Source organism: Stenotrophomonas sp. YJH_SMC_53, assembly GCF_059369995.1.
Map to the genome: position 1 here is coordinate 170322 of NZ_JCAFTF010000005.1, position 57058 is coordinate 227379.

General features: G+C 67.7%; 48 protein-coding genes, 1 other RNA gene, 2 pseudogenes and 1 riboswitch (2 of these 52 only partly in view). Of the genes and pseudogenes, 38 read left to right on the forward strand and 13 right to left on the reverse strand.

Annotation, left to right across the window (positions count from 1 at the left end; translation table 11 throughout):
- The 8 genes from AC5P7X_RS09890 to AC5P7X_RS09925 all read left to right on the forward strand — a co-directional run.
- Positions 1-224, forward strand: the 3' end of a protein-coding gene (locus tag AC5P7X_RS09890; protein ID WP_005415238.1) for a fimbrial protein. It extends 316 nt beyond the left edge of the window; the window shows 224 of its 540 coding nt (coding positions 317-540); the start codon falls outside the window, past its left edge; the stop codon is at positions 222-224.
- An 85-nt stretch (positions 225-309) separates the two neighbouring features.
- On the forward strand, positions 310-1038 hold the full coding sequence (locus tag AC5P7X_RS09895; protein ID WP_005415239.1) for a fimbrial biogenesis chaperone: 729 nt from the start codon (positions 310-312) through the stop codon (positions 1036-1038).
- Between the two features lie 92 nt (positions 1039-1130).
- Entirely contained in the window at positions 1131-3695 is a 2565-nt protein-coding gene (locus tag AC5P7X_RS09900; protein WP_005415240.1) for a fimbria/pilus outer membrane usher protein, read from the forward strand.
- On the forward strand, positions 3686-4720 hold the full coding sequence (locus AC5P7X_RS09905; protein WP_053498090.1) for a fimbrial protein: 1035 nt from the start codon (positions 3686-3688) through the stop codon (positions 4718-4720). Before AC5P7X_RS09900 ends, AC5P7X_RS09905 begins: the two co-directional genes overlap by 10 nt.
- Before the next feature lie 266 nt (positions 4721-4986).
- Complete coding sequence (wecB, locus tag AC5P7X_RS09910; protein ID WP_053498091.1) at positions 4987-6171, forward strand: non-hydrolyzing UDP-N-acetylglucosamine 2-epimerase; 1185 nt, start codon at positions 4987-4989, stop codon at positions 6169-6171.
- Positions 6168-8369, forward strand: coding sequence for a hypothetical protein (locus AC5P7X_RS09915; protein WP_053498093.1), 2202 nt, complete (start codon positions 6168-6170; stop codon positions 8367-8369). The genes wecB and AC5P7X_RS09915 overlap by 4 nt, the downstream gene beginning before the upstream one ends.
- A 7-nt stretch (positions 8370-8376) precedes the next feature.
- A complete protein-coding gene (locus AC5P7X_RS09920; protein ID WP_053498095.1) occupies positions 8377-10524 on the forward strand; it encodes a glycosyl transferase family protein in 2148 nt (715 codons plus the stop codon).
- Positions 10521-13355: an NfrA family protein gene (locus AC5P7X_RS09925; RefSeq protein ID WP_053498096.1), complete on the forward strand. Its 2835-nt coding sequence runs from the start codon at positions 10521-10523 to the stop codon at positions 13353-13355. Before AC5P7X_RS09920 ends, AC5P7X_RS09925 begins: the two co-directional genes overlap by 4 nt.
- Here the strand turns inward: AC5P7X_RS09925 and AC5P7X_RS09930 are convergent.
- From AC5P7X_RS09930 to ettA, 3 genes are all read right to left on the reverse strand, one after another.
- Entirely contained in the window at positions 13349-14353 is a 1005-nt protein-coding gene (locus AC5P7X_RS09930) for a DUF4434 domain-containing protein (RefSeq protein ID WP_053498098.1), read from the reverse strand. The two genes, AC5P7X_RS09925 and AC5P7X_RS09930, sit on opposite strands and share 7 nt — an antisense overlap.
- An 83-nt stretch (positions 14354-14436) precedes the next feature.
- Entirely contained in the window at positions 14437-15753 is a 1317-nt protein-coding gene (locus tag AC5P7X_RS09935; RefSeq protein ID WP_070488733.1) for an NCS2 family permease, read from the reverse strand.
- Between the two features lie 183 nt (positions 15754-15936).
- The gene (gene ettA / locus AC5P7X_RS09940; RefSeq protein ID WP_005415249.1) at positions 15937-17601 is read right to left on the reverse strand and encodes an energy-dependent translational throttle protein EttA; all 1665 of its coding nucleotides are present in this window, start codon (positions 17599-17601) and stop codon (positions 15937-15939) included.
- A gap of 252 nt (positions 17602-17853) precedes the next feature.
- Here ettA and AC5P7X_RS09945 point away from each other — a divergent pair, with 252 nt between their 5' ends.
- From AC5P7X_RS09945 to ribD, 6 genes are all read left to right on the forward strand, one after another.
- Positions 17854-18333: an RcnB family protein gene (locus tag AC5P7X_RS09945; RefSeq protein ID WP_053498100.1), complete on the forward strand. Its 480-nt coding sequence runs from the start codon at positions 17854-17856 to the stop codon at positions 18331-18333.
- A 186-nt stretch (positions 18334-18519) separates the two neighbouring features.
- On the forward strand, positions 18520-19773 hold the full coding sequence (gene glyA, locus AC5P7X_RS09950) for a serine hydroxymethyltransferase (protein WP_005415251.1): 1254 nt from the start codon (positions 18520-18522) through the stop codon (positions 19771-19773).
- Positions 19774-19839: 66 nt separating this feature from the next.
- Positions 19840-20259 (forward strand): hypothetical protein, encoded by a 420-nt coding sequence (locus AC5P7X_RS09955; RefSeq protein WP_053498101.1) that lies wholly within the window; start codon positions 19840-19842, stop codon positions 20257-20259.
- A 27-nt stretch (positions 20260-20286) separates the two neighbouring features.
- A complete protein-coding gene (locus AC5P7X_RS09960) occupies positions 20287-20736 on the forward strand; it encodes a hypothetical protein (RefSeq protein WP_053498103.1) in 450 nt (149 codons plus the stop codon).
- A 145-nt stretch (positions 20737-20881) separates the two neighbouring features.
- Positions 20882-21403, forward strand: coding sequence for a transcriptional regulator NrdR (nrdR, locus tag AC5P7X_RS09965; RefSeq protein ID WP_005415256.1), 522 nt, complete (start codon positions 20882-20884; stop codon positions 21401-21403).
- Between the two features lie 78 nt (positions 21404-21481).
- Positions 21482-22567, forward strand: a complete 1086-nt coding sequence (gene ribD / locus AC5P7X_RS09970; protein ID WP_206620191.1) for a bifunctional diaminohydroxyphosphoribosylaminopyrimidine deaminase/5-amino-6-(5-phosphoribosylamino)uracil reductase RibD — start codon at positions 21482-21484, stop codon at positions 22565-22567.
- Between the two features lie 35 nt (positions 22568-22602).
- Here ribD and AC5P7X_RS09975 read toward each other — a convergent pair whose 3' ends face one another.
- The 3 genes from AC5P7X_RS09975 to AC5P7X_RS09985 all read right to left on the reverse strand — a co-directional run bounded on the left by AC5P7X_RS09975 (position 22603) and on the right by AC5P7X_RS09985 (position 24747).
- Positions 22603-22977, reverse strand: a complete 375-nt coding sequence (locus AC5P7X_RS09975) for a hypothetical protein (RefSeq protein WP_188218661.1) — start codon at positions 22975-22977, stop codon at positions 22603-22605.
- Positions 22978-23091: 114 nt separating this feature from the next.
- Positions 23092-23976: a hypothetical protein gene (locus tag AC5P7X_RS09980; protein ID WP_495214771.1), complete on the reverse strand. Its 885-nt coding sequence runs from the start codon at positions 23974-23976 to the stop codon at positions 23092-23094.
- Between the two features lie 150 nt (positions 23977-24126).
- Positions 24127-24747 (reverse strand): hypothetical protein, encoded by a 621-nt coding sequence (locus AC5P7X_RS09985; protein ID WP_005415264.1) that lies wholly within the window; start codon positions 24745-24747, stop codon positions 24127-24129.
- A gap of 301 nt (positions 24748-25048) precedes the next feature.
- A riboswitch (FMN riboswitch) is annotated at positions 25049-25194 on the forward strand.
- Positions 25195-25268: 74 nt separating this feature from the next.
- Between AC5P7X_RS09985 and AC5P7X_RS09990 the strand changes: the two genes are divergently transcribed.
- The 5 genes from AC5P7X_RS09990 (at position 25269) to thiL (ending at position 29179) form a co-directional block, all read left to right on the forward strand.
- Positions 25269-25895 carry a riboflavin synthase gene (locus AC5P7X_RS09990; protein WP_005415265.1) on the forward strand — a complete coding sequence of 209 codons (627 nt, stop codon included), beginning with the start codon at positions 25269-25271 and terminating at the stop codon, positions 25893-25895.
- A complete protein-coding gene (gene ribB / locus AC5P7X_RS09995; protein ID WP_495214772.1) occupies positions 25892-26992 on the forward strand; it encodes a 3,4-dihydroxy-2-butanone-4-phosphate synthase in 1101 nt (366 codons plus the stop codon). Before AC5P7X_RS09990 ends, ribB begins: the two co-directional genes overlap by 4 nt.
- Before the next feature lie 160 nt (positions 26993-27152).
- Complete coding sequence (gene ribH / locus AC5P7X_RS10000) at positions 27153-27620, forward strand: 6,7-dimethyl-8-ribityllumazine synthase (protein ID WP_005415267.1); 468 nt, start codon at positions 27153-27155, stop codon at positions 27618-27620.
- On the forward strand, positions 27617-28096 hold the full coding sequence (nusB, locus tag AC5P7X_RS10005) for a transcription antitermination factor NusB (protein WP_005415268.1): 480 nt from the start codon (positions 27617-27619) through the stop codon (positions 28094-28096). Before ribH ends, nusB begins: the two co-directional genes overlap by 4 nt.
- A gap of 120 nt (positions 28097-28216) precedes the next feature.
- Entirely contained in the window at positions 28217-29179 is a 963-nt protein-coding gene (gene thiL / locus AC5P7X_RS10010) for a thiamine-phosphate kinase (protein ID WP_495214773.1), read from the forward strand.
- A gap of 187 nt (positions 29180-29366) precedes the next feature.
- On the opposite strand, the gene AC5P7X_RS10015 is transcribed toward thiL, so the two are convergent.
- Positions 29367-29777, reverse strand: a complete 411-nt coding sequence (locus AC5P7X_RS10015; protein WP_053498111.1) for a hypothetical protein — start codon at positions 29775-29777, stop codon at positions 29367-29369.
- Between the two features lie 423 nt (positions 29778-30200).
- Between AC5P7X_RS10015 and AC5P7X_RS10020 the strand changes: the two genes are divergently transcribed.
- On the forward strand, positions 30201-32222 hold the full coding sequence (locus AC5P7X_RS10020; RefSeq protein ID WP_329843148.1) for an acyltransferase family protein: 2022 nt from the start codon (positions 30201-30203) through the stop codon (positions 32220-32222).
- A 230-nt stretch (positions 32223-32452) separates the two neighbouring features.
- Here the strand turns inward: AC5P7X_RS10020 and AC5P7X_RS10025 are convergent, their stop codons facing one another.
- From AC5P7X_RS10025 to AC5P7X_RS10040, 4 genes are all read right to left on the reverse strand, one after another.
- Complete coding sequence (locus AC5P7X_RS10025) at positions 32453-33838, reverse strand: FAD-binding oxidoreductase (RefSeq protein WP_346607339.1); 1386 nt, start codon at positions 33836-33838, stop codon at positions 32453-32455.
- Entirely contained in the window at positions 33835-34416 is a 582-nt protein-coding gene (locus tag AC5P7X_RS10030; RefSeq protein WP_495214774.1) for a metal-dependent hydrolase, read from the reverse strand. The genes AC5P7X_RS10025 and AC5P7X_RS10030 overlap by 4 nt, the downstream gene beginning before the upstream one ends.
- 100 nt (positions 34417-34516) lie before the next feature.
- Positions 34517-34885 (reverse strand): YraN family protein, encoded by a 369-nt coding sequence (locus tag AC5P7X_RS10035; protein ID WP_171958409.1) that lies wholly within the window; start codon positions 34883-34885, stop codon positions 34517-34519.
- Complete coding sequence (locus AC5P7X_RS10040) at positions 34875-36596, reverse strand: penicillin-binding protein activator (protein WP_053498120.1); 1722 nt, start codon at positions 36594-36596, stop codon at positions 34875-34877. Before AC5P7X_RS10040 ends, AC5P7X_RS10035 begins: the two co-directional genes overlap by 11 nt.
- 81 nt (positions 36597-36677) lie before the next feature.
- On the opposite strand from AC5P7X_RS10040, the gene rsmI reads away from it, so the two are divergent.
- The 4 genes from rsmI to rnpB all read left to right on the forward strand — a co-directional run bounded on the left by rsmI (position 36678) and on the right by rnpB (position 39509).
- Entirely contained in the window at positions 36678-37496 is an 819-nt protein-coding gene (rsmI, locus tag AC5P7X_RS10045; RefSeq protein WP_065178763.1) for a 16S rRNA (cytidine(1402)-2'-O)-methyltransferase, read from the forward strand.
- A 334-nt stretch (positions 37497-37830) separates the two neighbouring features.
- On the forward strand, positions 37831-38148 hold the full coding sequence (locus AC5P7X_RS10050; protein ID WP_070489890.1) for a hypothetical protein: 318 nt from the start codon (positions 37831-37833) through the stop codon (positions 38146-38148).
- Between the two features lie 119 nt (positions 38149-38267).
- Complete coding sequence (locus AC5P7X_RS10055) at positions 38268-39077, forward strand: PDZ domain-containing protein (RefSeq protein ID WP_005415282.1); 810 nt, start codon at positions 38268-38270, stop codon at positions 39075-39077.
- Positions 39078-39157: 80 nt separating this feature from the next.
- Positions 39158-39509, forward strand: an RNA gene (gene rnpB, locus AC5P7X_RS10060) — RNase P RNA component class A.
- Between the two features lie 88 nt (positions 39510-39597).
- Here rnpB and AC5P7X_RS10065 read toward each other — a convergent pair.
- Positions 39598-40077: a DM13 domain-containing protein gene (locus AC5P7X_RS10065; protein ID WP_005415283.1), complete on the reverse strand. Its 480-nt coding sequence runs from the start codon at positions 40075-40077 to the stop codon at positions 39598-39600.
- A gap of 354 nt (positions 40078-40431) precedes the next feature.
- Positions 40432-41219 (reverse strand): annotated as a pseudogene (locus AC5P7X_RS10070) (NRDE family protein).
- Between the two features lie 324 nt (positions 41220-41543).
- Between AC5P7X_RS10070 and mraZ the strand changes: the two are divergent.
- The 14 genes and pseudogenes from mraZ to ftsZ form a co-directional block, all read left to right on the forward strand.
- Entirely contained in the window at positions 41544-41990 is a 447-nt protein-coding gene (gene mraZ, locus AC5P7X_RS10075; protein ID WP_004143635.1) for a division/cell wall cluster transcriptional repressor MraZ, read from the forward strand.
- A gap of 14 nt (positions 41991-42004) precedes the next feature.
- The gene (rsmH, locus tag AC5P7X_RS10080) at positions 42005-42973 is read left to right on the forward strand and encodes a 16S rRNA (cytosine(1402)-N(4))-methyltransferase RsmH (RefSeq protein WP_012479154.1); all 969 of its coding nucleotides are present in this window, start codon (positions 42005-42007) and stop codon (positions 42971-42973) included.
- Positions 42970-43233, forward strand: coding sequence for a cell division protein FtsL (ftsL, locus tag AC5P7X_RS10085; protein ID WP_005415286.1), 264 nt, complete (start codon positions 42970-42972; stop codon positions 43231-43233). Before rsmH ends, ftsL begins: the two co-directional genes overlap by 4 nt.
- A complete protein-coding gene (locus tag AC5P7X_RS10090; RefSeq protein ID WP_005415287.1) occupies positions 43230-45074 on the forward strand; it encodes a peptidoglycan D,D-transpeptidase FtsI family protein in 1845 nt (614 codons plus the stop codon). The genes ftsL and AC5P7X_RS10090 overlap by 4 nt, the downstream gene beginning before the upstream one ends.
- Positions 45071-46579, forward strand: a complete 1509-nt coding sequence (locus AC5P7X_RS10095) for a UDP-N-acetylmuramoyl-L-alanyl-D-glutamate--2,6-diaminopimelate ligase (protein ID WP_065178759.1) — start codon at positions 45071-45073, stop codon at positions 46577-46579. The genes AC5P7X_RS10090 and AC5P7X_RS10095 overlap by 4 nt, the downstream gene beginning before the upstream one ends.
- Positions 46576-47970, forward strand: coding sequence for a UDP-N-acetylmuramoyl-tripeptide--D-alanyl-D-alanine ligase (locus tag AC5P7X_RS10100; protein WP_005415290.1), 1395 nt, complete (start codon positions 46576-46578; stop codon positions 47968-47970). The genes AC5P7X_RS10095 and AC5P7X_RS10100 overlap by 4 nt, the downstream gene beginning before the upstream one ends.
- Positions 47960-49045, forward strand: coding sequence for a phospho-N-acetylmuramoyl-pentapeptide-transferase (mraY, locus tag AC5P7X_RS10105; RefSeq protein WP_005415291.1), 1086 nt, complete (start codon positions 47960-47962; stop codon positions 49043-49045). The genes AC5P7X_RS10100 and mraY overlap by 11 nt, the downstream gene beginning before the upstream one ends.
- 1 nt (position 49046) lies before the next feature.
- Entirely contained in the window at positions 49047-50366 is a 1320-nt protein-coding gene (gene ftsW, locus AC5P7X_RS10110; protein WP_005415292.1) for a putative lipid II flippase FtsW, read from the forward strand.
- Entirely contained in the window at positions 50363-51451 is a 1089-nt protein-coding gene (gene murG / locus AC5P7X_RS10115) for an undecaprenyldiphospho-muramoylpentapeptide beta-N-acetylglucosaminyltransferase (protein ID WP_329843132.1), read from the forward strand. Before ftsW ends, murG begins: the two co-directional genes overlap by 4 nt.
- Before the next feature lie 40 nt (positions 51452-51491).
- A complete protein-coding gene (gene murC, locus AC5P7X_RS10120) occupies positions 51492-52928 on the forward strand; it encodes a UDP-N-acetylmuramate--L-alanine ligase (protein ID WP_329843130.1) in 1437 nt (478 codons plus the stop codon).
- Positions 52925-53887: a D-alanine--D-alanine ligase gene (locus AC5P7X_RS10125; protein ID WP_005415295.1), complete on the forward strand. Its 963-nt coding sequence runs from the start codon at positions 52925-52927 to the stop codon at positions 53885-53887. The genes murC and AC5P7X_RS10125 overlap by 4 nt, the downstream gene beginning before the upstream one ends.
- Positions 53884-54561, forward strand: a pseudogene (locus AC5P7X_RS10130) (cell division protein FtsQ/DivIB); the annotation flags it as partial. The gene AC5P7X_RS10125 and the pseudogene AC5P7X_RS10130, both read left to right, overlap by 4 nt.
- A 68-nt stretch (positions 54562-54629) precedes the next feature.
- The gene (ftsA, locus tag AC5P7X_RS10135) at positions 54630-55865 is read left to right on the forward strand and encodes a cell division protein FtsA (RefSeq protein ID WP_005408083.1); all 1236 of its coding nucleotides are present in this window, start codon (positions 54630-54632) and stop codon (positions 55863-55865) included.
- Positions 55866-56034: 169 nt separating this feature from the next.
- Positions 56035-57058, forward strand: the 5' portion of a protein-coding gene (gene ftsZ, locus AC5P7X_RS10140; protein ID WP_005415297.1) for a cell division protein FtsZ. The gene runs 212 nt beyond the window's last position; the window shows 1024 of its 1236 coding nt (coding positions 1-1024); it begins with the start codon at positions 56035-56037; its stop codon lies beyond the right edge, outside the window.

The following is a 57058-nucleotide window of genomic DNA, read 5'->3' on the forward strand; positions in this document are numbered from 1 at the left end:
CCAACGCTGCCACCAACGTGCAGCTGCAGCTGCTGGGCTCGAACAACCAGTTCCTGCCGATCAAGGCGGCTGGCGCTGGCCTGGCCCAGACCAACTCGCAGTGGGTCACCGTCGGCACCGACGGCTCGGCCGACCTGAACTACTACGCTGAGTACTACGCCACTGCCGCCGCCACCCCGGGCGACGTCACCAGCAGCGTCAAGTACACGATCATCTACAACTGATCGTAGCCGTACCCGCATTGGCCGGCGTACGCGCCGGCCAGTGCTCCGCGGCCCTTGGCCACACCCCTCGAGCGTAGTACTTCCGATGAAAGCACTCTTTCCCCGGGCGCTGCTGCTGGCAGCGTTCACGCTGCCCCTCTGCCAGAACGCACTGGCCGGCGTGGTGGTCAATGGCACGCGGGTGATCTACCCGGCACAGGCACGCGAAGTCACCGTGCAGGTCGACAACGTGGGCGACTCGCCCGCACTGGTCCAGGCCTGGATCGACAGTGGCGACGCCAACCAGACCGCCGATACCAGCGATGCTCCGTTCGTGCTGACGCCGCCGATCGCGCGCGTCGAGCCGGGCCGCAGCCAGGCGCTGCGCCTGATCTTCTCCGGCGCGCAGCTGCCGACCGATCGCGAGACGGTGTTCTGGCTCAATGTGCTGGACGTACCGCCGTCGCCGGACAACGCCGACAGTGGTGACCAGAATTACCTGCAGGTTGCGTTCCGTTCGCGCCTGAAGCTTTTCTACCGGCCGCAGGGCCTGAAGGGCGTCGCCAACGACGCACCGGCAGCGCTGCGCTGGACCCGCAATGGCGACCGCCTGCGGGTGGAAAACCCGAGCCCCTTCCACGTCACTCTGGCCGAAGTGCATGCCGTGACCGGCAGCAGCGAGAAGGCCGTCGAGGACAAGGGCGCGATGGTCGCGCCGAAGCAGAGCCTGGAGTTCGCCGCGCCGGCGGGCACCAACCAGGTGCGCTTCATCACCATCAACGATTACGGCGGCCGGGTCGAGCACACCGTCCGCCTCGACAGCACCGGGAGCTGAACGCGCCGCGCCGGCCAAGGGCCTGCGCATCCCGCCACCGCCGCCGTGCGGCGAATTGAAGGAATGTCAGTGTGATCGGAAACAGATTGACATTGTCGATCCATCAGGCGCTTTGCCTGCTGGTTGTTGGCGCGGCCTGCCCAGGATGGGCGCTGGCTGCACCGGCCAATCTCGGCGAACAGGCGCTGATGGCGCAGAGTGGTGCGGCCAACGCGCGTGCACCGGAATCGGCCCAGTTCAACTCCAGCTTCCTGTCCGGCCAGGCCAAGCAGGTCGACCTGGCTGCCTTCAGCAACGGCAACCCGATGGTGGCCGGCAGTTACCGTGTCGATGTCTACGTCAACGGTGCCTGGCAGGGCCGTCGTGACCTGCAGTTCAAGGCCGATGCACAGGGCCGTGTTGACGCCTGCCTGCCGCTGCCGATGCTGGAAGAAATGGGCGTGGACAGCGAGGCCGTGCTGCTGCAGCAGGACCCGACGCTGCCGACCGACACGACCAGCTGCGTGCCGGTGCAGCAGCGCATGGCCAACGCCTATGGTGTCTACGACAGCGGCAACCTGCGCTACGACCTCAGCATCCCGCAGGTGTTCCTGCGCCGTGAGGCACGCGGCTACGTCAACCCGGCGCTGTGGGACCGCGGCATCAATGCCGGTTTCGTCGGCTACAGCTTCAATGCCATCGACAGCAACAGCCGTGTCGAAGGTGGCCAGCGCAACCGCAGTGCCTATCTCGGCCTCAATGCCGGCCTGAACCTGGGTGGCTGGCAGTTCCGCCACGACTCCAACCTGACCTGGTCCGAGGGTGACGGCCGCCATTGGCAGAGCATCGCCACCTACGCACAGCGCGGCATCCCGCAGGTGCGCGGCATGCTCACCATCGGTGAGGCCTACACCACCGGCGAGCTGTTCGACTCGATCGGCTACCGCGGTGCCAGCCTGGCCAGCGACGATCGCATGCTGCCCGATTCGCTGCGCGGTTACGCGCCGGTGGTGCGCGGCATCGCCGAGACCAACGCACGCATCGAAGTGCGCCAGAACCAGCAGCTGATCTACTCCTCCACCGTTTCGCCGGGCAACTTCGTCATCGATGACCTGTACCCGACCGGCTACGGCGGCGACCTGGAAGTGAGCGTGATCGAGGCCGATGGCCGCCGCCGCGAATTCAAGGTGCCGTTCGGCTCGGTGCCGCAGATGCTGCGCGAAGGCGTGTCGCGTTACTCGCTGACCGCCGGCCAGGTGCGCAACAAGCTGCTGGCCGACGAACCCTGGCTGGTGCAGGGCACCTACCAGCGCGGCATCGGCAACCAGCTGACCCTGTACGGCGGCAGCGCGCTGAGCGATGGCTACCTGTCGCTGCTGTACGGTGTCGGCCTGTCCACGCGGGTCGGTGCCTTCGCGGCAGACGTCACCCATGCACGCACCTCGTTCGACCACTACGGCAGCCACACCGGCGCCAGCGTGCGCTTGAGCTACAGCAACATGATCGGCGAGACCGGCACCAACCTGACCCTGGCCGCCTACCGTTACTCGACCGAAGGTTTCTACAGCCTGCAGGACGCGCTGTATGGCCGTGACTCGGACAAGCGCGGCATCGATCCGACCACCCGTGGTCGCCAGCGCAGCCAGTTCCAGGTGACCTTGAACCAGCCGCTGGGCCGTCGTGGCGGTGCGCTGTACGTGACCGGTTCGGTGCGTGACTTCTATGACCGCTCCGGCACCTCCAAGCAGTACCAGGTGGGCTACAACAACGCCTGGCGTTCGGTGAACTACGGCTTCTCGGCGCTGCGCACCGAAGAAGGCGTGCTCGGCCGTTCCGACACCCAGTACCTGCTGTCGATGAGCGTGCCGCTGGGCCGTGGTACCCACCCGGTGTCGTTCAGTGCCGATCTGGGCGTGCGCGACCGCGGTGGCTACGACAACAGCCGCGTCGGCATCACCGGTTCGGCCGGCGTCGACAACAACTTCAGCTACGGCGTGGCCCTGTCCGATTCCCGCGAGGGTGGCACCACGGCGGTCGGCAATGCCGAATACCGCAGCCGCTACTCCGCGTTGAATGCCACCTACAGCCACTCGCGTGATTTCCGCCAGGCCTCCGTCGGTGCCAACGGCAGCGTGGTGGTGCATCCGGGCGGCTTCACGTTCACCCCGCAGCGTGGCGACACCATGGTGCTGGTCGAGGCACCGGGCGCGCGCGATGCGATCGTCAGCAACGCCCCGGGCCTGCGCGTCGATGGCCGCGGCTACGCCGTGGTGCCGTACGTGTCGCCGTACCGCCTCAACACCGTCACCCTCGATCCGCAGGGCATGGCCCACGACGTCGAGCTGGAAAGCACCAGCCAGTCGATCGCACCGTTCGCCGGTGCCATCAGCTACCTGCGCTTCGATACCCGCAAGGGCAACGCGTTGCTGATCCAGGTACGCAACCCGGATGGCCGCAGCATGCCGTTCGGTGCACAGGTCAAGGATGAGCAGGGCCAGCCGGTCGGCATGGTCAGCCAGGGCGGCCGCCTGTACGTGCGCAGTGAAAAGAACCAGGGCCGCCTGCTGGTGGAGTGGGGCGCCGGTGCCGACCAGCGCTGCACCATCGATTACCAGGTTCCGGCGGGCGCCGATGCGTCCAAGACCGGCTTCATCCCGCTGGAGGCAGCATGCCGATGATTTCTTCCCGTGGCCGCAAGGCGCTGACGGCCCTTGTACTGCTGGGTGGCGCACTGCTGGCACAGCAGGCCAGCGCGTCGTGCCGCATCCAGTCCAGCTGGTTCACCGCGCAGGACGTGACCATGGACATGGGCCAGATCGTGATCCTGCCCAGCACGCCGGTCGGTGGCGTGATCAAGGAGATCAGCGAACCGATCAACCAGCAGAACAGCGTGGCACGCTGCGACTGGTCCGGTGGCCGTTCCATCGGCGAGTACGTCAACGCCGCGCAGAAGCGTCCGGTAGCCGGCTTCTCGAACGTCTATGAAACCGATGTGGCGGGCGTGGGCATCCGCCTGTACCGCGACTCCGGCGCGATCCAGACCTACTATCCGCACACCATCAACTTCGCCAGCAACAGCACCATCTCGCTGGTCGGAGGCACGTTCCGCATCCAGCTGATCAAGACTGCGGCACAGACAGGCTCGGGCGTGATCGCACCGAATGGTCGCTTCACCACGTATTACTTCGACGGTGATGGCGCCGGCCGACCGGTGCTGACCTCCACCTTCAAGGGCTCGGGCACCACCGTGGTCAGCCCGACCTGCGAAGTGCAGGCCGGCAGCCGCAACATCGCCGTCGACTTCGGCAGCGTGCCCAACACCACCTTCACCGGTGTCGGTTCGCGCGCGGTCGATCGTGATTTCGAGATCCGCCTGAACTGCCAGGGCAGCAATGTTGCCGCCTACCAGAGCAAGATCGGCATCCGCCTCGATGCCGACCAGGACAGCTCGAACATGCCGGGTGTGCTGAAGCTCAGCGCAGCCAGCAACAGCGCCACCCGCATCGGCATCCAGATGGTCCAGCGCGTTGGCACCACCGAGCGCGAAGTGCGCTTCGGCCAGACCATCAACGTCGGCACCACCGCGCCGGGGACCAGCGTCATGGCGCTGCCGCTGCGCGCGCGCTATGTGCAGACCCAGGCCGGTACGGTGGGTGCGGGTGTCGCGAACGGCCAGGCCACCTTCACCATCCAGTACGAGTAGGGCCGCCCGGGCGCCTGTCCCTGCTGCGTTCCGCCGCAACGTCGCCCGTTCCACGGGCGGCGTTGACTGCGTCTTGATCTTCCAACGATGAAGATCAGTGCCACGACGCACGTACCATCAATCTAATGTGATGGACGTCGCGAATTTGGAGTTTCCTCATGAGGTGACCGTCTCCTGCCTGCGGGCATTGGGCGGGAACGCCGAAAGGATCCAGACGTGGCTACAGCTACTGGCATTCTCCAGCACGGTCCTTCCGGAGCACCCCGGTGAAGGTCCTGTCGGTGTTCGGCACCCGACCGGAAGCGATCAAGATGGGGCCGCTGGTGCGCGCCCTGGCCGAGGCTGCGGACATCGAATCGGTGGTCTGCATCACCGGCCAGCACCGGGCGATGCTCGACCAGGTGATGTCGCTGTTCGAGATCACCGCCGACCATGACCTGGATGTCATGGTGCCCAACCAGACCCTCAATGGCCTGTGTTCCAGGCTGTTCGAGCGGCTTGACGCACTCTACACGCAGGTCCGCCCGGATCGCGTGCTGGTGCACGGCGATACCACCACGGCGATGACCGCCGCCCTGGCCGCGTTCCACCACCGCATTCCGATCGGCCATGTCGAGGCCGGCCTGCGCACCGGCGACATCAACCGGCCATGGCCGGAGGAGATGAACCGGCGGGTGATCGACGTGGTCGGTCATCAGCTGTATGCACCCACTCCCGGCTCGCGCGCCAACCTGGCCCGTGAGCATCTGGGCGGTCAGATCCTGGTCACCGGCAACACCGTCATCGATGCCCTGCAGCAGACCGTGCAGCGCCTGGATGCCGATCCGGCACTGCGTGCCCAGGCTGACGAACCCTTCCACATGCTCGACCCCGGGCGCCGCCTGCTGCTGGTCACCGGCCATCGCCGCGAGAGCTTCGGCCAGGGCTTCGAGGACATCTGCCGTGCGCTGGCCGAACTGGCCCAGCGGCCGGACCTGCAGGTGCTGTACCCGGTGCACCTCAATCCGAACGTGCAGGCACCGGTCAACGCACACCTGGGCAACCTCGACAACGTGCACCTGGTGCCGCCGCAGGACTACCTGCGCTTCGTGCGCCTGATGCAGCGCGCCGACGTCATCCTCACTGACTCCGGTGGCGTGCAGGAAGAAGCGCCGGCCTTGGCCAAGCCGGTGCTGGTGATGCGCGACGTCACCGAGCGCCCGGAGGCGGTCGAGGCCGGTGTGGTGACGCTGGTCGGGACCACGCCCTCGCGCATCGTCGAGGGGGTCAATGCGGCCCTGGCACAGCCACCGCAGCCGACCCGTTTCGACCCCGATGGCAGTCCCTATGGCGACGGCCGCGCCAGCGCCCGCATCGTCGCCGCCCTGCGTGGCGCCCCGCTTCCCGAATTCTCGCCCGGTCTCCGCAGCGGCGGTGCCGCCCACCACCCTCTCCATGAAGTGACGCCATGAGCCAGACCGGCCGCTGTCCCCTGTTTGTTTCCGCCGCCGCGTTCGTCCTGTCGTGCGCGGTTGGCAGTGCCCACGCCGCCGACAGCGTCGCCGGCCAGTTCGCAGAATGGAGCGGCGACAGCACGGTGAGCCGGCAGATGACCCTGCGCGAACTCGGCTTCCGCCAACCGCTGGTACTCAGTGGGCAGGAGAGCCAGCGCGAGGTCTACCTGCCGGTGCCGGCCGGTGTTGCCACCCGCGATGCGCAGCTGCAGCTCGATGGGCGCTATGTGCGTGGCCACGCTGGGCGCACTTCAGGCCTGTGGTCGGTGGATGGCGATCCGGTCGCCGCGCGTTCGATCACCGATGCCCAGGGCGATGCCAGCCAGCTGCTGGCCATCGATGGCGAACCCCGCCAGAACGGCTTCGTGCGGGTCGGTGTCGGCTGGTGGTCGATCGTGTCCGACTATCAATGTGCCGACCAGAGCGCGCCGGCCAATGTGCTGCGGTTGTCGCCGGATTCGCGCTTCAGCTACCGCTTCGATGGGCGTGCCGTGGATACCGTCGCCAAGGCCTGGGGCGCGCTGCCACCGCGGGTGCGCCTGCTGGTGGAGGGCAAGGCGCTGCAGGCGCCAACCTATGATGCCGCCTGGCGCATTGGTACCGCGTTGCAGGCCGGCGGCAAGCAGGTGCAGGTGGTGGCGCTGCCCAAGGTCGGCGACAGCGTCGACCTGGCCGGCATCAGCGTCCCGGCCAGCCTGCAGGGCGTGCCGGCCTATGCAGCGCTGGCTACGGGCGAACGCGTGCACGCGATCAAGGATCTGGCCGAAGTGGGGGCGCTGCTGTCGTTGCGTGACAGCGGGCCGCTTGCCGCCGATGTGATGATCGGCAGCGAGGCATTGCGCGCCGGCGTACGCGCAGCGCTGGACGCGCTGGCCGCACAGGTCGGCGCGGCGGGCACCGATGCGGGCGCAGCGTTTGCTGCGTGGCGCGGTACTGACATGAGCGGCCTGGAGAAGCCCGCCGCCAACGCTTCGGTCAGCGTGGTGGCCGTTGCGGGCCGTCCGACGCTGGTGGTCGACCCGGCGGCAGCGGGCAAGGTGGCCGGACTGTTCGCCGAACAGTGGCGCAGCTATGCGCTGGGCCGCAGCCTGCAGGTCAGCGCAGCAGGAACGCCCAGACTGGACGGTGACCAGGTACTGCTGAGCCGGCTCGGAAACATCGCCGGAACCATGGATGTGGTGACCCGCGCCGACCGCAGCGCCAGCTTCGATCTGGGCACGCTGTCGGCCGATGGCCGCCTGCCCGAGCAAGTGGTGATCGATGTCTCGGCGGCCCCCAATGCGGCGGGTCAGGGCGCGGTGGCCACGATCTACCTCAACGACTACCTGCTGGGCGGCAAGGTGCTGTCGGCCAACGGCCAACCGCAACGGCTGGTGGCCAAGGTACCGGCCTACGCGCTGTCGGCGCGCAACGAGATCCGTGTCAGCTTCCTGCGCCAACCGGCACGCCCCTACTGCCACGATCCGGCGACCGGCTATCCAGTCTCGATCCTGCCCAGCAGCCACCTGACCCTGGCCAAGCGCTCGCTGGGCAGTGATTTCGTCGGTGCCAGCAGCCAGCTGTCACGCGGCAACCAGGTGTTCGTGCCCGGCGCCTGGCTGCAGGATGCAGCGGCCTCGCTGGGCAAGGTCATCGCGGTGGCCAGTGCAGTGGGCGCCTCGCCGGAGGCGTCGGAACTGAAGGTGGTCGATGCCGGTGCCGCGGTCAGCCCGGGCGCGCCATGGCTGGCCTTCGGCGTTGCACCGGCCGGTGTCGATGTGGCCGGCCAGAAGGACGGCCACCTGCGGGTCGGTGGCACGTCGCAACCGCTGCTGGATGTCAGCGGCCTGGATCACGCCGCGGTGGTGCAGGTGGGATCGTCCGGCGGCCAGTTGGGCGTTCTCTACAGCGACCTCGGTGCACAGGCACCGTCGTTCAGCGCACCGTTCCGGTTGCTGCGCGGCGATCTTGCCGTGCTTGACGGCACTGATGTCGTGCGCGAATTCGACCGCCAGGATCCCTATGGCACGCGCCTCGCGCACGATGGCAATCCGCAATCGAAGTGGGAACGGCACATGGTCTGGTTGCTGCTGCTGGTCGGCGTGATCGTATTCGCGCTGCTGGCCGCCCGCGTCACCCAGGTGCGCCGCCGCAAGTCCGCCAACGCAGGACATTGATCCCACCGTGGACGGTCTGTTCTGGAACATCCAGCTGGCCAACTACTACGCCGCCCTCGAAACCACGGCGGCGGCGGTGGCCGTGCTGATCCTGATCTCCAGCCTCGATGATCTGTTCATCGATGTCTGGTACTGGGTGCGCGAGAGCTGGCGCGCGCTGACTGTCAAGCGCCGCGACGCGTACCGGCCGCTGACCCAGGAAGACCTGCTGCAGCGGCCGGAACAGCCGCTGGCGATCATGGTGCCGGCGTGGATGGAGTACGACGTCATCGCGCAGATGGTCGAGAACATGATCAACGTGCTCGACTACCGCGAGTACGTCGTGTTCGTCGGCACCTATCCCAACGATCAGCAGACCATCGACGAAGTCGAGCGCATGCGCCGTCGCTACAAGCGCCTGCGCCGCGTGGAGGTGCCGCATGACGGACCGACCAGCAAGGCCGACTGCCTGAACTGGCTGATCCTGGCGATCTTCGACTACGAGAAGCGCCACGACATCGAGTTCGCCGGGGTGATCCTGCACGACAGCGAAGACGTGCTGCACCCGATGGAACTGCGCTTCTACAACTACCTGCTGCCGCGCAAGGACATGATCCAGCTGCCGGTCACCTCGCTGGACCGCGAATGGTACGAACTGGTGGCCGGTGTCTACATGGACGAGTTCGCCGAATGGCACGCCAAGGACCTGGTGGTGCGCGAGAGCGTGTCCGGCATGGTGCCGTCGGCCGGCGTCGGCACCTGCTTTTCGCGGCGTGCGCTGCTGGCGTTGAGCGCGCAGACCGACAACCAGCCTTTCAACACCGACAGCCTCACCGAAGATTACGACGTCGGTGCGCGGCTGGCAGCCATGGGCATGCAGTCGATCTTCGCCCGCTTCCCGGTGCAGTTCCGCGTGCGCCGGCCGTCTTGGTTCGGCTGGGGGCCGGTGCGCGAGCGCACCCAGCAGATGGCACTGTGCGTGCGTGAGTACTTCCCCGACAACTTCCGCGCCTCGTACCGGCAGAAGGCGCGCTGGGTGCTGGGCATCGGCCTGCAGAGCTGGGAGTCGCTGGGCTGGCGCGGTTCGCTGGCTACGAAGTACCTGTTGGCGCGCGATCGCAAGGGCATCATCACCTCGTTCGTCAGCATCATCGCCTACCTCATCTTCCTGCAGTTGCTGTTGTTCTGGCTGTTGAAGGCGACCGGGGTGTGGACGATGCAGTTCCCCAGCGTGTTCCAGGCCGGTACCTGGCAGATGAATGTCGCGCTGCTGACCACGGCGGCGCTGGCGACCCGCGTCGTGCAGCGCTTCTACTTCGTCAACCGCTTGTACGGCTGGGAGCATGCGCTGATGTCGATCCCGCGCATGGTGGTCGGCAACATGATCAACTTCATGGCCACCGCCCGCGCATGGAAGGTGTTCCTGGCCTACCTGCTGTTCGGCAAGCGCATGGTCTGGGACAAGACCATGCACGACTTCCCCGATGCGGCACAGCTGGTGCAGACCCGCAAGCAGCTCGGTGAGCTGTTGACCACCTGGCAGGCGGTGGAACCGGAGCGGCTGCAGCAGGCGCTGGCGCAGCAGCATGCCGGCCGGCGGCAGCCGTTGGGCCGCATCCTGCTAACCCAGGGCTGGCTGGATGATGAAACCCTGGCCGAAGCCATCGCCTTCCAGGGCGACCTGCCGCGTGCGGTCATCGACGTCGACTACCTGCGCGCGGGCTCATTCCCGGTCAGCGCCGATGCCTGCGTGCAGTGGCGCATGCTGCCGCTACCGCCGCGGCAGCAGCAGACACTGCGGCTGGCCGTGGCCAGCCCATTGCCCGAAGACGCGCTGGCGTTGCTGAAGCAGGAAACCCGCAGCGCACACATCGAACAGAGCATCGCCCGCGAAAGCGAAATCAACGCAGGCCTGCGCCTGATCGGCGGCGACCAGCACTGGCAGCTGGACAACGTACCCTTGCTGGGCGACCTGCTGGTGGAGATGCGCCTGATCGACCACGCGCGCTTCGAGATCGCACTGGATGCGTACAAGCCGCAGCGCGATGGCCGCATTGGCGATTACCTGGTCAAGCAGGGCATCACTACCGAAGAGGCCGTGGCCCAGGCCATGCAGGAGCAGCGCCGGCGTGCGGCCGCGCTGCAGTCGCCGCCTCCCGGAGCCTTGCCCGCATGAAGACCACGCTGCTGTCCACCGTCATTGCCGTGGCACTGGCCACGGCCGCCGCGCCGGTGCTGGCGCAGGCCGATGCGCCGCTGCCGTTGTCCGGTGCTGCATACCGCGTCGCCGAGCAGGCCTTCGCCGCTTACGAGCGCGGCGACTATCAAGCGGCTTACCAGCAGTCCAGCGAAGCTGTCCGGTTGCGCCCGGACGTGGTGCGGCTGCGCCTGCTGCAGATCTATGCGTTGCAGAAACTGGGCCGGTCGGCGGAGGCGCAGCAGCAGGCGCGCCGTGCACTGGATGCCGGGTTGAAGGATCCGGCCTTGCCGGCACTGGCCGCTGCCACCGCTGCGCGCAGCACGCCCCCGGATGCCAGGGGCGGGCGCGCCCCCTCCCCACCGCGCGCGGCCGGCAGCGGCGCAGACCGTGCCAGGCAGCAGGCCTACACGCTGGCCACCGAGGCCTATGCTGCCTATGACGCCGGGCGCATGCGGGAAGCAGCCAGCAAGGCCGAGCAGGCCTTCCGCCAGCAGCCGAAGCAGGGCGCCTGGGCGATGCTGTGGGTGGCGGCGCTGGAGGCACAGCAACAGGCCGAACTGGCCGACGCGGCCATCGGCACGGCGCTGCAGCTGGGCGCACCGAACGTCGAGGAACTGCACGCGCGACGCGTGGCGCTGGCCCGCCAGCGCGCGCTGCTGCAGGCCCAGCAGGCCTACCAGTCGCTGTCCACGCAGAACGATGCGGCGGCCGTCGCGCAGGCGCGGGCCGCCGTCGAGCTTGCGCCGGATGTTGCTTCGTACCGGTTGCTGTTGATCACCGCGCAGCTGCAGCAGGGGCAGCTGGCCGACGCCGAGCGCAGCGCCGACCAGGCACTGCAGGCCGACGGCGGCGATCTCAATGCCCGGGTGATGCGCGGTTATCTGCGCCAGCGCCAGGGCAAGACCGTGCTTGCCAATGAGGACTTCGACACCGCGCTTGCCATGCCGGGGTCCACAACGCAACAGCGCAACGTGCGCCTGCTGGCCGTGGATGCGGCCTTGGCCGCTGGGGACCGCATACGTGCGGCTGCACTGCTGGCGACGCTGCAGGCGGCGTTGCCCACGGATGTGGGCGATGCTCGCGCGCAGCAGTTGCTGCAGCAGGGCATCGATCAGCGCGTCAGGGCGACCGGATCCAGTCGCGAGCGTCCGCGCATGAGTGCGCAGGCCTATCCGGCGCCGTTCCAGCATTGCCAGTCGGATGGCACCGGCAATGTCTGCGAGCTGATGCCGGCTGACCTGCAGGGAGACGGTGGTGCCGCACAGCGCGCATATGCAGCCTACGCGCGGCAGGACTTTGCCGAGGCCATCGGTGAGGCAAGGCAGGCCGTGCAACTCGCACCGGACGATGCAGACCTGCAAGGCCTGCTGACCACCACGCTGGCGGCAGGCAACCGCAGCCAGCAGGACGAAGCGCGGCTGCGCCTGGATTCGACGCTGGCACAACACCCTGATGACGCGGTGGCGCTGATGCAACGCGGCTACCTCAACCAGAAGGCCCGTGAACCGGCGCGCGCACTGGCCGACTTCCGTGCCGCCGAGGCCACCGGCAAGGCACCCAAGAGCGTGGTGATCGACCAGGCGTACGCGAGTGCGGCCAACGGCGATCATCCGCAGGCGGTGTCGCTGCTGCGCAGTGCCATTGATCGCGCCGACGCCGGTGAGCTGCCTCTGGATGCGCATCAGCGCTACAACGTGCGCAATGCCATCGCCAACTATTCGCGCGAGTGGGGCGTGATCGCCTCGGCCGGCTTCCGCGGCGCGCGCCAGGCCGCGACCAATGTCGGCGGCGCGGCGATCAGTACGCCGGGCGATTCGGTGTTCAGCACGCTGGAAGCGTTCTGGCGGCCCCCGGCGTTCAATGACCAGCATGGCACGCTGGAGCTCTACACCCGGCTGCTCAACACGCTGTACGACGAGGGCGGCACCTACGAATCGATTCGCGCCGTGGACCCGTGCACCGGCGAATCGACACCCGACGCACGTGCTCGCGCCGACCGTCTCAGCCGCTCGCGTTCCACCACCGGCTGGCCGTCCACCATCGCCTCGTTCGGCATGCGCTACGCCTTCGGCCAGACCGGCCTGAGCGCCGGCATCGAGCGCCGCCAGTTTCTCGGTAGCGCCACCCGCACGGGCGATGTCTATCCCGCGTCCGCGGCCGTGCAGTGCAGCCTGCAGCTGGCCCTGAACCCGCCACTGGAAGCCAGCACGCTGGCCCGCTACCGCCTGGCCAGCGGTTCCGGTGGCTGGATGTCCTACCTGACCTACGGCTATTACCACGGTACCGACCTGCGCACCGACGTGAACCAGTGGTGGATGGTCAGCGGCTACGCGCAGGGCGGTTACACATGGGATGACAACAGCGCGCATTTCACGCTGGATGCACTCGATGCCAACGGCATACCGGTGCGGCGGATCGGCGATGCCAGCGGGCGCCTGCATCGCGAGCAGTGGTTCGCGGCCGGTGAACTGCGCGCCGGACGCAGCTTCCGCTTTGGCGCCGGGCAGACCCACTGGGTGGTCACGCCGTATCTGGTGGTGGGGGCGGACTGGCTGGACCAGCGCTCGCGCGTGCGCGACATCCGTTACCCGCTGTTCCCGTCGCAGTCGTTCGCGCTCAACGATACGCAGCGCAGCTGGTCACTTGGCGCGGGGCCGGGCCTGGGCGTGCGCTACTGGTTCCGCGAGGACCGCTACAACACGCCGCGTTCCTACCTCGACCTGACCGTGCAATACCGCTTTGCGATCGGTGGCGGTGATACGCAGCGCGCCAAGGGCCTGTTCGCCACCGCCATCCTCTATTACTGAGGCAACCCCCACCGCCGCCGCAGCGCCGCCGCCTGCGGCGTGTCCTGGGTCAGCCACGGCTCCAGCGCATAGACCAGCACGTGCTGTGCGCCGCTGTCGCGTGCCCACGCCAGCTGCCGTTGGATCCGCGCGGCATCGGCAGTCTCGCCCTTGAACCCGCTGCCATCAGCGGCGCTGCCGGGCAGTTGGCGGAACAGCTCGACGATCGCATCGAAGCCGATGTCGTGCGCGTGGAAGTGATCGAGCAACGGCTGAAGCTGCTGCACGTTGCCGGCGCCGGCAACGCCCACGCCGTCCTGCACCATCGGCCGCAGCGTGGCCTGTGCCAGCACCGCCTGCCACAGCGTGACCAGGTTGCCGTCGGTCTGCAGGCGGCTGAAGTAGCAGGAGATCGCGCAGTCACCGCCGCGCGCGCGGGCGGCGTCTGCCAGCCCGTGCAGCCATTGCGCCAGCCACTGCTGGCGGGCTGGATCGGCCCAGTGGTACTGCTCCAGCTCGTAGGGCAGGTACCAGCCCTCGAAGGCGGGTACCTGCGCCCAGGGCGCCTGTGCCAACCAGCGGCGTGCATGCGCCAGGCTGTCGGCGAGGAACGCCTGCAGCGTGGCATCGTCGGCCCCGATCGCCTGCCACCAGCGTTGCTGGAAGGGCAGTCCGACGCGGATGCGGATGTCGTTCTCGCTGGCGGCGGTGAACAGCTGCTGCAGGCTGCCGTCGGGCAGTGACCAGTCGCCGTCACTGCCGCCGACGATGCCGGTCCATTGCAGCACCAGCTGACGGCAGCCCAGCGTATGTGCAAGCTTCAACGAGCGCTGCCAGTCGGCCAGTCCCCACTGCAGGTGGCTGCGCCAGGGCTGCAGGAAGGTGCCGTCGACCTGCACCGGCAGCGAGCAGCCGGGCAGGGTGGCGAGCGTACCGGCCAACGGCGCCAGCACGGCCGCGCGCAGCAGGCGGCGGCGCAACGGCGAAGACGGATCTGCGGGAAGGACGGGCGCAACCATGCCCGCATCATCCCAGAGCACCGTGCGCAGCAGGTGAACCCAGCGACCGGTGGTGCTGGCCGCTGGCCGGCACCACCGTGTGCTTACTCCAACGCGTAGCGCAGGGTGAACAGCACCGCCACCAGCCATACCGCCGGATGCACTTCGCGCCAGCGGCCGGTGCCGGCCTTCAGTGCCGCATACGCGATGAAGCCAAACGCCAGGCCATTCGCGATGGAGTAGGTGAACGGCATCGCCAGCGCGCACAGTGCGGCCGGCACCGATTCGGTCAGGTCGCTCCAGTCCACTTCCACCAGTTCGCGCAGCATCAGGCCGGCCACGAACAGCAGCGCCGGTGCGGTGGCATAGCTGGGCACCATCGCCGCCAGCGGCGAGAACAGCAGCGCGGCCAGGAACAGCGCCGATACAACCAGCGCAGTCAGGCCGGTACGCCCACCAACCTGCACGCCCGAGGCGCTTTCAGCGAAAGCGGTGGTGCTGCTGGTGCCGAGCACCGAACCGGCCACGATGGCGGTGCTGTCGGCCAGCAACGCGCGGCCGAAGCGCTTCTGCGCGCCCGGCAGCTTCAGCAGTCCGGCGCGACCGACCACGCCATACAGGGTGCCGGTGGCATCGAACACTTCCACCAGCACGAACACCAGCACTACCTGCAGCAACACCGCGATCGGCGCACCGCCGTCATGGTGCAGCAGGCCCGGCAGGTCCAGCTGCAGGAAAGTGGGGGCCAGGCTCGGCGGCAGCGAAACCAGGCCCTGGTACTGCACGTCGCCCAATGCCCAGCCCGCACCGGTCACCGCCAGGATGCCGATCAGGATCGCGCCGCGGATCCGGCGTGCTTCCAGCACTGCGATCAACAGGAAACCGGCCAGCGCCAGCAGTGGCGGCGCCGTGTTCAACGGGCCCAGCGCCACCAGCGTGTCTTCGTTGCCGACGATCACGCCGGATTTCTGCAGCGCGATGATCGCCAGGAACAGGCCGATGCCGGCCACGATCGCCGAGCGCAGCGACGAAGGAATGCCCGACACCAGCCATGCCCGCACACCGGTCAGCGACAGCACCAGGAACACCAGGCCGGAGATGAACACCGCCCCCAGCGCCTGCTGCCACGGCAGGCCGGCAGCGCCGACCACGGTGAACGCGAAGAACGCGTTCAGGCCCATCCCCGGTGCCATGCCGACCGGGAAGTTGGCCGCCAGCGCCATTACCGCCGAACCCAGCGCGGCGGCCAGGCAGGTGGCCACGAACACCGCACCCGCATCCATGCCGGTGGTGCCGAGGATCTCCGGGTTGACGAAGACGATGTAGGACATCGTCAGGAAGGTGGTGATGCCGGCCAGCAGCTCGGTACGCACGGTGGTGCCGTGCTGCTGCAGCTGGAACATGCGCTCGAACAGGGACATGGAGATTCTCGCGACGATAAGGTGTCACGACCAACGGTCGTGACCTACCCGAATGCAGAACGTGGGTACCGACCGTTGGTGGTGGGTACCGACCGTTGGTCGGTACGCTTCAAAGCGTCACCACCAACGGTGGCGACCTACCGAAAGGAGAAAGGCCGCGCGAGCGCGGCCTTTCCGGTTGCCTTACTTCAGCGCCTTGAAGCGCAGGCGCTTCGGCGCAGCGTCATCGCCCATCCGGCGCTTCTTGTCTTCCTCGTACTCGCGGTAGTTGCCCTGGAAGAACTCCACGTGCGAGTCGCCTTCGAAAGCGATGATGTGCGTGGCGATGCGGTCCAGGAACCAGCGGTCGTGCGAGATCACAAAGGTGTTGCCCGGGAACTCCAGCAGCGCGTCTTCCAGTGCACGCAGGGTTTCGATGTCCAGGTCGTTGGACGGCTCGTCGAGCAGCAGCACGTTGCCACCCTGCAGCAGGGTCTTGGCCATGTGCAGGCGGCCACGCTCACCACCGGACAGCGAACCGACCATCTTCTGCTGGTCCTGGCCCTTGAAGTTGAAGCGGCCGATGTAGGCGCGCGACTGGATCTCGATGCCGTTGATGTTGAGGATGTCCAGGCCGCCGGCGATTTCCTGGAAGACGTTGTGGTTGCCTTCCAGCTTGTCGCGGCTCTGGTCCACGTAGGACAGCTGCACGGTCGGGCCGATCACGATCTCGCCCGAATCCGGCTTTTCCTGGCCGGTGATCATCTTGAACAGGGTCGACTTGCCGGCGCCGTTCGGGCCGATGATGCCGACGATCGCGCCCGGCGGAATCAGCATCGACAGGTTGTCGATCAGCAGGCGGTCGCCGAACTTCTTGGAGACGTTCTTGAACTCCATCACCATGTTGCCCAGGCGCTCGCCCGGCGGGATGAAGATCTCGTTGGTCTCGTTGCGCTTCTGGTAGTCCTGCGACTGCAGCTCTTCCAGGCGGGCCAGACGGGCCTTGCCCTTGGAACGGCCGCCCTTGGCGTTCTGGCGCGACCACTCCAGTTCCTTCTGGATCGCCTTCTGGCGGGCCTTTTCCTGGTTTTCTTCCTGCTTCAGGCGTTCATCCTTCTGCACCAGCCATTCGGTGTAGTTGCCCTTCCACGGAATGCCGCGGCCGCGGTCCAGTTCCAGGATCCACTCGGCGGCGTTGTCCAGGAAGTAGCGATCATGGGTGACCGCCACCACGGTGCCGGTGTAGCGCGCCAGGAACTGTTCCAGCCATTCCACCGACTCGGCGTCGAGGTGGTTGGTCGGTTCGTCCAGCAGCAGCATGTCCGGCTTCTGCAGCAGCAGGCGGCACAGTGCCACGCGGCGCTTTTCACCGCCGGACAGGTTGGCGATCTTGGCATCCCACGGCGGCAGGCGCAGCGCATCGGCAGCCACGTCCAGCTGGTTTTCCAGGGTGTGCGCATCACCGGCGGCCAGGATCGCCTCCAGGCGCTCCTGCTCCTTGGCCAATGCGTCGAAGTCGGCACCTTCTTCGGCGTAGGCGGCGTACACCGCCTCCAGCGCGGCCTGGGCCTGCAGCACTTCGCCCACGCCTTCCTCGACCGACTCGCGCACGGTCTTGTTCGGGTCCAGTTCCGGTTCCTGGGCCAGGTAGCCGACCTTGATGCCCGGCTGCGGGCGGGCTTCACCCTCGAAATCGGTGTCCACGCCGGCCATGATCTTCAGCACGGTGGACTTGCCGGCGCCGTTCAGGCCCAGCAGGCCGATCTTGGCGCCCGGGAAGAAGGACAGCGAGATGTCCTTGATGATCTGCCGCTTGGGCGGGACCACCTTGGACACGCGGTTCATGGTGTAGATGTATTGCGAGGACATGAGGTCTCCGTAGGCGCGGCCCTGCGCCCGGCCCATCACGGGAACATCCCGTTGTGGCAGCGGGCACAGACTGGAAAGGAATACCGCCAATTATAGCCGGAACGGGTTCCGGCCCGCGCCGGGCAGGCGCGGTCTGGCTGGCCGTGGGCTGAATACTGCGTCACAGTCCTGCAGCGGGAAGCGTTTCCAGCCGGAAACGGTTCAGATCGGTTGCGCAATATGGCCTCACCACCACCCAAGCAGAGGTCTGACATGCGCATCAATCGAGTAATGGCCGGCGCCGTGGCCTCTGTGCTGGCGTTCGGCGCGGTGGCCCCGGCCTTTGCCGACAACGACCACCGTCGCGGCCATGACCGCCGCGAGTGGCGCGAGGACCGCCGCGAATGGCGACAGGACCGCCGTGACTGGGAACGCGACCGCCGCGAGGCACGCCGCGACTGGGAGCGCGACCGCCGCGACTGGCACCGCGACCACGACCGCTACTATCGCCCGGCCCCGCCGCCGCCACGCGTGGTCTACCGCCCGGCCTACGGCCCCGGCTACGGCTGGAAGGTCGGTCACCGCTACCGCGATTACTACCGCGGCCCGATCTATGTGGTGAACGACTACCCGCGCTACCACTTGCGCCGCCCGCCGTATGGGCACCACTGGATCCGCGACGACCGCGGCAACATGCTGCTGGTGGCGGTGGCGACCGGCATCATCGCCGACTACATCATCAACGGTCGCTGAGGATCGCGGCCGGGGTCGGATCCCTTTCCAACGGAAAGGGCCCTGATCCCACAACATCCCTCGAAACCATACGGGGCCGGATTCCTTCGGGAGTGCCGGCCCCGGCCTTTTCGGCCCCGGCAGGCCGGTGCGGGGCTACAATCAGGGGCTGAGCCGTACCCCTTTCCCTGCCTGCTGGAGTACCCGATGTTCCCGCGTGACGTCCGCATCGAAACCTACGATCCCGAACTGGCCAAGGCCATCGCCGCTGAGACCCAGCGCCAGGAAGACCACGTCGAGCTGATCGCCAGCGAGAACTACACCAGCCCGGCGGTGATGGAAGCCCAGGGCAGCCAGCTGACCAACAAGTACGCCGAAGGCTACCCGGGCAAGCGCTACTACGGTGGCTGCGAATACGTGGACATCGCCGAGCAGCTGGCGATCGACCGCCTCAAGCAGCTGTTTGGCGCGGACTACGCCAACGTGCAGCCGCACAGCGGCTCGCAGGCCAACCAGGCCGTGTACTTCGCCCTGCTGCAGCCGGGTGACACCATCCTCGGCATGAGCCTGGCCCACGGCGGCCACCTCACCCACGGTGCCAAGGTCAATGCCTCGGGCAAGCTGTTCAACGCCGTGCAGTACGGCGTCAACGACCAGGGCCTGATCGATTACGACGAAGTCGAGCGCCTGGCCCTGGAGCACAAGCCGAAGATGGTCGTCGCCGGCTTCTCGGCGTACTCGCAGGTGATCGACTGGGCGCGCTTCCGCGCCATCGCCGACAAGGTCGGTGCCTACCTGTTCGTGGACATGGCCCACGTGGCCGGCCTGGTCGCCGCTGGCGTCTACCCGAGCCCGCTCGAGCACGCCCACGTGGTCACCTCCACCACCCACAAGACCCTGCGCGGCCCGCGTGGCGGCATCATCATCGCCAAGGGCGCCGACGAAGACCTGGTCAAGAAGCTGCAGTCGATCGTGTTCCCGGGCATCCAGGGCGGTCCGCTGATGCACGTCATCGCCGGCAAGGCCGTGGCCTTCAAGGAAGCGCTGGAACCGGGCTTCAAGGCCTACCAGCAGCAGGTGGTGAAGAACGCCCAGGCGATGGCCAACACGCTGATCTCGCGCGGCTACAAGATCGTTTCCGGTGGCACCCAGAACCACCTTATGCTGGTCGACATGATCGGCAAGGACGTGTCCGGCAAGGATGCGGAAGCTGCGCTGGGCAAGGCTCACATCACCGTCAACAAGAACTCGGTGCCGAACGATCCGCGTTCTCCGTTCGTGACCTCGGGCCTGCGCCTGGGCACCCCGGCCGTGACCACCCGTGGCTACGTCGAGCAGGACTGCGTGGACCTGGCCAACTGGATCGCCGACGTGCTGGATGCGCCGAACGATGATGCCGTCATCGCCCGCGTGCGTGATGCCGTCAGCGCGCAGTGCCGCAAGTACCCGGTCTACGGCTGATCGCCGCCGGGGTCGGATCCCTTCCCGCAGGGAAGGGCCCTGACCCCGTCACCAGGAATCCCGCGCATGGATGAGCGCCGCCTCAAGTACCTGTACGCCGTCCTGGCGGTGGCATTTGGCCTGCCCAGCCTGGCAGTGGGCGGTGTCGCGGCGACGATGCTGCTGCTGACGGGCCTGGGCCAGTTCGGCCATGGCACGCTGGCCGCGGTGACTGTGATGCCGCTGTGGGGCCTGGCCGGCATTGCCGGCTGCCTGGCTTGGTTGTGGCTCAGCGCCGGGTATCTGCTGCAGGGGCGTGCCGGGCTGCAGGTGCATCGCCTCTGGTGGTGGATGCTGCTGGCCGGCGGTCTTGCCGCTGTGCCCCCGCTGGGGCTGGCGCTGTGGTGGAGCATCACGGTCCACGCCGAAGGCATCGCCCTGTTGCTGTTGGGCCCATCGATGCTGGTGCCGGCGGCGATGCTGGTGTGGATCAAGCGCCGCGCATGACGTGGCCCATGGAAGGACATCGAACGCATGGATGAGCGCCTGCACAAACGCGGGATGGCCATTGCCGGCCTGCTGGTGGGCCTGCCCACCGTGGCAGCAGGCGGTACGGGTGCCGTGCTGGGGCTGATGGTCGTATGGGACGGCAAGTACCTGACGGGCGACGAGCACACGCTGTTGCTGCTGTGGTCGTCGGCGGGAATCATCGGCCTGCTGTCGTGGTTGTGGCTGAGCGGGCTGTTCCTGTGGCGCGGTGTTGCCGGCCTGCGCCAATCACCGGTTGCCGCCTGGGCCGGCCTGGCGCTGGGTGTGCTGGCCGCGTTGGCCGTGGTTGCCGCCACGCTGTACTTCACCTTCAAGCACGGGGAGATCTCGACATTGGGCTTCCTCGGCTTTGGCCCACCGCTGTTGGTGATGGCCGGGCACCTGGCGTGGCTGCGCTGGTCACGCGTGGCATCGCCGCTGCCCGCACCGGGTTGAGCCGGACATCACGAACTCGCCGGACACCTTGGGTGGCCAGAATGCAGGCGCTTCCGCGCAGGCAGCATTTGCTGCGGCGCCTTTTCTCAGGTACCTTTGCGACGCTGCCATGATCGTGGCAATTGCTCCCTGAGCCAGGCGTTTCATGCATTGCCCCTTCTGCCAACATGCCGATACCCGGGTCATCGACTCGCGCGTCTCTGAAGACGGCGCGACGATTCGCCGTCGGCGGGAATGCGAAGCCTGCGGCGAGCGCTTCAGCACCCTGGAAACGGTCGAGCTGAAGCTGCCGGCCATCGTCAAGAGCGATGGCACCCGCGAAGCGTTCGACCAGCGCAAGGTCCGCGCGGGGTTCGACCGCGCGCTGCAGAAGCGCGCGGTGCCCGAAGACAAGATCGAGGCGGCGGTACGCGCGGTGGTGCACCAGCTGCGCATCAGCGGCGAGCGCGAAGTGCCCTCGATCAAGGTTGGCGAGTTCGTCATGAACGAACTGCGCAAGCTCGACCACGTGGGCTATGTGCGCTTCGCTTCGGTCTACCGCAGCTTCGAGGACGTGGCCGATTTCCGCGAGGAGATCGAGAAGCTCGAACGCGACCTGCCGTCCAGCACCGAACAGCTGCAGCTGCTGGGCGATGTGATCGCCCTGACCAAGAAGAAGAAGGGCTGACCGCCTCTGCCTGGGTGGGTGCCAACCTGGATTGGCACCGATGGCATGGATCAACACCGGCAGCGTTACCATGGTCGCATGACACCCTCGTTCTCCGTCCTCGACCACCTGCACATGGCCAACGCGCTGCGCCTGGCCGAGCGCGCTGCCTATACCACCCGGCCCAACCCCATGGTCGGCTGCGTGATCGCCCACGGCGAACGCGTGGTCGGGCAGGGCTGGCACCAGCGCGCAGGGGGGCCGCACGCTGAAGTATTCGCACTGCGCGAAGCCGGCAGCGAGGCCCGCGGTGCCACCGCTTATGTCACCCTGGAGCCCTGCGCCCACTACGGGCGCACGCCGCCGTGCGCACTGGCACTGATCGAAGCAGGCGTGTCGCGCGTGGTGGCGGCGATGCGCGATCCGTTCCCGAAGGTTGATGGCGGTGGCTTCGATCTGCTGCGCAATGCAGGTATCGAGGTTGCCGAAGGACTGATGGCGGCGCAGGCACGCGAGCTCAACAAGGGCTTCCTGTCACGCGTGGAGCGCAACCGCCCGTGGCTGCGGGTGAAGCTGGCCGCCAGCCTCGATGGCCGTACCGCGATGGCCGACGGCAGCTCCAAGTGGATCACCGGGCCGGCTGCGCGCGAGGACGTGCAGCACTGGCGCGCTCGCGCCGGTGCGATCCTGACTGGCGCCGATACCGTGCTGGCCGACGACCCGATGTTGACCGTGCGCCTGGCCGGTGCCGAAGTGATGCCGCCACTGCGCGTGGTGCTCGATTCGCGCCTGCGTTCGCTCGAATGCAGCCGTGTGCGCGAGGGCGGTGCGCCGACGCTGTACCTGCACGATGCGGCGGTGAGCGCACCGGATGCGGCCGACGCCGAATTTGCCAGCGTGCCCAGCGCAGAGGGGCGGTTGGATCTGGGTGCGGTGCTGGCGCTGCTGGCCGAGCGTGGCATCAACGAGGTGCATACCGAAGCCGGCGCGACACTGGCCGGTGCGCTGCTGCGCGCTGGCTGGGTCGACGAACTGCTGCTGTACCAGGCGCCCACGCTGCTGGGCGACAACGGTCGTCCGTTGCTGGCGGGCCTGGGCATCGAGGCAATGGGCCAGCAGCGCCGCCTGCGCGTGGTTGACCAGCGCCAGGTCGGCGAGGACATCCGGCTGCTGTTGCGCCCGTGAGGCAGTGGCGGGGCACTGGCCCCGTTCCGGCGCTGTCAGGTGCCCTCGTCCTCGTGGGCGGGGCACTGCTCTTTCCATTGCTGCTTCCACAGCAGATGCAGGTCACGGCAGTAGGCACCGAGTGCTTCTCCCGTCAGTTGCGTTGACTTCCACCGCAGCCTGCGCCGGCTGATGCCCTGGTCGTACTCGTCCGGCAGCACCGACGGTGCGCACTGATCGTGGTACTGCAGGAACGCCCGGCAATCGTCGTTCTCGCTCAGTTGCGCGTCGATGTCGCGGTCGCGCAGCTGGGTCGACTCGAACGCAACCGAAGGTTGCACGAAGAAGGTCCTGGGTCTGGACGCTTCGGCCTGCCAGCACGCCATCAGCGCGACAAGCAGGGCCGTGGTCGAGGTTATGCGGTGCTTCATGCTGTTGCCCTCGTGGAAGAGGGCAACAGCATTGATCACGCAGTGTGCGCAAGACCATGCAACGGTTCTGAAAGTGCCATTGATGCTGCTGCAGGCAAGGGCGCTACATCGTGCTTATGTGCACTCGTCGGTCCACATCATCTCGGCGATCGGGCGCAGCGCCTTGCACTCCTGCGTCATCTCATCGGCCGACTTCACCTGTGCCTTGGCCTTCAGTTCCTCGGCCATCGCATCCACGCCGCTGATCTGGTCGGGTGCGATCTTCGCCACGCAGCTGCGGTGCTGCTGCAGCAGCAGGTCGCAGCCGGGTACGCCGGTCACCTTCGGTGCGCTGGCCGCCTGCACGTCCTGCATCCATTCCTCGAACGGTGCCAGCGCCCCGGTCACGGTGCCCACCAGATCATCGAAGTTGCCGCTGTACCAGTAGCCGTTGTCCTTGGCCGGGTACAGGGTGAAGGTGCCGCTGACCGGCACGCGCGCACCGCTCTGCAGCGCCTGGGTGTAGGCGTCGGTGAACTGCTTGCGCGAGGCCGGGCTGGCGTCGGCGGCAAGGCTGGCGGCGAACAGCGGACGTACCTTGCCCAGGTCGGGCACCTGGCAGCTGAAGGTGATGCGCGCCAGCTTCTGGTCGTCCACGTATTCGTTGTCTTCAATCACGCTCTTGCTGGCGCGGCACTTCGAATCACGCAGGGCCTTGGCATACAGCGCTTCGCTGGTGGCCGCGTCGGCCTTGGCGCCGGTGCTGGCAAGCACGACCTGCCACGGTTCGGCCAGCGCCTTGGCCAATGCGCCCGGGTTCGGGGTTACCGCGTCCTGGCCGTCGAAGGCGGGCTTCAGCGCATCGTTGAGGGTGCGGGTCGCGGTGGCGTCGTCTTCCAGCAGGACGCGGGCATACAGATCGAAGGCCTGTTCGGGCGTCAGCGTGGCCGGGGCGGCGCTGGCCAGCAGCGGGGCAGCCAGCAGGGCGCTGGCCAGCAGGGTACGCAAGGGGGTCTTCATGACGGTGTTTCCTGTTCCAGAGGCGCGCAAGCCTAGCGCATCTTTGCGCAGGCCCGACGGCGCCCTGTGATCACGTGCCGACGCGCGGGGCAAAAAAAACGGGCCCCTTGCGGGGCCCGTTCGATCGCACGACGAGGAGCGACCGTTGGATCAGAAGCTGGCGCGGACGCCGGCCGAGTACTGGGTGACGTCGCGGTAGCCGGAGATCTCGCCCACCAGACCCCAGGTCTTGGTGAAGTTGATCTGGCCGCCAACAGTGCCGACCCAGGTGCCCTTGTAGTTGTTGCCGCCATCCATGTAGCCGGCCTTGGCCCAGGCTTCGGTCATGCGCGACGGCTTGCCGCGGATGCCCATGGTGACGCGGCCCAGGTTGGTGTGGTCCTTGCCGTGGTAACGCACACCGTCATAACGCAGGGTCGATTCGGCGTTCTGGCGCACCCAGGCGGCATCGGCGGTGAAGTCCAGGCGGTCGGTCCACGGCATGTGGTAGCCGATACCCAGCTCCGGCTGGTTCAGTTCCAGCTTCAGCGAATCTTCGCCGTAGTGGCGGGTCTTGCTGGTGCGCGACCAGCCACCGAACACGTAGACCTGCTCGGCCAGCGCGACCGAACCGCGCAGGTAGCCACCGTCGACCTTCGGGTCGTCCAGCAGGTTGTCGTCAACCTGGACCTGGGTCCAGCCGCCTTCAACGTAGGTGTAGCTCAGGGCCTCGGCCGAAGCCGAGAACGGGGCGGCGGCCAGCAGGGCGGCCACGATCAGGATCTTGCGCATGGGAATTCCTGTGAGTTTCAGTCCATTGGCGGGCCTGCCCTCGCGGCTGCCCGTGGCGACCTCATGTCGTCCGCTGCGGATTTTAATGAAAGTTTTACAAAATGCGAGAGACGGCCGTCACAGGCTGGGGCGGACCGGGGTTGGGGGTCGGATCCGTTTCCCATCGGGAAACGGCCCTGACCCCTGTGCTGCTGCGGTCCATGGGGTCAGAGCCCTTTCCTGCGGAAAGGGACCCGACCTTGAGCATCCCACCCCGTTCAGGCCGGGCTGGTACACTGACGAGGCCGGTTCGCCGGTACACAAACGTCTTCAGGGCGGGGTGCAATTCCCCACCGGCGGTAGGTGCGCAAGCACGAGCCCGCGAGCGCCCCGGCCCACGGCCGGGGGTCAGCAGATCCGGTCCAATGCCGGAGCCGACGGTCATAGTCCGGATGAAAGAAGACGGTGCCACAGGGCTCTTGCCCTGCGTGCACCTGTTTGCCTTGCGGCGTTTTTCGCTCACTTTTCGCGGAGAACGTTACTTGTTTACTGGAATCATCGAAGGCGTCGGCCGTCTGGCCGCACGCGAATCCATCGGCGGCGATGTCCGCTTCACCTTCAATGTCGGGAATCTGCCGTTCGACAACGTGCAGATGGGCGAGAGCATTGCCATCAACGGCGTCTGCCTCACCGTCATCGCGTTCGACGCCCGCAGCTTCCAGGCCGATGCCTCCACCGAGACTCTGGGCCTGACCACGCTGGGCCAGCTGGGCGAGGGTGCGGTCATCAACCTGGAACGGGCCATGCGCCCGACCGACCGCCTCGGCGGCCATCTGGTCAGCGGCCACGTCGACGGCCTCGGCCAGGTGCTGTCCATCCATGAAGATGCACGTGCCCAGCGCTGGCGCTTCGCCGCGCCGGCCTCGCTGCGCCGCTACATTGCCAAGAAGGGTTCGATCTGCGTGGACGGCGTCAGCCTCACCGTCAACGAAGTGGACGATGAAGGCTTTGAAGTCGCCCTCATTCCGCACACCGTGGCCAACACCGCCTTCTCCGCCACCGGCGTGGGCAGTGCGGTCAATCTGGAAATCGATCTGGTCGCCCGTTATGTGGAGCGGTTGATCAGTGTGCCGACCAACGGTCAGCACCCACACGGAGATGCCGCATGAATTTCGCCCCGATTCCGGAAATCCTGGAAGACATCCGCCTGGGCCGCATGGTGGTCATCGTCGATGACGAAGACCGAGAGAACGAAGGCGACCTGATCATGGCCGCCGAGCTGGTCAAGCCGTCGGACATCAACTTCATGGTCACCCATGGCCGCGGCCTGGTATGCCTGCCGCTGACCCGCACCCGCGCCGCCGACCTCGGCCTGGCGCCGATGGTGCAGGCCAATACCGCGCAGTTCCAGACCAACTTCACGGTCAGCATCGAGGCCGCCGAGGGCGTTACCACCGGCATCTCGGCCCACGACCGCGCCCACACCATCCGCACCGCGGTCAAGCCCAACGCCAAACCGTCGGACCTGCACCAGCCGGGCCACATCTTCCCGCTGATCGCCCAGCCGGGCGGCGTGCTGACCCGCGCCGGCCATACCGAAGCCGGCGTCGACCTGGCCATGCTGGCCGGGCTGGAACCGGCCGGCGTGCTGGTGGAGATCCTGAACCCGGATGGCAGCATGGCGCGCCGCCCGGAGCTGGAAGTGTTCGCCCGCGAGCACGGCCTGAAGATGGGCTCCATCGCCGACCTGATCGCCTACCGCCTGGCCACCGAAAAGACTGTTGAACGTGTGGACGAGCGCGACATCGACACCGAATTCGGCCCGTTCAAGCTGGTGACCTACCGCGACCGCATCGCCCACGACCTGCATTTCGCCCTGGCGCGCGGCACGCCGGATGCGGAAACACCGACCCTGGTGCGCGTGCAGGTGGAAAACCCGCTGGCCGACCTGCTGCACTGGCGCCGTGACGACTTCGGCGTGGCCGCCACCGACGCACTGCGGGCGATCGATGCCGAGGGCAGCGGCGTGATGGTGGTGCTGTCGGCCCCGCGCGATGGCGAAGCCCTGCTGGCCCGCCTGCGCCAGCAGCCGGCGCCGGTGGTGCCGGGCAAGGACAAGGACGTGGGCCAGTGGCGCCGCAACGGTGCCGGCGCACAGATCCTGTCCGACCTGGGCCTGGGCAAGCTGCGGGTGCTCGGCACCCCGCGCCGTCAGATCGGCCTGGCCGGGTACGGCCTGGAAGTGGTGGAGACGGTCACCCTGTAATGGGTAGAGCCGGCCAGCGGCCGGCACTACCGGTGGGTGCCGACCCCATGCCACCGGTGGGTGCCGACCGTTGGTCGGCACACCCTGCAGGCCCCCGCCAGCCACGGCCGGGGCCCATCCACGCTAGAATTACCCCCTTATCGAGTCCCCCAAGCCGCATATGAGCCACTACGAAGGCGATCTTCGCACTCCCGAGTCGGCGCGCTTCGCCATCCTGGCCAGCCGCTGGAACGCCCGCATCACCGACGCGCTGGTCGCAGGCGCGCGCCTGAGCCTGGCCGGCAACGGCATCACCGAAGCCAACATCGACGTGATCCGCGTGCCGGGTGCCTGGGAACTGCCGCTGGTGGCTGCACGCCTGGCCGCCGCCCATGAACACGCCGCCATCCTCACCCTGGGCTGCGTCATCCGTGGCGACACCCGCCACTACGAACACGTGGCCGACCGCTGTGCCGAAGGCCTGATGCGCGTGCAGCTGGATTTCGGCGTGCCGGTGCTGAACGGCGTGCTGGCGGTGGAACGCGTTGAAGACGCCGAGGCCCGCGCAGGCGGCAGCCACGGCAACAAGGGCGAGGAAGTCGCACTCGCCGCACTGGAAATGGTCAATCTGCTGGAGCAACTGCCATGAACAAGAACACCCAGGGCAAGCCCTCCGGTAAACCCGTCCGCCGCGATGGCGTCGACCCGGTGCTGCGCTCGCGCGCCCGCCGTCGTGCCGTGCAGGCCATCTACGCCTGGCAGATCTCCGGCGGCAACGCGCAGTCGCTGATCGCCCAGTTCGCCCACGAGCAGGCCCGCGAAATCGCCGACCTGGCGTACTTCGAGGCGCTGGTGCACGGCGTGCTCGACAACCGTCGCGACATCGACGAAGCGCTCGGCCCGTACCTGGACCGTGGCATCGAGGAAGTGGATGCGATCGAACGCGCGGTGCTGCGCCTGGCCGCCTACGAGCTTCGCTACCGCCTGGACGTGCCGTACCGCGTGGTGATCAACGAGGCCATCGAATCGGCCAAGCGCTTCGGTTCCGAACATGGCCATACCTACGTCAACGGCGTGCTGGATCGTGCCGCCGTGGAATGGCGCAAGGTCGAATCGGGTCATTGACCCGCCTGTGGTAGTGCCGGCCGCTGGCCGGCAGCTGCAGGGATCCTGAGGTTGCCGGCCAGCGGCCGGCACTACCGCCCACCGCGCGATGCGCGGCACGAACAACAGCGGGAACGCCCCATGTCCCTGGCCGAATTCGCCCTCATCGACCGCATCCGCGCCCGCACCCTCGAGCGCGACGACATCCTGCTTGGCATCGGTGACGACGCCGCGCTGCTGCAGCCGCGCGCCAACGAACAACTGGTGGTCACCGCCGACACGCTCAACAGCGGCGTGCACTTCCCGGTGGAAACCCCGGCCTTCGACATCGGCTGGAAGACCCTGGCGGTCAACCTGTCGGACCTGGCCGCGATGGGCGCGCGCCCGGCGTGGTGCACGCTGGCGTTGTCGCTGCCGGAAGCGTCTGAAGACTGGATCGAGGCCTTCGCCGATGGCTTCTTTGCCCTGGCCGACCAGCACGACATCGCGCTGATCGGTGGTGACACCACGCGCGGCCCGCTGTCGCTGTCGGTGACCGCGATGGGCCAGGTCGGGCGTGGCCAGGCGCTGCGCCGCGACCGCGCGCAGGTGGGTGATGACATCTGGGTGAGCGGCCCGCTGGGCGATGCCGCCGGCGCGCTGCGCCTGTGGCAGCAGGGTGCACTGAGCATCGCCACCGCCACGCTGCTGGCCGACTACGAAAGCCTGCGCCTGCGCCTGCTGCGGCCAACGCCACGCGTGACGCTTGGCCTGCGCCTGCGGGCCTTCGCGCACGCGGCGGTGGACGTGTCCGACGGCCTGCTGGCCGACCTCGGTCATATCACCACGCGCAGCAACGTGGCCGCACATGTCGATGCCGATTCGCTGCCGATCTCGCACGCGCTGCGTGAGCTGCTCGGTCGTGAGGCCGCACGCGACTGCGCACTGCGCGGTGGCGACGATTACGAGCTGTGCTTCACTGCCGCCGCCGACCAGCGCGACGCGCTGCACTACCTGGCCGAATCGCTGGACGTGCCGCTCACCCGCATCGGCCGAATTGCCGAAGGGCAGGGCGTACACGTGGACGGCGAAGCCGCCGGCGGCGGTTACCAGCACTTCGCGTAGCAGCAGCGGTACTGCCCTGCTGGGTCAACCTTCGGGGTGGGGTCAGATCCCTTTGCGCCGCAAAGGGATCTGACCCCAGGTGCGCACTGTTTGGGTTGACGTGGCATTTGTAGAGCCGAGCCCACGCTCGGCTGCAATCCGATTGGAGCGTGATGAGCCGAGCATGGGCTCGGCTCTACAGATGCCATTACACCGCCCGCAACTGCACATCCACATACTCGGCCAGCCCACGGCAGGCCAGCAGCAGCCCTTCGCGCGCGCCATCGCCCATCTGCTGGTCAATATCCCCATCCACGCGTACGCGTTCGGTGGCGTGCAGCAGTTCCAGCAGGAAACTCAGCCCCGCATTGGCGCGGTCGATACGCGCCATGGCAAGGCGCTGCCCGGCTGTGCGGTTGGTGCCGGGCCATGGTTGACCATCGGCGGCATCGCCTTGGCGGATGTGCTGCAGGCAGGCCTGCAGGGTAATGGCCCCGGCACTGTTGCCGGTCTGCAGCGCAACGAAGGTATCTTCCAGCGTGCGGGCCAGGTCATCGGGCAGGCGCGTGGCGGCCTCGCCCAGGGTGGCGGAAAGGTGCGGGTAGGGGGAAGCGGTCATGGCGGCGTCCTTGTGCAAGCGGCAAGGGGCCACCCTGCTTAACAGCGAGGGTGGCGGACGGTGCGTGGTTGCAATACCGGTGGTTAATGTCGTCAAACGCCGGCGGGCACGAGGCCCCCACGCACCGCCCGCCATAGGTGCGCGGACAGAATGCCTGCCGACGCCACCCAACAAGGAAAGGGCGACGCCGGCAGGCAAGCGTAAACGACATTCACCAAACGGGATTGCAAGCCCGTGCCACCCGTTGTTGGTGGCGCTAGATGATCTGCATGCAGTGCCACGTATGCCAATGAGAAAGATTTGAAAATTCGAAAACGTTGCAGACGTGCGGCGCGACGTCAGTGTGGTGATTACGACATTCCCACAGGGGCGAACTGGGACCGGAGCTGAACCATGTCCCGGCCTGTCGCGATCATCCATTGAATGACTGCGGCAGCGGTCGTGATGCTGTCGGATCGTTTTCCACCCGATGCCTGCATGTCCCCTCCCGAACGTTCCCGCAACGCTGCCATTGACGGCCTGCGTGCATTGGCGGTGCTGGCCGTCATCCTGTTTCACGCCAACGCAGCCTGGTTACCGGGTGGCTTCACCGGTGTGGATCTGTTCTTCGTGGTGTCCGGCTTCGTGATCAGCCAGTCGTTGGCTTCGCGCGCCCATGCGTCGCTGGGCGCGATGCTGCTCGATTTCTACCGGCGCCGCGTGCTGCGCCTGTTGCCGGCGTTGCTGGTGATGCTGGTGACCACTTTCATACTGTCTGCGCTGTTCATTCCCCGCGCGTGGCGCAATGAGCAGTTCGACCAGACCGGCTGGGCCGCGCTGGTCGGCTTCAGCAACATCGTGCTGGCTGGTCAGCAGGACGACTACTTCTCACCCGGCGCGGAACTGAACCCTTTCCTGCACACGTGGACGCTGGGCGTGGAGGAACAGTTCTACCTGGTCTTCCCGCTGCTGTTCTTCGTGTGGCTGCGCGGGCGTGAGCGCTGGCCGTGGTTGCGCTGGTTGTTGCCGGTGCTCACCCTGCTGTCGCTGGCGTGGGCAGGCTGGCAGGCGCAGACGGCACCGGCGGCAGCGTTCTACCTGCTGCCGGCGCGATTCTGGGAGTTGGCTGCGGGCGCGCTGCTGTACCAGTGGATGCGCACGCGCACGCCGGGCCAGAACGGTGATGCGGTTGCAGTGGTCGGTCTGGCACTGCTGGGTGCAGGCGTGGTGATCGCACCGCAGCTGGCGATGCCGGTTCCCGGCGTGCTGGCCACCGTGGCCGGTACCCTGCTGCTGTTGGCAAGCGTGTCGATGCCGGGGACATCACGCCTCGCCCGCGTGCTGGGCTGCGCACCGCTCGCCTACCTGGGGCGCCTGTCCTATTCGCTGTACCTGTGGCATTGGCCGCTGCTGGTGCTGCTGCGCTGGACCTACGGCCTGCACGGCGCCGCGCTGTGGCTGTATCCGGTACTGCTGCTGGCGCTATCGGCTGTGTCGTATCACTTCATCGAGCGTCCGCTGCGCAGTGCGTTGCCGCTGCTGCGCCTGGCACCGGCCAAGGTGCTGGCGATGGCGGTACCGCTGGTGGCGCTGTGTGGCGCGGGTGCCTGGGCCACGGTGGAGTACCATGAGCAGGTCTCGCTGAGCGTGACCCGCGACGGCTATGCATGGCAGGCGCGTCGCTACCCCGCGTGGCGCCCACTGGAGCCGCTGAGTGCGCCGGCGCTTGAAGGGCGGCGCCTGTTCGTGGCCGGCGATTCGCACGCGGCGGCGTATCGCACCATGACCAGCATGGTCGTGCGCCAGACCGGCATGGAGCTGCGCCAGCAGGATCGCGGCGGCTGCAGCTTCGTCAATCTGCTGCGGGCCAGTCCAGCCGATTGCCAGGACTTCATTGAGCACACGCTGTCGACCATCGAGCGCGATGCACGCCCCGGTGACATCGTGCTGCTGGCGGCCTTGCGCATGCCGGAGCTGCGTGGATTCGACTGGCGGCGACAGGATGCGCAGGAAATCTATCGTCAACTGCTCGCCGAGCGCACCCCGACCGATGCGCAGGCCGCGCGTGATGAGGCTGATCATGTTCTTGGACGTCTGCAGAAGCTGGGCGTGCAAGTGGTTTTGGATGCACCGCTGCCGTTGTTCAAGGCCGGTGCGTACCGCTGTTCCGACTGGTTCAACCGCCGCAACCCGGCGTGTGCCGGTGGCCTGAGCATGCCGCGCGATGATCTGGAGAGGCTGCGTGCGCCGCAGATGGCGTTGCTGGCCGAGCTGGCAGCGCGCTATCCATCGCTCACGGTGTGGGATCCGCTGCCGCTGCTGTGCGGGCCAACGACCTGTTCGGCGGTGGAAGACGGGGAACCGCTGTTCTTCGACAACGACCACCTGAGCGGGCATGGCAACCGCGTGCTGTTGCCCAGTTTCCGGCAGACCCTGATCGATATTGCAGGCGACACGCCGGTGTAGAGCCGAGCCCACGCTCGGCTTGCGCGCGCAGCGCGGGCTTGATCGCGATCTGGTCGAAGCGCAGCCGAGCATGGGCTCGGCTCTACAGAAGTGCGAAGGGGAACGTCACATGGTTGTAGAGCCGAGCCCACGCTCGGCTTGCGCGCGCAGCGCGGGCTTCATCGCGATCTGGTCGAAGAGCAGCCGAGCATGGGCTCGGCTCTACAGGAGTGCGAAGGAGTGTGCGCGGTCTATGCCGGCGGCAGTACCTTGCCCGGGTTGAGGATACCGTCCGGGTCAAGCGCGGCTTTGATCGCGCGCATCGTCGCCAGCGTAGCCGGTGTGAACGCCTGCGCCATGAAATCGCGCTTGGCCAGGCCGATGCCGTGTTCGCCCGACAACGTGCCACCCAGTGCCAGCGTCAGCTCGAAGATCTTCGGCAGCGCGGCATGCGCGCGCATGTTTTCATCTGCATCCTCCGGGTGATAGAGGATGTTGACGTGCAGGTTGCCGTTGCCGGCGTGGCCGAAGGTGACGATGGTGAGCGCGTAGTCCCGTGCCAGGGCCTGCACGCCGGCCACCAGTTCCGGAATGCGCGACACCGGAACCACCACGTCTTCATTGATCTTGCCCGGCGCGACGCTGCGCAGCGCAGGCGACAGCGCCTTGCGCGCCGCCCACAGCTGGTCGCGCGCGCGGCCTTCCATCGCCACGTCCAGCTCGATCATGCCGTCGCCTTCGGCGGCGCTGGCCAATGCCTGCAACAGATAGGGCAGGGTGTCGTGGTCACCATCGGCCTCGACCAGCAGCATCGCACCGGCCTCCGGCACGTCAGCACCATTGAGCCGCAGCAGCTCCAGGCTGCGCGCGTCCATGAATTCCAGGCGGGTGGGTACCACCGGCTGCGACATCAACCGCGATACGGCGGCCGCAGCAGCATCGGCATCGCGGTACAGCACGCGCAGACCGGCCTGGCTGACCGGCAGCGGGGTCAGTTTCAGCGTGGCTTCCACGATCAGTGCCAGCGTGCCTTCGCTGCCCACCAGCAGGTGGGTGAGGTCGTAGCCGGTGGCATCCTTGGTGTAGGCACCACCGCAGCGGATCAACTCGCCGGTGCCGGTGACGGCCACCAGGCCCAGCACGTTGTCGCGGCTGGTGCCGTACTTCACCGCGCGCGGGCCGCCCGCATTGCAGGCCAGGTTGCCACCGACGCTGCAGATCTCCGCACTGGACGGGTCCGGTGCCCAGAACAGGCCGTGCGGGGCCAGTGCTTGCTGCAGGGCGCCATTGAGCACGCCCGGTTGCACCACCGCGCAGCGATCGCCGGCGCGGATCTCGACGATGCGGTCCATGCGGGTGAACGACAGCACGATGCTGCCGGGCAGCGGCACGGCCGCGCCGGTGGTGCCAGTGCCGGCGCCACGTGCGACCAGAACCACGCCATGCGCGCGGCATGCACGCACCAGCGCCTGCACCTGCTCGATGTCCGCCGGAAACGCCACTGCAGCCGGGCGCTGATGGCGCCATGAGTTGTCCTGTGCGTTGGCCTCCAGCGCGCCGTCATCCATGCGCCAGCCCTCCGCGCCCAGCAGGGTGGAAAGTTCAGTAACCAATGCGGTGGGCAGGGCAGGACTCATGACGGATCTCGTGGGGCAGCAGGAGCGGGTTGGATCAGTTTCCAGGCGACAACGGCGCCGGCCAGTGGCAGCCACACCCAGCGCAGTTCGGAGAGCAGGGTAGCCACGCCGCGTGCGCTGAAGAACTGTGGCGCGAACGGTGACACGCGGATGGGGCGCCACGGCGCGAAGAAGCGCTGTTCGCTCCACGGCCAGGCCAGCGCAACGCCCAGGCCACCGGAGGTCATCGCATCCAGCAGCGGATGGCTGGCGGCGCAGACGAAGACGAATACCGCCGCTTGCACGGTAGATGCCAACCTTGGTTGGCACACACCCGCCGACCAAGGTCGGCGACTACCAAAGAACGCCAACACCGCAGCCAATGCGGCCAGCACGCCGGCAAACAGCAGTGAATGACTGGCGCCACGATGGCCGAACGCATCGGCGTAGGGAATATGCAGCGCAAAGGCCAGTACATCGGCATCGGGCAGCATGGCGGCGATCACGCCGGCGGCCAGCAGGCGCGGCGGGATGCGGCCACGATCCGCGGCGCACCACAGCGCCAGCGGCACAGCGGCATGGGTGATGATCGAAGGCATCAGTCACGCACCGTGGTCGTGCCGGCTCTGGCAGCTGCCAACCCTGGTTGGCACACAAGCGCCGACCAAGGTCGGCCTCTACCAGAGCGGACGGTACCCATCAGCAATCATCCAGCCGGAATGCATCACGCAGCCAGTGCAGCTGCGGCGGTTCGCCACTGGCTTCCACCACATCGAAGCGGCAGGGTGCATTGGCCAGCACCGGGTTGTCCTGCAGGTACAGTTGCGCGGCATGGGCCAGGCGCCGGCACTTGCGCGCATCCACTGACGCGGCGCCGCCACCGAAATCGGATCGCGCGCGGTAGCGCACTTCCACGAACACCACGGTGCCGGCATCGTCCATCACCAGGTCCAGTTCACCGCCGCGATAGCGCACATTGCGCGCACGCGGCTGCAGTCCGGCCTGTTGCAGGTGCTGCTCGGCGGCGGCTTCCACCGCCGAGCCCCGTTGGCTGCGTTCAGCGACCACCGACGATCGGCATCGGCCGGCCGCCATTGAAGGTCGACCAGGCCGGCTGGCGCAGGATGTTGCCGTTGCTGTCCAGGAACAGGGTGCCGGTGGCACCGTCCAGGCCGCCTTCGTTGGACAGCTTGTCCAGGTAGGCGGTGATCTTCCAGGCGTCGGCACCGAAGGCGAACAGGCGGCCGGCCGCACCGCGTGCGCTCGGCAGGGTGCTGGCCACCTGGCTGGCCGACGGCAGGCCGGACACGCTGCGCACGTTCCAGGCTTCGTTCGGGTAGACAATGCCGTCCAGCGCCACGTCTTCTTCCACCTTGCCGCTGCCAACGGTCAGCTGCGAGGTGCCGACGCGGGTCGCGCCGCCTGCACCGGCCAGCGCCAGCTGCGGCGCCAGCAGGCGCGCCTGCGGCGCACGCACGGCGAGGAACACGGCATCGACCTGGCCGGCGTTGCGCACCTGCGCGCCGACATCGCCGACGGCATCGGTGACGCCGATCGTGGCCACCACCTGGCCACCGCGCTGCGCGAAGCGCTGGGCAAAGGCGGCGGCGGCACGGCGGCCGGTGTCGTCAGCGCTGTTGATCACCAGCGCCTTGACGCGCTCGCGGCCACGCAGGTACTCGGCGGCGACGATGCCATCGTCTTCCGGCGCCAGCGAGAAGCCGGCACTGCCGGCCGGCGGTGCGTCCTTGCCGCGGTTCAGGGCCAGCACCGGCACCTGCAGCTGCTGGCGGCCGTACACCGCGTCCACTTCGTCGCGGCCCAGCGGGCCGACCACGAAGTCGGCACCGGAGGCGACGGCCTTGTCATAGGCGGCCAGGGCACCGGCCGGGGTGCCGGCGGTGTCGAAGAAGTTGATGTCCGGGCGGCGCCGGCTTTCACCGTAGTAGGCGCTCAACAGGCCATCGCGCACCGGCTGTGCGGCGGTGGCCAGGCGGCCGCTGAGCGGCAGCAGCACGGCCAGCTTGGCCGGCGGGCGGTAACCGTCGCTCATCGCCGGCGGGCGCTTGCTGGTGTCGAACTGGGCCGCGCCATCGCGGTCGAACGGGCGCGGCAGCGGCAGGCCGCGCGCGATCAGTGCACGGCCGGCGAAGTTGTAGAGCGGGTCGTTGGCCGGCAGGGCGGCGGCACGGCTGCGCAGGGTGGCGTCGTCGAGGGTGCCGAGCAGGCCGGCAATGGCGGCCTGGTTCTCGCTGCGCGCGCTGCCGGTCAGGCTGGAATGGGCGCGGGCCCGTTCGGTGGCGGCACCGAAGGCATCGCCGGTGCCCTGCAGGGCACTGGCACGGGCCAGGTACCAGCGTGTGCGCAGGGCCGGCAGCACGTTGTCGCCGTGGTCCTTCAGCAGGGCCAGCGCCTGCGCCGGCTGCTTATCGGCCAGGGCCAGCTCGGCACTGGTCAGCTGGTAGCGCTGCAGGCTGGCGCCGGACAGCTGGCGTGCGGTGAGCTGGCCGAGCAGGCTGCGCGCGCGGGCACTGTCGCCGGCGAGGTGCCAGGCCCAGGCCGCATCGGCCAGTGCGTTGCTGCGGGCGCCGCCGCGCAGGGTGGAGGCCAGGCCTTCCAGCTGCAGCGCGGCATCGCGCGGCTTGCCTTGTTCGATCAGCGCCAGCGCCTGGCTCTGGGCCGGCGAATCGGGCGTGCTGGTCAGGCTGGTGGTGGCACAACCGGCCAGCAGCATCAGCGACAACGACAGGGCGGAGATCCGTGCGGCGGGCTTGTTCATGATCGGGTCCATGCGATGGGGGCAGCGGCCTTGGCCGGGTACACGCTACGATTCTACCCTTGCCCCGTGAGTACCGCTGAAATGAGTGTGCCAACCCTGTACGTCGTCGCCACGCCGATCGGCAACCTGGCCGATCTGAGCCCGCGCGCGCAGGAGGTGCTGCGTTCGGTGGCGGCCATCTGTGCCGAGGACACCCGCCGCAGCGGCCAGCTGCTGTCCCATTTCGGCATCCAGCAACCGCTGGTGGCCCTGCACGAACACAATGAAGAGGCCCTGGCGCAGCGCCTGGTTTCGCGATTGCAGGCCGGCGAGTCGCTGGCGCTGGTCAGCGATGCCGGTACCCCGCTGGTCAGTGACCCCGGTTTCCGCCTGGTGCGTGCCGCGCGCGCGGCGGGCATCAAGGTCAGCCCGGTGCCCGGTGCCTGCGCCGCCATCGCCGCGCTGAGCGTGGCCGGCCTGCCCAGCGACCGTTTCAGCTTCGAGGGTTTCCTGCCGGCCAAGGCCAGCGGCCGCCGCGACCGCCTGCAGGCGCTGGCCGGCGAAGTGCGCACGATGGTGTTCTACGAATCCTCGCACCGTATCGCCGAGTCGCTGGCCGACATGGCGGCGATCTTCGGCGGCGAGCGCCCGGCGGTGCTGGCCCGCGAGCTGACCAAGCTGTTCGAGACCGTGCTTGATGGCGACCTGGCGGGGCTGCTGGCCCAAGTCGAGGCCGACGACAACCAGCGCAAGGGCGAGTTCGTGGTGATGGTGCAGGGTGCCGGTGACGACGAGGAAGCGCAGCTGGCGCATGGTCGCCGCGTCTACGCGAAGCTGAGCGAGCACCTGCCGCCGTCGACCGCCGCCAAGCTGGCCGCGGAACTGACCGGTGCGCCGCGCAAGGCGCTGTACGGCAGTTGATCGCTCGCTCCGGGCCATGTCGGGGCAGCGCGCGGCGCGAAATGCGAAACGGTTCGGATCCGCCGGAGGGACGCCAACCTCTGCCGCGTGAACGTGCTCACGTGCGCGGCTGAGGGACGAATCCGGGGACAGGCGATGTCGTGATGAGCAGCAATGACCGACCCACTGATGATCGTACGAAGCCTGCAGCCTTGGGTATTGCGGGACGTCCTGCAGAGCGGCATTGAGATCAGTCGAGCCCGTGCGGATACTCCCGATGCGGAAGGGTGTCCGTAGTGTGACCCCATTTCCGAGGCCTCTGACGCGTGAGGACCGGTGCTCGGGATGTCTTCAAATGCCTGTCCTGGGCGAAGACGCTCCGGCACACGCCTCTTCATTCCCCACTTGGGAGCAATTGTTCGAGATGGCATTGACAGCCTACCTTCAGGCTCATTTCCTGCCAAAGGATGTGTTCGCCGCATTCTGCAATGTGTCAGAAGAATGGCTAAGTCGCCTGATTGCAGTGCGCGCGGTGCCGGAGCCCACCTGCACCTGCGAGGAAGGCACCATCTATGCGCGTGCGTCGATGCCGTTCTCGCCGACCGAGTATGACCGTAGCAGTAGAAAGCGGTTGGTCGACGATCCTCGCCGGGAGCTGGGCGAAAAGTCCTGAAAGGCGTGCAGACCTGCATGGCTCGTTCACAGACTGGGACGCTGGAACACGGCAGCGGCCGAATTCCGGGGGGGGCTAAGGGGCGAAGCTCTCAAATTTCCTTCAGGGAGGAAAGACAGATGTTTGAAAAGGGACTGTTCCTGCTGTTCGCACTGGCCGATGTGCCAGCTCCTGCAGCTGAAGCGCCGCCACCCGCAGCCATTACCGAAGCCGATCTGGGCCCGGACTATGTCGGCTACCTGCTGTTCGATCCGGGGTTGGTCGAGTTCAATCGGCTGCAGTCGGTTCGCGATTACGGCAATTACCTGACCTACCGCGCGGCACGTGACGCGTTGGAGAGCTACGAGGCATGTCTGCAGGTGGGGGCCGACAACCACGCACAGATCGAGGCGGCCTACCAGCAGTTGGTGAACAGCCAGCAGCGGTACGTCAGCGCGGCGCAATGGCGCGACCTGCGGCAGGCCCTGCGTGCGAGGCGCGAGCCGGTGCCCGAGCGCGCGTCGTGGCAATGCGCCGCATTCGTGGACAACGCGCCCTATTTCGATGCGGGGTTGGACGATGCACTGCTGGGCGCCACCGAATTGGCGCGCGAGCAGGCCGGGGAAGGGGATTCGCGTAGCGACGCGCTGCGCCCGGTCCTCGGCGTTCAGATGGGGGGCGCGACCGTGATCGAATCCGAGCCTGACGAGGGTCCGGCCCATCGCGCCGGCCTGCGCAAGGGGGATGAGGTGCTGGCCGTGGCGGGTACCCGAGTGAAGACCGTCTTCGGTGTCGGCCAAGCGTTGAAAGCCTACGCGCCGGGCGATCGCGTGGACGTGCGCGTCCGCCGCATTGAATGGGACGGTTCGCAACCGCAGGTGCGGGAATTGATCGTAGGTGTGGTGCTGGAGTCGCGGGCGGTGGTGATGGCGAGGGCGAAGGGCCGCTAGAGCCACGCCACGCGTGGATGAACCGGCCGCCGCGATCGGCACGGCAGGAAGGGCGTGCGTACGCTAGAATACGCGCTGGCGGAGCCGGCCAGACAGTCGCGTCATCCCTTCGGGGGTGCCGAGGAAAGTCCGGGCTCCATAGGGCAAGGTGCCAGGTAACGCCTGGGCGGCGCAAGCCGACGGAAAGTGCAACAGAAAGATACCGCCTACGTCTTCTTCGGAAGGCCGGTAAGGGTGAAATGGTGCGGTAAGAGCGCACCGCGAGTCTGGCAACAGACCGGCACGGCAAACCCCACCTGGAGCAAGACCAAATAGGGATCCTTTGGCGCGGCCCGCGTTGGATCCGGGTAGGTTGCTTGAGCGTTGCGGTGACGTAACGCCTAGAGGAATGACTGTCCACGACAGAACCCGGCTTATCGGCCGGCTCCGCCTCTTTTTCCGGTAAGCCGAGCACGGCTCGGCTCTACAGTACAGCCGAGCCATGCTCGGCTGCTTTCCGTCCAGACGCTCGGGATGTTGTTCAGCCCGGCGTGCGGTACTGCCCGGCGGAAATGAACTGCGAGAAGCGCTCGCACCACACCACCACCGTGGTGTAGTCGTCCACGTCCACGTTCGCGGGCACCTCGACCAGGAAGCGGTTGAAGGTCTTTACCTCGCCGATGCGCTGGGCCTGCGCCTTGATCTTCAGGAAGTCGGCCTTGTTATCGACGAAGTCACGGACCAGGTACACCTTGTAATCCGGGCCCGGTCCCATCTTCCCGTCGAAGGCGACCTGGGTGGCACTGACGCTGACCTTGCCTTCGGCCCAGTGCACCGCATCGCTGCCTTTGAGGTCGCGGCGGAAGGTGGTGCGGTAGGTGGCGTCTTTCATTGCGGCCTGTACCTGGGCGACCGGCGGGTCATCGGGGGCGATCAGGATCGGCAGCAGATAGACGCCCAGGCCGAAGCCCAGGCCGAGGGTGAGCAGATGGGTGGCGAGCAGGATGAGGATGCGGCGCATGGGGCCTCCTTGTGGTTGCGGTCGATCGCGCGGCGTGGTGCCGGGCGCGACCACCCTGGGAGGTCAGGGCCGACATTTATAGACACAGTGCCGAATGCGAAAAGGACACAGTGGGCGGGCTGGAATGCCGGGACCCCTGTGGCACGGGCACATTGCGGTCGCGGCTGAAAGCTGAATGACGTTTCAAGCCCGCTGCGATGGCGACCGCCGTCACGTGGATCGCGACATCAAGCTGCGGGTAGTGCCGGCCGCTGGCCGGCAGCTTCATGGCGAATCCGAGCATCCAAAGGCTGCCGGCCAGCAGCCGGCACTACCCCCGCCACGAGCATCCGGCCAAGGGCCGTCTTGATCGGGTCAGAAAATGACGTGGCTTTGTCCGCTCGGTCACCCTGCGGGCCGAAGCGGCGTTCGTGGATCTCGCCGTGGCCGTCGGCGTCGATCAGCAGCACGGTGCTGGCGCGGGTGCCGTAGTCGTCGCCGCGGATGAAGGCCGGGCTCAACCAGCGCTCGCGTTCCAGGCCGATGCCGGTGTCGGGCAGGTCGCTGTCGGCGGGGCGGTGTTCATCGGCCAAGGCATTCCAGAGCGGGGTCAGGTCCGGGGTCAGATCCCTTTCGCGTTGCGAAAGGGATCTGATCCCGTCTGCTTCCAGCCATGCCGACAGCGCGGCCATCAGCCGTCGGGTCTTCGGCCAGGGCGCGTCCAGCGCGCCGTTGGACATGCCGTGGACGCCCGGGCCAAGCGTCTGCCGTTCGGCGGGATGGTTGCCCAGGTACTCCAGGCTGTCGCCATCGGCCAGCAACAGATTGAATGGAGCGTAGGCACCCGCCACGGTTGCCAGCCGCTCGATATGCACGGCGGCCGGGTCGCGGCCGCGCAGGAAGTCGGCCACCAGCGCGCCCCGCGACGGTCCGGTCTGGGCCGCCAGCGGGTCGCGGACGTTGGTGACCACCGCCATCCGGCCCGAGGCGCCGACCCCGGCCCAGCCACCGCCGGAGCGCAGGTCGCGTCCCCCGATGACGGAGGTCTCATCCTGCCAGGGGGCCAGCGCCGCGGTGGGGCGGGCGTGGAACTCATCACGGTTGCCGGTCATTACCAGCCGCCAGCGCGGGTGGTGCATCCAGCCAAGAGCGAGCAGGCACATGGCCTCATTGTGCACCGTTTGCGCATTACGGCGCCGTTTCCGGCCAGGCCGGGATGAATGCGCGGTCGATGTTTCACGCCCCGTCCACGCCCCTGAACTTCCGTTCAATCTCAAAAATTGAGACGGATCAGCAACTTGTGGATAAGCCTTGAACAATTCTCTAAAGGTTGTTGCAAGCCATTGATGCGGCTGGCGATTTCCCTGCTGAAAAGTTGTTGACAACCCTCTGCCCGCTGCTAAGGTGGGCATCAGAGGGAAATCCGGGTGTTTTGTGGGTTTTCGTGGTTCAATGTTTCACCGGGCGAAGGACAAGGTGCAGGCGTCGTGTTCCAGGGCGAGACGGCCATCACAGTTGACGACAAGGGGCGCATGGCGGTTCCCACCGCTTACCGCGACCTCGTCGCGCGCGCCAGCAACAACCGTCTCGTGCTGACCTACAACCCGTTCGAAGCCGGCTGCCTGTGGCTGTACGCAGAGTCGGAATGGGAACGGGTCCGCGACGATGTGATGTCCAAGCCCAACACCCAGCGCGTCGTGCGCCTGTTGCAGCAGAAGCTGGTCGGCTCGGCCGCCCATCTGGAACTGGACGGCAACGGTCGCATCAGCATCCCCGCCAGCCACCGCGGTGCGGTGGGCATTGAGAAGAAGGCGGTATTGCTCGGCATGGGCGACAAGTTCGAATTGTGGAGCGAGCAGGCGCATCGGGCCCTGATCCAGCAGACGTTGTCTGACGAGGATCTGGGTGATGGGTTGCTCGACCTGAAGTTGTGAGCCGGGGTGCCCGGATGCGCCCAGAAGCGCAGACCGGTCACCTTCCGGTGTCGCAGTCGCCGGCGGTGCACCTGCCGGTCCTGTACACCCAGGTCCTTGAAGGCCTGAGGGTGATCGAAAACGGACGTTATCTGGATGGCACGTTCGGTCGTGGCGGTCATGCACGTGGCGTGCTTACCCAGCTCGGTCCCGAGGGGCGCCTGCTGGTCATGGACAAGGATCCGGAAGCCATCGCCGTTGCCGAGCGCGATTTCGCGCCGGATCCGCGCGTGTCCATCTTCCGTGGCAGCTTCGCCCAGCTGCTGCAGTGGGATGCCACGGCCGAAGGCCTGGACGGCGTGCTGTTCGACCTGGGCGTGTCGTCGCCGCAGCTGGATGTGGCCGAACGAGGCTTCAGCTTCGGCAAGGACGGCCCGCTGGACATGCGCATGGACCCGGACAGCGGTGAAAGCGCCGCGCAGTGGATCAACCGCGTCGAAGAGCGCGAGATCGCCGACGTGCTGTGGACCTATGGCGAAGAGCGGCAGAGCCGGCGCATCGCCCGCGCCATCGTGGCCCGCCGCGAGAAGCAGCCGTTCTCCCGCACCGCCGAACTGGCCGAGCTTATCGCCTCGGTGATGCCGCGTGGCAAGGACAAGATCCACCCGGCCACGCGCAGCTTCCAGGCCATCCGCATCCACATCAACCGCGAGCTGGCAGACCTGGAAGCGGGGCTCGATGCGGCGGTGGAAAGGCTCAAGCCCGGTGGCCGTCTGGCGGTGATCAGCTTCCACTCGCTGGAAGACCGCATCGTCAAGCAGTACATGAACCGCCTGGCCAAGGCGCCACCGGCCAACCGCCGCCTGCCCGAGGCCGTTGCGTTCGTGCCGACGCTGGACCTGATCGGCGGGGCCATCAAGGCCACCGACGAAGAGCTGGCCGCCAACCCGCGCGCCCGCAGCGCGGTGCTGCGCGTGGCCCAGAAACGGGAGGCCGACGCATGAGCCGGCTGCTGCTGATCATCCTGTTGGCCTGCACCGTGGCCTCGGCGATCGGCGTCGTGTTCGTGCGTCACCGTCATCGGCAGACGTTCATCGAGCTGTCGCGCGCCGAGCGCAAGCGCGATGACATCAACCTGGAATTCGGCCGCCTGCAGCTGGAGCAGGCCACGTTGGCCGAAGCCAACCGTGTCGATCGCATCGCCCGCGAAAAGCTCGGCATGAAGTTCCCCGAGGCCGCCGACATCGTGGTGGTGCGCCCATGAGCAAGGCCGGTCGCAACCGTCCACGCAATGCCTTCAACCTGCGCCAGCGCCTGCGCTGGGTCGCGCTGGCGCTCGGCCTGTGCTCGGTGTCGCTGGTCGGCCGCGCGGCCTACGTGCAGATCATCAACAGCGACTTCTACCAGCGCCAGGGCGAGGCCCGCTATCTGCGCGAGCTGCCGATCAAGACTTCGCGCGGCATGATCACCGACCGCAACGGCGAGCCGCTGGCGGTGTCCACGCCGGTTGCCTCGATCTGGGTCAACCCGCAGGACCTGCTGCGTTCGCCCGAGCGCATCCCCGAGCTGGCCCAGGCGGTCGGCATGTCGGTGGATGAGCTGAGCAGCCGCCTGTCGCAGAAGTCGGACAAGGAATTCATGTATCTGCGTCGCCGGATCAATCCGGACGAGGCAGAGAAGGTGGTCGCGCTGAAGATTCCGGGCGTGGCGGCTCAGCGCGAGTTCCGCCGCTTCTACCCGCAGGGTGAGGCGATGGCGCACGTGCTGGGCTTCACCAACATCGATGATCGCGGCCAGGAAGGCCTGGAACTGGCCTTCGACGAATGGCTGCGCGGCAAGCCCGGTGCGAAGCGGGTGATCCGCAACCGCAAGGGGGAAACCGTCGAAAGCGATCTGCTGCGTGCCGCTGAGCCGGGCAAGGACCTGACCCTCAGCATCGACCGCCGCATCCAGTACCTGGCCTTCAAGGAGCTGCGCAACGCGCTGGTGGCCAACAAGGCGGCCGGTGGTTCGATGGTGATCATGGACGTGACCACCGGCGAGATCCTGGCCATGGTCAACCTGCCCACCTACAACCCGAATTCGTTGACCGGCGCGATCCCTGATACGCGCCGCAACCGTGCGGTGACCGACCTGGTCGAGCCGGGTTCGACGATGAAGCCGCTGACCATCGCCACCGCGCTGCAGGCCGGTGCGGTGACCAAGGACACCATCATCGACACCAACCCGGGCTACATGACGCTGGGTCGCTTCACCATCCGCGACGTGCCACGCAACAACGGCGTGCTGAACGTGACCGGCGTGATCACCCGCAGTTCGAACGTGGGTGCAGCCAAGGTTGCGGCGAAGATGCCGGACCAGACCTTCTACGACGGCGTGCGCCGCTTCGGCTATGGCTCGGCGCCGCACAGCGGTTTCCCCGGTGAATCGGCTGGTGTGGTGATGCGTCCGGCGCGCTGGTCGGGGACCACCAAGACCACCATGTCCTACGGCTACGGCCTGTCGGTCACGCCACTGCAGATTGCCACCGCCTACTCGGCGCTGGCCAACGGCGGGCGCCTGATCGCGCCGACCTTCGTCAAGGGCCAGCGCAACGAAGGCCAGCAGATCATCGACGAGAACGTCGCCAGGCAGGTGGTGGCGATGATGGAAACGGTGGTCACCCAGGGCGGCGCCAAGCAGGCGGCGGTGCTGGGCTACCGCGTGGCCGGCAAGACCGGCACTGCACGCAAGGCTGGCCCGGGCGGTTACGAGCGCGGGCATTACAACGCGCTGTTCGCCGGCGTGGTGCCGGCCACCAACCCGCGCTTCGCCACCGTCATCGTCATCAACGATCCGCAGGCCGGCAAGTTCTACGGCGGCCTGGTGTCGGCGCCGGTCTATCACAACGTGATGGAAGGCACCCTGCGCCTGATGGACGTGCCGCTGGACGACCTGCAGTCGTGGCTGGCCGCACAGCAGTCGGGCAAGGTCGGCCATTCGGCCTCGATCCTGCCCGCACCGCCGGCCGAGACCGCGCTGCCGGTCGATGCCGCCGCTGAATTCGATGCTGCGCTGCCGAGCGCGCAAGCCCAGACGCCGCCCGTTACGGGAGGCACGCAATGAGTCCTTCGATGTTGCTTTCGCAGTTGCTTCCGGACGTGGCCCTGGCGGGCCATGATCCCGTTCTGACCGGCCTGGTGCTGGACAGCCGCGCCGTGCGCCCCGGCAATGCCTTCGTCGCGATCGCCGGCTTCGGCGCGCATGGGCTGGGCTTTGTCGAGCAGGCCCGTGCGGCCGGTGCCAGCGTCATCCTGTTCGAGCCACCGGCACCGGCCGAGCTGCCGGCGCCGGCCGATGCGATCGCCGTGCCGGGCCTGCGGGCGCGCATGGGGGCGATGGCCGACCAGTTCCATGGCGCGCCGTCGCGGGCGATGGCGATGGTCGGCGTGACCGGTACCAACGGCAAAACCTCCACCGTGCAGCTGCTGGCCCAGGCCTGGCACCTGCTCGGAACGCCCAGTGGCAGTATCGGCACGTTGGGCGCCGGACTTTATGGTGCGGTCGAGCCGACTGGTTTCACCACGCCGCTGGTGCTGCAGATGCATGCGCTGCTGGCACAGCTGCGCGACGCTGGTGCGCGCGCGGTGGCGATGGAAGTCAGCTCGCACGCGCTGGACCAGGGCCGCGTGGATGCCGTGCACTACGACGTGGCGGTGTTCACCAACCTCACCCGCGATCATCTGGACTACCACGGTGACATGGCCAGCTACGGCGCGGCCAAGGCGCGGCTGTTCCATCGCCCGGGCCTGAAGGCGGCGGTGGTCAACCTGGACGACGCCTTCGGTCGCCAGCTGTTCGCTGGCCTGCCTGCTGGCGTGCAACCGATCGGCCTGAGCTCGCGCGCTGCCGCTGACGCCAGCGTGCGCGCCGAGGCGCTGCAACTGGATGGACGCGGCATTGCCTTCGAGCTGGTCATCGACGGCCAGCGTGCTGCGGTGCAGTCGCCGCTGCTGGGCCGCTTCAACGTGGACAACCTGCTGGCCGTGGCCGGTACTCTGCATGCGCAGGGCCAGCCGCTGCCGCGCATCGCCGAAGTGCTGTCGGCGCTGCAGCCGATCCGTGGCCGCATGAACCGCCTGGGTGGTGAAGACGGTCTGCCGACCGTGGTGGTCGATTACGCCCATACCCCGGACGCGCTGGAGCAGGCGCTGGACAGCCTGCACGGCCATCTGCAGGGCACGCTGTTCTGCGTGTTCGGCTGCGGTGGCGAGCGCGATACCGGCAAGCGACCGCAGATGGCGGCGATTGCCGAGCGCCTGGCCAACCAGGTCATCGTCACCGACGACAACCCGCGCGGCGAGGATGGCGACGTGATCGTGGCCGACATCCTGGCCGGCTTCCAGCACGCCGATGCCGTGACCGTGCAGCGCAACCGCGCGCGTGCGATCGGCCTGGCGGTGAAGCGTGCCGGTGCCGGCGACATCATCCTGATTGCCGGCAAGGGCCATGAGCCGTACCAGGAAGTGAATGGCGTGCGCCATGACTTCGACGACACCGAAGTGGCTGCGGCTGCACTGGCGGCCAAGGCCGGTGTTCTGCAGGCAAAGGCCGGGGAGGGCGCCGCATGAAGCGCACCCTGCTTTCGCTGATCGCACACTGGGCCGGCGGCGAGATCCATGGCGACGACGTGGCCATCGATGCAGTCAGCAATGACACCCGTAGCCTGGGCCCGGGCAGCCTGTATGTGGCGCTGCGCGGCGAGCGTTTCGACGGCCATGACTTCGCTGCCGACGCGCAGGCGCGCGGTGCCAGTGCGCTGCTGGTCGAGCGGCTGCTGCCGATCGAGCTGCCGCAGGTACTGGTGGCCGACAGCGAGCTGGCACTGGCGAAGATCGCCACCGGCATGCAGCGTGACCGTGGCACCGAGGTGTTCGCGATCACCGGCAGCAATGGCAAGACCAGCGTGAAGAGCCTGCTGCTGTCGATCCTGCAGCAGGTGGCCCAGCACGCGCACAAGGTGGTCTACGCCAACCCGGGTAACCGCAACAACGAGATCGGCCTGCCGCTGGCGGTGATCGACGCGCCGGAAGATGCCGACTACGCCGTCTACGAGATGGGCGCTGGCAAGCCTGGCGATATCGCCTACCTGACCGACATCGCCCGCCCGCGCTATGCGCTGGTCAACAACATTGCCCCGGCACACCTGGAACGCATGGGCAGCCTGCTCGGCGTGGCGGTGACCAAGGGCGCGATCTATGCCGCGCTGCCGGCCGATGGCGTGGCGGTGATCAACGCCGACGATGCCTACGGCCGCTGGTTCGAGCAGCACTTTGTCGGTCGCCCGCAGCGTTGCCGCGTGCTGCGCTATGGGCTGGAACACTCGGCGGACGTGACCGCGCGCGACATCCGCGCCGGTGCACAGGGCAGCCAGTTCACCCTGGTCGCCCCGACCGGCGAAGCCCGCGTGGTGCTGGGCCTGCCGGGTCGCCACAACGTCAGCAATGCGCTGGCCGCCGCCAGCCTGGCGCTGGCGGCCGGTGTCGATCTGGCGCTGATTGCGGCCGGTCTGGCCGAGGCGCAGCCGGTACCGGGACGCCAGATTGCCCATCAGCTGCGCAACGGCGCGGTGCTGGTGGACGACAGCTACAACGCCAATCCCGGCTCGCTGGCTGCGGCCATCGATGCCCTGGCCGCTGCCCCGGAAGAGGGCTGGCTGGTGCTGGGTGACATGCGCGAGCTGGGCCCGGACGCCGAGGCGCTGCATGCGCAGGCCGGCATCCGCGCACGCGCCGCCGGCCTGAAGCGCCTGTACGCGCTGGGCCCGCTCAGTGCCGCCGCCGCCACCGCCTTCGGCGACGGCGGCCGTCATTTCGCCACCCACGACGCGCTGTCGCAGGCGCTGAAGGACGAGCTGCACGCCGGCGTGCGCTGCCTGGTCAAGGGTTCCCGTGGCAGCGCCATGGACACGATTGTCAAAGCGCTGCTGGCGCAAGGAGAGGAATCCCCGCATGTTGTATGAACTGGCTCGATGGTTGCAGCAGTTGGAGAGCCTGTTCGGGCTGTTTAACTACCAGACGTTCCGCGCCATCCTTGCCGCGCTGACGGCCCTGTTCCTGTCGCTGTGGCTTGGCCCGGCGATGATCCGCAAGCTCGCCCAGTTCAAGGGCGGCCAGCCGATCCGCCAGGACGGTCCGCAGACCCATTTCTCCAAGGCTGGCACGCCGACCATGGGCGGTTCGCTGATCCTGCTCACCATCACCCTGTCGGTGCTGATGTGGGCCGACCTGCGCAACCGCTACGTGTGGCTGGTGCTGGCGGTGATGCTGTGCTTCGGCGCCATCGGCTGGTATGACGACTGGATCAAGATCGTCCGCCGTGACCCGAACGGCCTGAAGTCGCGCTGGAAGTACCTGCTGCAGTCGATCTTCGGCCTGGCCGCGGGCCTGTTCCTGTTCTACACGGCCGACGTGCCGGCAGCGCTGACCTTCTACATCCCGATGTTCAAGTCGGTCGCGCTGCCGCTGGCCGGCATCGGCTTCGTGGCCATCGCCTACTTCTGGATCGTCGGCTTCTCCAACGCGGTGAACCTGACCGACGGCCTGGACGGCCTGGCAATCATGCCGACCGTGCTGGTGGCCTGCGCGCTGGGCGTGTTCGCCTATGCCTCGGGCAACGTGGTGTTCGCCAACTACCTGCAGATCCCGCAGATCCCGGGCGCCGGCGAGCTGGTCATCATCTGCGCGGCCATCGCCGGAGCCGGCCTGGGCTTCCTGTGGTTCAACACCTATCCGGCCATGGTCTTCATGGGCGACATCGGCGCGCTGGCGCTGGGTGCGGTGCTGGGCACCATCGCGGTGATCACCCGCCAGGAACTGGTGCTGGTGATCATGGGCGGCGTGTTCGTCATCGAAACCCTGTCGGTGATGATCCAGGTCGCCTCGTTCAAGCTGACCGGCAAGCGCGTGTTCCGCATGGCGCCGATCCACCACCATTTCGAACTGAAGGGCTGGCCGGAGCCGCGCGTGATCGTGCGCTTCTGGATCATTTCCGTCGTGCTCGTGCTGATCGGCCTGGCCACGTTGAAGGTGCGCTGAGATGAACGACCTGTCCCGCCAGGCAACACGCCTTGAAGCCATCGAAGGCAGCTACGACAAGTGGCTGCTGGGCGCGATCATCGCGCTTACCGGCGTGGGCGTGGTGATGGTGGCGTCCAGCTCGATCGCCTTGATGAGCAGCCCGTTCTACTACCTCAACCGCCACCTGATCTTCCTGGCGGTGGGTATCGTGCTGGCGGTCATCGCCGCCCGCACCGAGCTGAAGTCCATCGAGCAGTACAACCAGATGCTGCTGCTGGGCTGCTTCGTGCTGCTGCTGGCGGTGTTCGCGCCGGGCCTGGGCAGCACGGTCAACGGCGCACGCCGCTGGATCAACCTGGGCATCTCCAAGTTCCAGACGGTCGAGGCGGTGAAGGTGCTGTACATCGTCTGGCTGTCCAGCTACCTGGTGCGCTTCCGCGACGAGGTCAATGCGACCTGGCCGGCGATGCTCAAGCCGCTGGGCGTGGCCGGTGCGCTGGTGGTGCTGCTGCTGCTGCAGCCGGACTTTGGTTCTTCGACCCTGCTGCTGGCGATCACCGCCGGCATGCTGGTGCTGGGCGGGGTGAACATGCCGCGCATGTCGATGCCGGTGGTCATCGGCCTGGTCGGCATGAGCGCGCTGGCGATCATCGAGCCGTACCGCATGCGCCGCATCACCTCGTTCCTGGACCCGTGGGCCGACCAGCAGGGCGACGGCTACCAGCTGTCCAACGCGCTGATGGCGGTGGGCCGTGGCGAGTGGACCGGCGTCGGCCTGGGCAATTCGGTGCAGAAGCTCTACTACCTGCCGGAAGCGCATACCGACTTCATCTTCTCGGTCACCGCTGAGGAATTCGGTTTCCTGGGTACCTGCGTGATCGTGGCGCTGTACGCGCTGCTGGTCGGCCGTACCTTCTGGCTGGGCATGCGCTGCGTGGAAATGAAGCGCCACTTCTCCGGCTACATCGCCTTCGGCATCGGCCTGTGGATCAGCATGCAGACCTTCGTTTCGATCGGCGTGAACCTGGGTATCCTGCCGACCAAGGGCCTGACTCTGCCGCTGATCTCCTCCGGCGGCTCGTCGGTGCTGATGACCTGCGTGGCGATGGGCCTGCTGCTGCGCGTGTCCTATGAGCTCAAGCGCGCCGAGCGTCGCCAGGCCGTGCGCATCGGTGGCGCCGAAGAAACGGCTGCCGAGCCGATGGACGCCGCCGCCACGCCGGTGGCCGCCAGCGTGCCGGCGAGCGCCGAGCCGACGGCTGCCGCTGCGGCGAACGCAGCGCGCGGCACCAGCCGCCTGCAGTCGCGCATCGAACCGACCTTCGGGAGGCTGTCATGAGTGCAGCCAACGAGAAGGTGCGCCCGGTGATGATCCTGGCCGGTGGTACCGGCGGTCACATCTTCCCCGGCCTGGCCGTGGCCCGCGTGCTGCGCGAGCGTGGCGTGCCGGTCACCTGGATGGGCGCCGAAGGCGCGATGGAAACCCGCCTGGTGCCGCAGCACGACATCGCCATCGACACGCTGGCGATTACCGGCCTGCGCGGCAAGGGCAAGCTGGCGCTGCTGGCGGCGCCATGGCGGCTGATGCGCGCGCTGCGCGCGGCCGGCATGATCATCCGCACGCGCCAGCCGCGTGCGGTGGTGGCCTTCGGTGGCTTCGCCTCCGGCCCGGGTGGCATGGCCACGCGCCTGCATGGCCTGCCGCTGATCGTGCATGAGCAGAACCGTGCACCCGGCCTGACCAACCGCATCCTGTCGCGCTATGCGCGCCGGCTGCTGACCGGCTTCCCGGGCACCTTCGCCCAGCGCGAGGAGTTCGTCGGCAACCCGGTGCGTGCGGAGATCGCCGCCATCGCTCCGCCGGAACAGCGCTTCGCCGACCGCAACGGCCCGCTGCGCGTGCTGGTGGTGGGCGGCAGCCAGGGGGCGCGCGCACTCAATGCCGGCGTGCCGCAGGCGATTGCCGCGCTGGGTGCCGGCGTGCCGGTCCAGGTGCGCCACCAGAGCGGCGAGAAAATGCATGCCGAGGCGGTCGAGGCGTATGCCAAGGCCGGCGTGCAGGCTGAAATCACCCCGTTCATCGCCGACATGGCCGAGGCCTTCGCCTGGGCCGATCTGGTCGTGTGCCGCTCCGGTGCGTCGACCCTGGCCGAGCTGTGCGCGGCCGGCGTCGGCAGCGTGCTGGTGCCATTCCCTGCTGCCGTCGACGATCACCAGACCCGCAATGCGGAGTACCTGGTCGAGCGCGGCGCGGCGGTGTTGCTGAAGCAGGACGGAACGCTGGCCGACGGCATTGCCGCACTGCTGCGCGATCTGTCCGAAAATCCCGCCCGCCGCATGCAGATGGCGCAAGCCGCGCGTGCCCTGGCCAAGGTCGATGCCGCCGAGCGCATCGCCGATATCATTCTCGAGGAAGCTGTATGAAGAAGGCATGCAACCGCGCCTGCCCTGCGCGAGGCCGCGCATGATCCGTCGCCTGCACGACACCAACGACCTGGTGCGCGCGTTCCCCCGCGTGCATTTCGTCGGCATCGGTGGCACCGGCATGAGTGGCATCGCCGAAGTGATGCTGACGCTGGGCTACGAAGTGTCCGGCTCGGACAACGCCGACAACGTGGCAACCCGCCGCCTGGCCAGCCTGGGAGCGCGCATCATGCGCGGCCACTCGGCAGCCAATGTGCTGGGCACCGACTGCGTGGTGGTCTCCAGCGCCATCCGCGAGGACAACCCGGAGCTGATGGAAGCGCGCAGCCAGCGCATTCCGATCATGCCGCGCGCGGCGATGCTGGCCGAGCTGATGCGCTTCCGCCGCGGCATTGCCGTGGCCGGTACCCATGGCAAGACCACCACCACCAGCCTGACTGCGGCGGTGCTGAGCGAAGGTGGCCTGGACCCGACGTTCGTGATCGGTGGCCAGCTGCTGGCTGCCGGTGCCAACGCCAAACTGGGCGGTGGGCAGTGGCTGGTGGCCGAGGCCGACGAAAGCGATGGCAGCTTCCTGCGCCTGAACCCGCTGATGTCGATCATCACCAACATCGATGCGGACCACCTGGAGAACTACGGCAACGACTTTGCCCGCGTGCAGGCGGCGTTCGCCGAATTCCTGCAGCGCCTGCCGTTCTACGGCCTGGCGGTGCTGTGCATCGACGATCCGGAAGTGGCCGCGCTGGCTGCCAGGACCCCGCGCCACGTGATGAGCTACGGCATGAGCCCGCAGGCCGACGTGCGCGCCGAGAACGTGGTGCAGGAAGGATCGCGCATGCGCTTCACGCTGCGCCTGCCGCAGGGCACCAGCCAGGAAGTGGTGCTGGCGCTGCCGGGCAGGCACAACGTACTCAACGCGCTGGCCGCCGCCGCGGTGGGCTGGCAGCTGGGCGTGGCGCCGGACGCCATCGCGCGCGCGCTGGAAGGCTTCGCCGGTGTCGGCCGCCGCTTCAATGACCTGGGCGAAGTGACCACCGCCAGCGGTGCCAAGGTGCGCATCATCGACGACTACGGCCATCACCCGAGCGAGCTGGAGGCGGTGTTCGCCGCCGCCCGCGGCGGCTGGGCTGACAAGCGCCTGGTGGTGGCCTTCCAGCCGCACCGCTACAGCCGCACCCGTGACCAGTTCGACAAGTTTGCCGCGGTGCTGTCCAGCGTCGACGCGCTGGTGCTGAGCGAGGTCTATCCGGCCGGTGAGGAACCCATTGCCGGTGCCGACTCGCATGCGCTGGCCCGCGCCATCCGCGCGCGTGGCCGCAGCGAGCCGGTGGTGGTGGGCAAGGCCGCCGAGCTGGCCAGCGTGCTGCCGGACGTGCTGCAGGACGGTGACCTGCTGCTGATGATGGGGGCCGGCGATATCGGTGCCGTGGCCGCCCATATCGCGGTGGAAGGCTTCCTGGGGGAGGGCCAGGCGTGAGCGCGCTGACTTTCCCGCCGCTGCGCGTGACTGACCCGGCCGTGTTCGGCCGCGTCGCCGTGCTGCTCGGCGGCAGTTCCAGCGAACGCGAGGTGTCGCTGGATTCGGGCCGCAACGTGCTCGAAGCCCTGCAGTCGCGCGGCGTCGATGCGTTCGCCGTCGATGGCATTCCGGCGCTGGCCAGCGCGCTCGCCGCCGGTGGCATCGACCGCGTGTTCAACATCCTGCATGGCCACAACGGTGGCGGTGAGGACGGCATCGTGCAGGGCCTGATGGACGCCTTCGGCGTGCCGTACACCGGCTCGGACGTGCTGGGTTCGGCGCTGAGCATGGACAAGATCCGCACCAAGCAGGTGTGGCTGTCGCTGGGCCTGCCAACGCCGCAGTACCGGAAGGTCGACGCGTCCACGGTGCATGCACTGGCGGCAGAGCTGGGCCTGCCGGTGGTGGTGAAGCCGGCCAACGAAGGCTCCAGCGTGGGCATCAGCCGGGTCACCGACGAGGCCGGCCTGGACGAGGCCGTGGCCCTGGCCGCGCGCTACGACGGCCAGTTGCTGATGGAACAGATGGTGGTGGGCGATGAGCTGACCGTGGCCATCCTTGGCGACGTTGCCCTGCCGTCGATCCGCATCGTGCCCAAGGGCCAGTGGTACGACTACAACGCCAAGTACATCGCCGAGGACACCCAGTACCTGTGCCCGGGCCTGGACGGTAGCGACGAAGACGAGATCCGCCGCATCGCGCTGGCCGCATTCCGCGCCGCCGGCTGCCGTGGCTGGGGCCGCGTGGACGTGATGCGTGACCGCGCCAGCGGCCGTTTCTTCCTGCTGGAAGTGAACACCGCGCCGGGCATGACCAGCCATTCGCTGGTACCCAAGGCGGCCCGCCAGGCCGGCATCGGTTTCGAGGAACTGGTGTGGCGCGTGCTGGAACAGACCCTGGAGGCCACGCACGCATGAACGCGCTGCTGCGCATCTTCGTCTGGCTGTTGGCACTGTCGGTGGTTGCACTGCCGGTGGTGGCCGTGGTCAATGGCTGGGTCGGCGCCGAGCGCTGGCCGCTGGCGAAGCTGCGCGTGCATGGCGAGTTCAAGCGGGTACCGGCCGAGCAGCTGCAGCAGGTGCTGCTGCCGTACGCGCGCGCCGGGTTCTTCGCGGTCAAGCTGCAGGATGCGCAGGATGCCCTGGAAAAGCTGCCGTGGGTGGAAAGCGCGCAGGTACGCAAGCAGTGGCCGGATGTGCTGGAAGTGACCCTGGTCGAGCACAAGCCGTTCGCACGCTGGGGCAACGACCGCCTGGTCTCCGAGCAGGGCAAGCTGTTCCCCACGCCGAAGAAACTGTCCGACCTGGAACTGCCGGAGCTGGATGGCCCGGACAGCCAGACCCAGGAAGTGATGAAGCTGTACAGCGACTCGCGTGCCTTGTTCGCACCGGCCGGCGTCGACGTGCGCCGGGTGACGATGGATGCTCGCGGCAGCTGGTCGCTGGTGCTGAGCAACGGCACCGAAGTGGTGGTCGGCCGTGACGACGCGCGCTCGCGCATGCAGCGCTTCGTCAAGGTGCTGCCGCAGCTCAACCGCCAGGACGCGCCGATCGAGCGCGCCGACCTCCGTTACACCAATGGTTTCACGCTGAGCTGGGGTACCCCGGCCACGCCGGCGAAAACGCCGGCGACCCCGGCCAGAAGCACGCAGGAAAGGACATGAATCGCAAGGGTGACAAATCGCTGATCGTTGGCCTGGACATTGGCACCTCCAAGGTGGTGGCGCTGGTGGGCGAGTATTCGCCGGGCAACCCGATCGAAGTGATCGGCATCGGCTCGCACGAATCGCGCGGGCTGAAGCGTGGCGTGGTGGTGGACATCGAATCGACCGTGCAGTCGATCCAGCGTGCGGTGGAAGAAGCCGAGCTGATGGCCGGCTGCGAGATCCGTTCGGTGTACGCCTCGATCTCCGGCAACCACGTGCAGTGCAAGAACTCGCCGGGCATCGTGCCGATCCGCGACGGTGAAGTGACCTGGGGCGACCTGGATCGCGTGCTCGACGCAGCCAAGGCGGTGGCGATCCCGGCCGACCAGAAGATCCTGCACGCGATTCCGCGCGAGTACGTGCTGGACGATTCGCAGGAGGGCATCCGCAACCCGGTCGGCATGACCGGCGTGCGCCTGGAGGTACATGCGCACCTGGTGGTGTGCGCGCAGTCGGCGGCGGCCAACATCAGCAAGTGCGTGCAGCGCTGCGGCCTGCAGGTGGACGACCTGGTGCTGTCCTCGCTGGCCTCCAGCGTGGCGGTGCTGACCGCCGACGAGCGCGAGCTGGGCGTGGTGCTGGTCGACATGGGCGCCGGTACCACCGACATCGCGGTGTTCGTGCAGGGCGCGATCTGCCACACCGCCTCGCTGCCGATCGCCGGCGACCACGTGACCAACGACATCGCGCACATGCTGCGCACGCCGACCCCGGAAGCCGAGCAGATCAAGGTGCGCTATGCCTGCGCCCTGGCCCAACTGGCCACGGCCGAGGAGAGCATCCAGGTGCCGTCGGTCGGCGACCGGCCGCCGCGCCGCATGCCGCGCCACTCGCTGGCGCAGGCCGTGCAGGGCCGCTACGAGGAGATCTTCGAGATGGTGCAGGCCGAACTGCGCCGCTCCGGCTTCGAGGAACTGGTGCGCGCCGGCATGGTGCTGACCGGTGGCGCGTCGAAGATGGAGGGCGTGGTCGAACTGGCCGAGGAAATGCTGCAGATGCCGGTGCGCGTGGGCATCCCGCAGCACGTCACCGGCCTGGGCGAAGTGGTCGGCAACCCGGTGCACGCCACCGGCGTGGGCCTGCTGCTGATGGGCAGCCAGATCGAGCACCCGCGGCGGCCGTCGCTGCCGACCGGGCGCGCTGGAAGCATGTTCAAGAAACTCAAGACCTGGTTCCGCGGCGAGTTCTGACGCGGAACCCGTAACTCCGGGCCCAGCCCGGCGCAACACCCGCAGTACCCGCATCACAACGCAACAACGCACTACACAACCCACACAGCCGCAACGGCAACATGACACGCGAAGGCAGGAGGCCCGACCGTCCATGCCACCGACAAGCGGATACAACGAGGACACGGACATGGCGCATTTTGAACTGATCGAAAAGATGGCACCCAATGCGGTGATCAAGGTGGTTGGCGTGGGCGGCGGCGGCGGCAATGCCGTGGCGCACATGGTCAACTCGGCGGTGGACGGCGTGGAGTTCATCACCGCCAACACCGACTCGCAGGCCATCAAGAATTGTGGTGCCAAGCTGCAGCTGCAGCTGGGTACCAACGTGACCAAGGGCCTGGGTGCAGGCGCGAACCCGGAAGTCGGCCGCCAGGCCGCGCTGGAAGACCGTGAGCGCATCATGGACGCGCTGCAGGGCGCGGACATGGTGTTCATCACCGCCGGCATGGGCGGCGGCACCGGCACCGGCGCTGCGCCGGTGGTGGCGCAGCTGGCCAAGGAAATGGGCATCCTGACCGTGGCCGTGGTCACCAAGCCGTTCCCGTTCGAAGGCCGTCGCCGCATGCAGGTGGCGCTGAAGGGCATCGAGGAACTGAGCCAGCACTGCGACTCGCTGATCACGATCCCGAACGAGAAGCTGATCACCGTGCTGGGTCGCAACGCGACCATGATCCAGGCCTTCCGCGCCGCCAACGACGTGCTGCAGGGCGCCGTGCAGGGCATCGCCGACCTGATCGTGCGTCCGGGCCTGATCAACGTCGACTTCGCCGACGTGCGCACCGTCATGTCCGAAATGGGCCTGGCGATGATGGGTACCGGCACCGCACGGGGCGATGACCGCGCCCAGGCCGCTGCCGAATCGGCGATCCAGAACCCGCTGCTGGACGATGTGAACCTGGCCGGTGCCAACGGCATCCTGGTCAACATCACCGCCGGCGCCGACTTCACCATGGCCGAGTTCGACGAGATCGGCCGCACCATCGACGGTTTCGCTTCGGAAGACGCCACCGTCGTGGTCGGCACCGTGCTGGACCCGGACATGCAGGACGAAGTGCGCGTGACCGTGGTGGCCACTGGCCTGAACCGCGTCTCGGCCAGCAAGACCCAGCGTCCTGGCGAGCGTGCACCGATCAAGCTGGTCCGCAACGCCA

What these genes read in the sequence shown, in the direction of transcription:
- AC5P7X_RS09895 (WP_005415239.1), top strand. Translation starts at nt 310, where the DNA reads ATGAAAGCACTCTTTCCCCGGGCGCTGCTGCTGGCAGCGTTCACGCTG.
- AC5P7X_RS09905 (WP_053498090.1), top strand. Translation starts at nt 3,686, where the DNA reads ATGCCGATGATTTCTTCCCGTGGCCGCAAGGCGCTGACGGCCCTTGTA.
- AC5P7X_RS09915 (WP_053498093.1), top strand. Translation starts at nt 6,168, where the DNA reads ATGAGCCAGACCGGCCGCTGTCCCCTGTTTGTTTCCGCCGCCGCGTTC.
- AC5P7X_RS09925 (WP_053498096.1), top strand. Translation starts at nt 10,521, where the DNA reads ATGAAGACCACGCTGCTGTCCACCGTCATTGCCGTGGCACTGGCCACG.
- AC5P7X_RS09930 (WP_053498098.1), bottom strand. Translation starts at nt 14,353, where the DNA reads ATGGTTGCGCCCGTCCTTCCCGCAGATCCGTCTTCGCCGTTGCGCCGC.
- AC5P7X_RS09935 (WP_070488733.1), bottom strand. Translation starts at nt 15,753, where the DNA reads ATGTCCCTGTTCGAGCGCATGTTCCAGCTGCAGCAGCACGGCACCACC.
- ettA (WP_005415249.1), bottom strand. Translation starts at nt 17,601, where the DNA reads ATGTCCTCGCAATACATCTACACCATGAACCGCGTGTCCAAGGTGGTC.
- AC5P7X_RS09945 (WP_053498100.1), top strand. Translation starts at nt 17,854, where the DNA reads ATGCGCATCAATCGAGTAATGGCCGGCGCCGTGGCCTCTGTGCTGGCG.
- glyA (WP_005415251.1), top strand. Translation starts at nt 18,520, where the DNA reads ATGTTCCCGCGTGACGTCCGCATCGAAACCTACGATCCCGAACTGGCC.
- AC5P7X_RS09955 (WP_053498101.1), top strand. Translation starts at nt 19,840, where the DNA reads ATGGATGAGCGCCGCCTCAAGTACCTGTACGCCGTCCTGGCGGTGGCA.
- AC5P7X_RS09960 (WP_053498103.1), top strand. Translation starts at nt 20,287, where the DNA reads ATGGATGAGCGCCTGCACAAACGCGGGATGGCCATTGCCGGCCTGCTG.
- nrdR (WP_005415256.1), top strand. Translation starts at nt 20,882, where the DNA reads ATGCATTGCCCCTTCTGCCAACATGCCGATACCCGGGTCATCGACTCG.
- ribD (WP_206620191.1), top strand. Translation starts at nt 21,482, where the DNA reads ATGACACCCTCGTTCTCCGTCCTCGACCACCTGCACATGGCCAACGCG.
- AC5P7X_RS09975 (WP_188218661.1), bottom strand. Translation starts at nt 22,977, where the DNA reads ATGAAGCACCGCATAACCTCGACCACGGCCCTGCTTGTCGCGCTGATG.
- AC5P7X_RS09980 (WP_495214771.1), bottom strand. Translation starts at nt 23,976, where the DNA reads ATGAAGACCCCCTTGCGTACCCTGCTGGCCAGCGCCCTGCTGGCTGCC.
- AC5P7X_RS09985 (WP_005415264.1), bottom strand. Translation starts at nt 24,747, where the DNA reads ATGCGCAAGATCCTGATCGTGGCCGCCCTGCTGGCCGCCGCCCCGTTC.
- ribB (WP_495214772.1), top strand. Translation starts at nt 25,892, where the DNA reads ATGAATTTCGCCCCGATTCCGGAAATCCTGGAAGACATCCGCCTGGGC.
- ribH (WP_005415267.1), top strand. Translation starts at nt 27,153, where the DNA reads ATGAGCCACTACGAAGGCGATCTTCGCACTCCCGAGTCGGCGCGCTTC.
- nusB (WP_005415268.1), top strand. Translation starts at nt 27,617, where the DNA reads ATGAACAAGAACACCCAGGGCAAGCCCTCCGGTAAACCCGTCCGCCGC.
- thiL (WP_495214773.1), top strand. Translation starts at nt 28,217, where the DNA reads ATGTCCCTGGCCGAATTCGCCCTCATCGACCGCATCCGCGCCCGCACC.
- AC5P7X_RS10015 (WP_053498111.1), bottom strand. Translation starts at nt 29,777, where the DNA reads ATGACCGCTTCCCCCTACCCGCACCTTTCCGCCACCCTGGGCGAGGCC.
- AC5P7X_RS10020 (WP_329843148.1), top strand. Translation starts at nt 30,201, where the DNA reads ATGACTGCGGCAGCGGTCGTGATGCTGTCGGATCGTTTTCCACCCGAT.
- AC5P7X_RS10025 (WP_346607339.1), bottom strand. Translation starts at nt 33,838, where the DNA reads ATGAGTCCTGCCCTGCCCACCGCATTGGTTACTGAACTTTCCACCCTG.
- AC5P7X_RS10030 (WP_495214774.1), bottom strand. Translation starts at nt 34,416, where the DNA reads ATGCCTTCGATCATCACCCATGCCGCTGTGCCGCTGGCGCTGTGGTGC.
- AC5P7X_RS10040 (WP_053498120.1), bottom strand. Translation starts at nt 36,596, where the DNA reads ATGAACAAGCCCGCCGCACGGATCTCCGCCCTGTCGTTGTCGCTGATG.
- rsmI (WP_065178763.1), top strand. Translation starts at nt 36,678, where the DNA reads ATGAGTGTGCCAACCCTGTACGTCGTCGCCACGCCGATCGGCAACCTG.
- AC5P7X_RS10050 (WP_070489890.1), top strand. Translation starts at nt 37,831, where the DNA reads ATGCCTGTCCTGGGCGAAGACGCTCCGGCACACGCCTCTTCATTCCCC.
- AC5P7X_RS10055 (WP_005415282.1), top strand. Translation starts at nt 38,268, where the DNA reads ATGTTTGAAAAGGGACTGTTCCTGCTGTTCGCACTGGCCGATGTGCCA.
- AC5P7X_RS10065 (WP_005415283.1), bottom strand. Translation starts at nt 40,077, where the DNA reads ATGCGCCGCATCCTCATCCTGCTCGCCACCCATCTGCTCACCCTCGGC.
- rsmH (WP_012479154.1), top strand. Translation starts at nt 42,005, where the DNA reads ATGCGCCCAGAAGCGCAGACCGGTCACCTTCCGGTGTCGCAGTCGCCG.
- ftsL (WP_005415286.1), top strand. Translation starts at nt 42,970, where the DNA reads ATGAGCCGGCTGCTGCTGATCATCCTGTTGGCCTGCACCGTGGCCTCG.
- AC5P7X_RS10090 (WP_005415287.1), top strand. Translation starts at nt 43,230, where the DNA reads ATGAGCAAGGCCGGTCGCAACCGTCCACGCAATGCCTTCAACCTGCGC.
- AC5P7X_RS10095 (WP_065178759.1), top strand. Translation starts at nt 45,071, where the DNA reads ATGAGTCCTTCGATGTTGCTTTCGCAGTTGCTTCCGGACGTGGCCCTG.
- AC5P7X_RS10100 (WP_005415290.1), top strand. Translation starts at nt 46,576, where the DNA reads ATGAAGCGCACCCTGCTTTCGCTGATCGCACACTGGGCCGGCGGCGAG.
- mraY (WP_005415291.1), top strand. Translation starts at nt 47,960, where the DNA reads ATGTTGTATGAACTGGCTCGATGGTTGCAGCAGTTGGAGAGCCTGTTC.
- ftsW (WP_005415292.1), top strand. Translation starts at nt 49,047, where the DNA reads ATGAACGACCTGTCCCGCCAGGCAACACGCCTTGAAGCCATCGAAGGC.
- murG (WP_329843132.1), top strand. Translation starts at nt 50,363, where the DNA reads ATGAGTGCAGCCAACGAGAAGGTGCGCCCGGTGATGATCCTGGCCGGT.
- murC (WP_329843130.1), top strand. Translation starts at nt 51,492, where the DNA reads ATGATCCGTCGCCTGCACGACACCAACGACCTGGTGCGCGCGTTCCCC.
- ftsA (WP_005408083.1), top strand. Translation starts at nt 54,630, where the DNA reads ATGAATCGCAAGGGTGACAAATCGCTGATCGTTGGCCTGGACATTGGC.